The 55,874-nt window shown below is 64.9% G+C and carries 52 protein-coding genes, 1 tRNA gene and 1 pseudogene (1 of these 54 running past the window's edge); 38 read left to right on the top strand and 16 right to left on the bottom strand.

The genetic code is table 11. The annotated features are described in order from the left end of the window. Positions 1-161 precede the first annotated feature (161 nt). The 4 genes and pseudogenes from XarjCFBP7645_RS06880 to XarjCFBP7645_RS21345 all read right to left on the bottom strand — a co-directional run bounded on the left by XarjCFBP7645_RS06880 (position 162) and on the right by XarjCFBP7645_RS21345 (position 7,580). Positions 162-527: a DUF6289 family protein gene (locus tag XarjCFBP7645_RS06880; RefSeq protein WP_146011379.1), complete on the bottom strand. Its 366-nt coding sequence runs from the start codon at positions 525-527 to the stop codon at positions 162-164. Positions 528-822: 295 nt separating this feature from the next. Beyond that, positions 823-3,906 carry a TonB-dependent receptor gene (locus XarjCFBP7645_RS06885; protein WP_104536786.1) on the bottom strand — a complete coding sequence of 1,028 codons (3,084 nt, stop codon included), beginning with the start codon at positions 3,904-3,906 and terminating at the stop codon, positions 823-825. 377 nt (positions 3,907-4,283) lie between these two features. Next, positions 4,284-7,273 (bottom strand): annotated as a pseudogene (locus tag XarjCFBP7645_RS06890) (TonB-dependent receptor plug domain-containing protein). A gap of 106 nt (positions 7,274-7,379) precedes the next feature. Continuing rightward, positions 7,380-7,580, bottom strand: a complete 201-nt coding sequence (locus XarjCFBP7645_RS21345; RefSeq protein WP_146096296.1) for a hypothetical protein — start codon at positions 7,578-7,580, stop codon at positions 7,380-7,382. A 30-nt stretch (positions 7,581-7,610) separates the two neighbouring features. On the opposite strand from XarjCFBP7645_RS21345, the gene apbC reads away from it, so the two are divergent. Further along, positions 7,611-8,462 carry an iron-sulfur cluster carrier protein ApbC gene (apbC, locus tag XarjCFBP7645_RS06895; RefSeq protein WP_104536787.1) on the top strand — a complete coding sequence of 284 codons (852 nt, stop codon included), beginning with the start codon at positions 7,611-7,613 and terminating at the stop codon, positions 8,460-8,462. Positions 8,463-8,559: 97 nt separating this feature from the next. Beyond that, complete coding sequence (gene dcd, locus XarjCFBP7645_RS06905) at positions 8,560-9,129, top strand: dCTP deaminase (RefSeq protein WP_010366727.1); 570 nt, start codon at positions 8,560-8,562, stop codon at positions 9,127-9,129. A gap of 21 nt (positions 9,130-9,150) precedes the next feature. Here the strand turns inward: dcd and XarjCFBP7645_RS06910 are convergent, their stop codons facing one another. The 4 genes from XarjCFBP7645_RS06910 to XarjCFBP7645_RS06925 all read right to left on the bottom strand — a co-directional run bounded on the left by XarjCFBP7645_RS06910 (position 9,151) and on the right by XarjCFBP7645_RS06925 (position 11,023). After that, positions 9,151-9,336, bottom strand: coding sequence for a LiaF transmembrane domain-containing protein (locus XarjCFBP7645_RS06910; RefSeq protein WP_104536788.1), 186 nt, complete (start codon positions 9,334-9,336; stop codon positions 9,151-9,153). Between the two features lie 395 nt (positions 9,337-9,731). Next, a complete protein-coding gene (locus XarjCFBP7645_RS06915; protein ID WP_006452352.1) occupies positions 9,732-9,899 on the bottom strand; it encodes a LiaI-LiaF-like domain-containing protein in 168 nt (55 codons plus the stop codon). 27 nt (positions 9,900-9,926) lie between these two features. Continuing rightward, on the bottom strand, positions 9,927-10,364 hold the full coding sequence (locus tag XarjCFBP7645_RS06920) for an HIT domain-containing protein (protein ID WP_047126794.1): 438 nt from the start codon (positions 10,362-10,364) through the stop codon (positions 9,927-9,929). After that, entirely contained in the window at positions 10,361-11,023 is a 663-nt protein-coding gene (locus XarjCFBP7645_RS06925) for a dienelactone hydrolase family protein (protein WP_104536790.1), read from the bottom strand. The genes XarjCFBP7645_RS06920 and XarjCFBP7645_RS06925 overlap by 4 nt, the downstream gene beginning before the upstream one ends. Positions 11,024-11,204: 181 nt before the next feature. Here XarjCFBP7645_RS06925 and rimO point away from each other — a divergent pair, with 181 nt between their 5' ends. Beyond that, a complete protein-coding gene (gene rimO, locus XarjCFBP7645_RS06930; protein ID WP_104536792.1) occupies positions 11,205-12,578 on the top strand; it encodes a 30S ribosomal protein S12 methylthiotransferase RimO in 1,374 nt (457 codons plus the stop codon). 79 nt (positions 12,579-12,657) lie between these two features. Here the strand turns inward: rimO and greB are convergent, their stop codons facing one another. Beyond that, positions 12,658-13,164 carry a transcription elongation factor GreB gene (greB, locus tag XarjCFBP7645_RS06935; protein WP_104537844.1) on the bottom strand — a complete coding sequence of 169 codons (507 nt, stop codon included), beginning with the start codon at positions 13,162-13,164 and terminating at the stop codon, positions 12,658-12,660. Between the two features lie 106 nt (positions 13,165-13,270). Here greB and XarjCFBP7645_RS06940 point away from each other — a divergent pair, with 106 nt between their 5' ends. Beyond that, the gene (locus XarjCFBP7645_RS06940) at positions 13,271-14,737 is read left to right on the top strand and encodes a rhomboid family intramembrane serine protease (protein WP_181126235.1); all 1,467 of its coding nucleotides are present in this window, start codon (positions 13,271-13,273) and stop codon (positions 14,735-14,737) included. A 412-nt stretch (positions 14,738-15,149) separates the two neighbouring features. Here XarjCFBP7645_RS06940 and XarjCFBP7645_RS06950 read toward each other — a convergent pair whose 3' ends face one another. Further along, a complete protein-coding gene (locus XarjCFBP7645_RS06950) occupies positions 15,150-16,424 on the bottom strand; it encodes a hypothetical protein (protein WP_181126237.1) in 1,275 nt (424 codons plus the stop codon). A gap of 357 nt (positions 16,425-16,781) precedes the next feature. On the opposite strand from XarjCFBP7645_RS06950, the gene nudK reads away from it, so the two are divergent. Then, positions 16,782-17,381 (top strand): GDP-mannose pyrophosphatase NudK, encoded by a 600-nt coding sequence (gene nudK, locus XarjCFBP7645_RS06955; RefSeq protein ID WP_104536796.1) that lies wholly within the window; start codon positions 16,782-16,784, stop codon positions 17,379-17,381. Between the two features lie 72 nt (positions 17,382-17,453). Here nudK and XarjCFBP7645_RS06960 read toward each other — a convergent pair whose 3' ends face one another. Further along, on the bottom strand, positions 17,454-18,959 hold the full coding sequence (locus tag XarjCFBP7645_RS06960) for a helicase HerA-like domain-containing protein (RefSeq protein ID WP_104536798.1): 1,506 nt from the start codon (positions 18,957-18,959) through the stop codon (positions 17,454-17,456). A gap of 283 nt (positions 18,960-19,242) precedes the next feature. Between XarjCFBP7645_RS06960 and XarjCFBP7645_RS06970 the strand changes: the two genes are divergently transcribed. Continuing rightward, positions 19,243-20,826: a transglycosylase SLT domain-containing protein gene (locus XarjCFBP7645_RS06970; protein WP_104536799.1), complete on the top strand. Its 1,584-nt coding sequence runs from the start codon at positions 19,243-19,245 to the stop codon at positions 20,824-20,826. A 642-nt stretch (positions 20,827-21,468) separates the two neighbouring features. Here XarjCFBP7645_RS06970 and asd read toward each other — a convergent pair. After that, positions 21,469-22,317 carry an archaetidylserine decarboxylase gene (gene asd, locus XarjCFBP7645_RS06975; protein WP_104536801.1) on the bottom strand — a complete coding sequence of 283 codons (849 nt, stop codon included), beginning with the start codon at positions 22,315-22,317 and terminating at the stop codon, positions 21,469-21,471. After that, positions 22,314-22,964, bottom strand: a complete 651-nt coding sequence (locus tag XarjCFBP7645_RS06980) for an SCO family protein (protein ID WP_104536803.1) — start codon at positions 22,962-22,964, stop codon at positions 22,314-22,316. Before XarjCFBP7645_RS06980 ends, asd begins: the two co-directional genes overlap by 4 nt. 80 nt (positions 22,965-23,044) lie before the next feature. Between XarjCFBP7645_RS06980 and prmB the strand changes: the two genes are divergently transcribed. The 9 genes from prmB (at position 23,045) to XarjCFBP7645_RS07025 (ending at position 31,775) form a co-directional block, all read left to right on the top strand. Then, a complete protein-coding gene (gene prmB / locus XarjCFBP7645_RS06985; RefSeq protein WP_104536805.1) occupies positions 23,045-23,971 on the top strand; it encodes a 50S ribosomal protein L3 N(5)-glutamine methyltransferase in 927 nt (308 codons plus the stop codon). Beyond that, entirely contained in the window at positions 23,961-24,449 is a 489-nt protein-coding gene (locus tag XarjCFBP7645_RS06990; protein ID WP_104536807.1) for a hypothetical protein, read from the top strand. The genes prmB and XarjCFBP7645_RS06990 overlap by 11 nt, the downstream gene beginning before the upstream one ends. Beyond that, positions 24,439-25,542 (top strand): chorismate synthase, encoded by a 1,104-nt coding sequence (aroC, locus tag XarjCFBP7645_RS06995; RefSeq protein ID WP_039522212.1) that lies wholly within the window; start codon positions 24,439-24,441, stop codon positions 25,540-25,542. Before XarjCFBP7645_RS06990 ends, aroC begins: the two co-directional genes overlap by 11 nt. Further along, positions 25,535-26,611, top strand: a complete 1,077-nt coding sequence (locus XarjCFBP7645_RS07000) for a 2-hydroxyacid dehydrogenase (protein WP_104536809.1) — start codon at positions 25,535-25,537, stop codon at positions 26,609-26,611. The genes aroC and XarjCFBP7645_RS07000 overlap by 8 nt, the downstream gene beginning before the upstream one ends. Positions 26,612-26,697: 86 nt before the next feature. Further along, complete coding sequence (locus XarjCFBP7645_RS07005) at positions 26,698-27,723, top strand: aspartate-semialdehyde dehydrogenase (protein WP_104536811.1); 1,026 nt, start codon at positions 26,698-26,700, stop codon at positions 27,721-27,723. A gap of 219 nt (positions 27,724-27,942) precedes the next feature. Beyond that, entirely contained in the window at positions 27,943-29,913 is a 1,971-nt protein-coding gene (locus XarjCFBP7645_RS07010; RefSeq protein WP_181126238.1) for a FimV/HubP family polar landmark protein, read from the top strand. Further along, complete coding sequence (locus tag XarjCFBP7645_RS07015; RefSeq protein ID WP_104536812.1) at positions 29,910-30,296, top strand: VOC family protein; 387 nt, start codon at positions 29,910-29,912, stop codon at positions 30,294-30,296. Before XarjCFBP7645_RS07010 ends, XarjCFBP7645_RS07015 begins: the two co-directional genes overlap by 4 nt. Positions 30,297-30,336: 40 nt before the next feature. After that, positions 30,337-31,110 (top strand): tRNA pseudouridine(38-40) synthase TruA, encoded by a 774-nt coding sequence (gene truA / locus XarjCFBP7645_RS07020; protein ID WP_104536814.1) that lies wholly within the window; start codon positions 30,337-30,339, stop codon positions 31,108-31,110. Then, positions 31,107-31,775 (top strand): phosphoribosylanthranilate isomerase, encoded by a 669-nt coding sequence (locus XarjCFBP7645_RS07025; protein WP_104536816.1) that lies wholly within the window; start codon positions 31,107-31,109, stop codon positions 31,773-31,775. The genes truA and XarjCFBP7645_RS07025 overlap by 4 nt, the downstream gene beginning before the upstream one ends. Positions 31,776-31,908: 133 nt before the next feature. Here XarjCFBP7645_RS07025 and XarjCFBP7645_RS07030 read toward each other — a convergent pair whose 3' ends face one another. Further along, the gene (locus XarjCFBP7645_RS07030; RefSeq protein WP_104536818.1) at positions 31,909-32,829 is read right to left on the bottom strand and encodes a LysR family transcriptional regulator; all 921 of its coding nucleotides are present in this window, start codon (positions 32,827-32,829) and stop codon (positions 31,909-31,911) included. A gap of 106 nt (positions 32,830-32,935) precedes the next feature. Here XarjCFBP7645_RS07030 and trpB point away from each other — a divergent pair, with 106 nt between their 5' ends. The 3 genes from trpB to trpA are packed head-to-tail and all read left to right on the top strand — an operon-like array spanning position 32,936 to position 35,205. Continuing rightward, entirely contained in the window at positions 32,936-34,153 is a 1,218-nt protein-coding gene (trpB, locus tag XarjCFBP7645_RS07035; RefSeq protein WP_104536820.1) for a tryptophan synthase subunit beta, read from the top strand. Then, a complete protein-coding gene (locus tag XarjCFBP7645_RS07040) occupies positions 34,153-34,362 on the top strand; it encodes a hypothetical protein (RefSeq protein ID WP_104536822.1) in 210 nt (69 codons plus the stop codon). The genes trpB and XarjCFBP7645_RS07040 overlap by 1 nt, the downstream gene beginning before the upstream one ends. 39 nt (positions 34,363-34,401) lie before the next feature. Next, positions 34,402-35,205, top strand: a complete 804-nt coding sequence (gene trpA, locus XarjCFBP7645_RS07045; RefSeq protein WP_104536825.1) for a tryptophan synthase subunit alpha — start codon at positions 34,402-34,404, stop codon at positions 35,203-35,205. A 12-nt stretch (positions 35,206-35,217) separates the two neighbouring features. Here trpA and XarjCFBP7645_RS21350 read toward each other — a convergent pair whose 3' ends face one another. Then, positions 35,218-35,970 carry a hypothetical protein gene (locus XarjCFBP7645_RS21350; protein ID WP_146096297.1) on the bottom strand — a complete coding sequence of 251 codons (753 nt, stop codon included), beginning with the start codon at positions 35,968-35,970 and terminating at the stop codon, positions 35,218-35,220. 280 nt (positions 35,971-36,250) lie between these two features. Here XarjCFBP7645_RS21350 and accD point away from each other — a divergent pair, with 280 nt between their 5' ends. The 7 genes from accD (at position 36,251) to XarjCFBP7645_RS07080 (ending at position 44,175) form a co-directional block, all read left to right on the top strand. Further along, positions 36,251-37,135, top strand: a complete 885-nt coding sequence (accD, locus tag XarjCFBP7645_RS07050; protein WP_104536826.1) for an acetyl-CoA carboxylase, carboxyltransferase subunit beta — start codon at positions 36,251-36,253, stop codon at positions 37,133-37,135. 82 nt (positions 37,136-37,217) lie between these two features. Further along, positions 37,218-38,567, top strand: a complete 1,350-nt coding sequence (gene glmM / locus XarjCFBP7645_RS07055) for a phosphoglucosamine mutase (RefSeq protein WP_104536828.1) — start codon at positions 37,218-37,220, stop codon at positions 38,565-38,567. 124 nt (positions 38,568-38,691) lie between these two features. After that, positions 38,692-39,630, top strand: coding sequence for an isopenicillin N synthase family dioxygenase (locus XarjCFBP7645_RS07060; protein WP_104536830.1), 939 nt, complete (start codon positions 38,692-38,694; stop codon positions 39,628-39,630). 198 nt (positions 39,631-39,828) lie between these two features. Beyond that, positions 39,829-40,515, top strand: a complete 687-nt coding sequence (locus XarjCFBP7645_RS07065; RefSeq protein WP_104536832.1) for a methylamine utilization protein — start codon at positions 39,829-39,831, stop codon at positions 40,513-40,515. Continuing rightward, positions 40,512-42,875, top strand: coding sequence for a putative bifunctional diguanylate cyclase/phosphodiesterase (locus XarjCFBP7645_RS07070; protein ID WP_104536834.1), 2,364 nt, complete (start codon positions 40,512-40,514; stop codon positions 42,873-42,875). Before XarjCFBP7645_RS07065 ends, XarjCFBP7645_RS07070 begins: the two co-directional genes overlap by 4 nt. After that, entirely contained in the window at positions 42,875-43,747 is an 873-nt protein-coding gene (locus tag XarjCFBP7645_RS07075; protein ID WP_104536836.1) for a DUF3034 family protein, read from the top strand. Before XarjCFBP7645_RS07070 ends, XarjCFBP7645_RS07075 begins: the two co-directional genes overlap by 1 nt. Further along, positions 43,747-44,175 carry a group I truncated hemoglobin gene (locus tag XarjCFBP7645_RS07080; protein WP_104536837.1) on the top strand — a complete coding sequence of 143 codons (429 nt, stop codon included), beginning with the start codon at positions 43,747-43,749 and terminating at the stop codon, positions 44,173-44,175. Before XarjCFBP7645_RS07075 ends, XarjCFBP7645_RS07080 begins: the two co-directional genes overlap by 1 nt. A 281-nt stretch (positions 44,176-44,456) precedes the next feature. On the opposite strand, the gene XarjCFBP7645_RS07085 is transcribed toward XarjCFBP7645_RS07080, so the two are convergent. Beyond that, positions 44,457-45,257, bottom strand: coding sequence for an SDR family NAD(P)-dependent oxidoreductase (locus XarjCFBP7645_RS07085; RefSeq protein ID WP_104536838.1), 801 nt, complete (start codon positions 45,255-45,257; stop codon positions 44,457-44,459). Positions 45,258-45,369: 112 nt separating this feature from the next. On the opposite strand from XarjCFBP7645_RS07085, the gene tpiA reads away from it, so the two are divergent. The 13 genes from tpiA to XarjCFBP7645_RS07150 form a co-directional block, all read left to right on the top strand. Beyond that, positions 45,370-46,122, top strand: a complete 753-nt coding sequence (gene tpiA / locus XarjCFBP7645_RS07090) for a triose-phosphate isomerase (RefSeq protein ID WP_104536840.1) — start codon at positions 45,370-45,372, stop codon at positions 46,120-46,122. 37 nt (positions 46,123-46,159) lie between these two features. Further along, complete coding sequence (gene secG / locus XarjCFBP7645_RS07095) at positions 46,160-46,621, top strand: preprotein translocase subunit SecG (RefSeq protein WP_104536842.1); 462 nt, start codon at positions 46,160-46,162, stop codon at positions 46,619-46,621. 49 nt (positions 46,622-46,670) lie between these two features. Beyond that, positions 46,671-46,755, top strand: a tRNA-Leu gene (locus tag XarjCFBP7645_RS07100). A gap of 102 nt (positions 46,756-46,857) precedes the next feature. Further along, positions 46,858-47,214, top strand: coding sequence for an NADH-quinone oxidoreductase subunit A (locus XarjCFBP7645_RS07105; RefSeq protein ID WP_003485539.1), 357 nt, complete (start codon positions 46,858-46,860; stop codon positions 47,212-47,214). Beyond that, positions 47,205-47,759, top strand: coding sequence for a NuoB/complex I 20 kDa subunit family protein (locus XarjCFBP7645_RS07110; protein ID WP_016944318.1), 555 nt, complete (start codon positions 47,205-47,207; stop codon positions 47,757-47,759). The genes XarjCFBP7645_RS07105 and XarjCFBP7645_RS07110 overlap by 10 nt, the downstream gene beginning before the upstream one ends. A 36-nt stretch (positions 47,760-47,795) precedes the next feature. Then, positions 47,796-48,548: an NADH-quinone oxidoreductase subunit C gene (locus tag XarjCFBP7645_RS07115; protein ID WP_104536844.1), complete on the top strand. Its 753-nt coding sequence runs from the start codon at positions 47,796-47,798 to the stop codon at positions 48,546-48,548. Then, entirely contained in the window at positions 48,545-49,852 is a 1,308-nt protein-coding gene (locus XarjCFBP7645_RS07120) for an NADH-quinone oxidoreductase subunit D (protein ID WP_016902995.1), read from the top strand. Before XarjCFBP7645_RS07115 ends, XarjCFBP7645_RS07120 begins: the two co-directional genes overlap by 4 nt. Further along, a complete protein-coding gene (gene nuoE / locus XarjCFBP7645_RS07125; RefSeq protein ID WP_016902996.1) occupies positions 49,849-50,376 on the top strand; it encodes an NADH-quinone oxidoreductase subunit NuoE in 528 nt (175 codons plus the stop codon). The genes XarjCFBP7645_RS07120 and nuoE overlap by 4 nt, the downstream gene beginning before the upstream one ends. A 3-nt stretch (positions 50,377-50,379) precedes the next feature. After that, entirely contained in the window at positions 50,380-51,714 is a 1,335-nt protein-coding gene (gene nuoF / locus XarjCFBP7645_RS07130; protein ID WP_024937978.1) for an NADH-quinone oxidoreductase subunit NuoF, read from the top strand. Beyond that, on the top strand, positions 51,711-53,945 hold the full coding sequence (nuoG, locus tag XarjCFBP7645_RS07135; protein ID WP_104536846.1) for an NADH-quinone oxidoreductase subunit NuoG: 2,235 nt from the start codon (positions 51,711-51,713) through the stop codon (positions 53,943-53,945). Before nuoF ends, nuoG begins: the two co-directional genes overlap by 4 nt. After that, the gene (gene nuoH / locus XarjCFBP7645_RS07140; RefSeq protein ID WP_104536848.1) at positions 53,942-55,033 is read left to right on the top strand and encodes an NADH-quinone oxidoreductase subunit NuoH; all 1,092 of its coding nucleotides are present in this window, start codon (positions 53,942-53,944) and stop codon (positions 55,031-55,033) included. Before nuoG ends, nuoH begins: the two co-directional genes overlap by 4 nt. Positions 55,034-55,036: 3 nt before the next feature. Beyond that, a complete protein-coding gene (gene nuoI, locus XarjCFBP7645_RS07145; protein ID WP_002810206.1) occupies positions 55,037-55,525 on the top strand; it encodes an NADH-quinone oxidoreductase subunit NuoI in 489 nt (162 codons plus the stop codon). A 4-nt stretch (positions 55,526-55,529) separates the two neighbouring features. Next, positions 55,530-55,874, top strand: the 5' portion of a protein-coding gene (locus tag XarjCFBP7645_RS07150) for an NADH-quinone oxidoreductase subunit J (RefSeq protein WP_181109131.1). The gene runs 318 nt beyond the window's last position; the window shows 345 of its 663 coding nt (coding positions 1-345); its start codon is at positions 55,530-55,532; its stop codon lies off the right edge, out of view.

A 55,874-nucleotide genomic window follows, 5' to 3' on the forward strand; every position in this document is an offset into this window, starting at 1 on the left:
TCGGTTCCGCGCATGAAGGGGCATCCGTTGGGTCGTACCGAATAGTCTATCGAGGTGGGCGGTATTTCAGCAGCCTGCTAGGGAAGGCGCGGAATTCCTGCAACTAACCGTCAGGGCTAATCAAATGAAAGCACGGCCTGCCTCAGCCAGCTCTTTGATTATCAGTTGTACAAACCGCGCTGCCACGGGCTGGTCAAGTAGCCGTTAGGCCATGGGCCGTCTCCACACATTCCCTGTCCCCACGTATCGCAAAAGTCAGCGCGTAACTGCTGCGACACCTCGGTGTAGGCGATCGAGTTCACGTTGCGCGTATCGCATGCATAGCTGATGACGACGCGCTTGACGGTCGACGTTGTGCCCTGATGCTCAGTCTGATTACTGCAATACAGGATGCTCTGGCCAACCAGGTTTTCGTTAGCGTCGAACCACATCCAGGTACGGCCATACTGCGTCGCTGCGTTTGCTTCAGTGGTGACAGCAAGTGCACTTATTGCCAAAAAGACTGCCGCCAAAAGTACCGTTTTCATTCAACTGGCTCCTTGTTGTGCCTCAAGTCCCTTGAGGCGTAGGTCGTACCCTTTTCCTGATTAGTCCTGACGAATAGCCTGCTGCTTTGCAGATGGCGCCATTTCCCCTTGCGTTTCTAGCGTGCCCAACCTCGGTGTCGCTCAGTACATGTTTTTCAGTTGGAAATTTATGGGCAAATCGAGGTGGGATAGTTTAAAAAGCAAGAGGTACAGAGTCACTGTGATTAATGATCGGGGCTAATCAAAATCCATTAATTCACCGGAAGCGTCAAGGCGACGCTTCCGGTGGCTGCGATCAGAAGTCGTAGGATGCAGACAGGCGCACATAGCGCGGAGTGTTGTAGCTGTAGTTTTCTAGGCCAATTCCATATGTATTTGAAACCAGGCCGGGATCTGTTTCATAAACTCCGTCGATGCGAGTGACAGCGCGATCATTAAGGACGTTGAACACCTGGAGCCCGAGAGCAAACTTGTGTTCGGCGAACGAAGGGCGATATGTCACGCCCAGGTCGACGTTCTTGATCCAGGGGGTCCGGCCAGCATCACCGGGTCGCGAGGGCTGGCCGCCGCAATAGTGATAAGCCGATCCGTAGCTGATCGGATCCGGGTTCTCTGGATCGTTGAAATAGCCCAGGCAGGAAACGGGTGTACCTGACATGACACGCAGGGTAGCTGATGCCATCCATTCTGGCGTGATCTGATAGGCGCCGAACGCTTTCAGTTGATGGCGACGATCATTTGCCAAGCTGCCGCCCGCATAGTACATCAGCGCCGCAGCATCCCAGTCCTGCGTTTTGGAAACGTCAGATTGCCCGATATCTGACTTGACTTGGCCTTCAGTATTGCCATAACTGTGTGACCAAGTGTAATCGATGCGGCCGTACCACTTCTCATCGAACGGGTGTTCCAAAAAGAGGTCAACCGCAATGTAACTACGCTTGGCCTTATCGGTGAAGCCCCAGTCCGATTGGGACATCTGCAGCTGGGTGAAGCCCGATCCATCGCGATTTGCGAGATTGTAGGTGTTGGTTTTGCCTGGATTGAAAATAACGCAATACGGAATATCGATGGTCCTGGGATCGATTCCTTGTGATGCAAGTTTCAGGTCGCCACGTGCGGTGTAGTCATCGTTATGCATGTCGCAGACGTCGTCGATTGCCGCTTCCAGCTTCCGATACGTTGCCTTGGCGCCAGAGTTCCAACTTTCGCCAATCGTCTTTTCAAAGCCAAGAATCAACTCATCCTGGTACTGCGACTTCAAGTCGCTTGGAGCAAATGCTCCTGGGTTGGGTGCTTGACCAAATTCGCCGTTGGCCGAAACCGGTCCCGGCCCGAACGGCGTCAAGCCAGTGGGTTCGCCGTTGGCGTCGATGCCGGTATAGGTGAAATATTGATCGGTATAGGTCGATGCCGACGCGCCGCGGATGGCAACGCTATTAGGAAGCGCCAGGTAGTAACGGCCGAGATTAGCGAATATCTTCAAAGATGAGTCGCCAAAGACATCCCAGCTCGCTCCTAGACGCGGAGCCCACTGGTCACCGCTATCCACGTAGGCGACATGATCACTGTTGAAGTTGGTGAACTGGTCGTTGCGGATGCCCAACGTCAGCAGCCAGTTGTCGTTAACCTGCCAGCGATCTTCCAAGTAATACGCTTTTTGCTCCACTGCCATGCTTGTGGTGGTGGTGAAAATACGTTGTTGGGCGTAGAACCCGTTGGAGCCAGCTCCGGGAGCACCGACGCCCAGTCCTGGACGTACTGGTGTCTGCTCTGTGAGAGCGCGTCCATAGATCCATTGGTATCCGGGACCGGTGGTGCGTACGCCCTCGTCATAGGCATTGAAGTACATGTTGTCCACGCCGGCGGTGATGTCGTGGCCACCCAATCGATAATTCAGCTCCAGACGCAGGCTGCGAGTCTTGTTGATCGGATCCTCCGCCTTCGCGCGGTTGGTCGTCTGATTGTTGCGGATCGGCGTACCGCCGTTCAGTGCGGGGTTCTGGCTAGTGACGCTGCCAAGGAACGGCAGGTCGGAGATAAATGGGTTGAATTGTTGATTATGCTGGTTGCTGCGTCCCCATGTAGCGTTCAAGGTCAGATCGTCCGTCAAGTAGCTTGTGTACTTGAAGATGTCGTAGCTGTCTTTGATCTTGAATGTATCTGGATAGGTTCCGGTGCGATCGCCACTCACTAGGCCATCGTAATCGAACGAGGTGTAGTAACCACTACGGCGATCAGTATTTTGAACGCGCGTGTATTCAAGGATATTGCTGTCGTTGATGTTCCAGTCGACTTTTCCGTAAAACTTTGGAGTGCTGTATTCGTAATTATTGCGGGCCTGGATGCTTGCATTGCTGGCGTTCGTGCCTACGCCGTCAACTTTTTCACTTTCCCCAGCCACAAAAATGAAAAGTTTATCCTCGATCAGCGGGCCGCCGGCGTATGCACTGTAGACAGTGCGTGTTTGCTTGTTGTCCTTGCCGGCGCGGTACAAGGTGCCCGGTTGGTCCGGCGTATCGTATTCGTAGCCATCGGGGAGCGCTGCATTGGGGTACCACACGTCACCACGCGAACTCGCCAGCGAATCTGGCTCCCAAACGGTCTGCACACCAAAATGCCATTCATTGGTGCCGCGCTTGCCGAGCTGGTTGATCACGCCGCCTGTGGAACGGCCGTACTTGGCGCTATAGCCGCCGGTATAGGTTTCCTGCTGGTCGATGGCGCCGTAGGGCAGGCTGACGCCACCCAGGTTGCTCAGCGGATTGCTGACGTTGAAGCCGTTGATGTAATACGCATTTTCGGTAACGCCCGAGCCGCCGAAAGACACCACGGAGCGCGAGCCGTTGTTGAATGCGCCGGCACCTGAAACAGCGCCGGGAGCAAGCAGCGCAATCGCTTCCGCACTACGGCCCAGCGGCAGGGTTGCCAGCTGTTCGGACGTGATCACCGAACGCGAGCTGGTGGAGCTGACGTCGATCTTCGGTGCATTGGCGGCAGTGACCGTGATCGCGCCGAGCGTCGTTGCATCGGTGCTGCCGCTGGCAGCTGCGCCAGCAAACGACACCTCGGTGCCGGATCCGACGCGCAACTGCACGTTCTTGCGGGTATCGACGACCTGATCGCCACGCTTCAAGGTGACGGTGTAGGCGCCGACCGGCAACGAGCCAAGGTTGTAACGGCCATTGGCGTCGATGGTGATGGTGCGGCTGAGGCCGGTGTCGCTCTGAACGACGATGGTACTACCGGCCTCCGAGGGAGCGCTACCGTAGATGCTGCCGGTCGTGCTTTGTGCATAGACCGCGCCATTGACGAGACAGGCGCCGAGCACAACAGCCAGAGCGGTGCGCTTGAGAGCATGACGACGAATTTGATTGCTCATTCCTAACCTTTCAGCTGGGTATCGAGAGAAGTGGCGGTCACCGGAGAGTCAGATGGCCTTAACCCGAACGTAATGAATGTGTGGTCGGAGTCGCAAGCGTTTTGAATGATTCGTTAATGAAAAGGGTGAGATCCGCATCGAATATGCGGATCTGCGCACAAATTGCCGGGCATGCGGACAAGTGCGTACTCAGGTGGCACAGGTATTCATTTTTGTCAGTGCGCGTGATGCGTGGTGACAGCTCGCCGATTAAACGAACGCTGCATGGCGCCGCGTGCATCTTTCGATCGTCGATTTTGCTTGGCTGGTTTCATCTGAAACATCGATTCAAAAAAAGACCCCGGTGGACGGGGTCTTTCCATGCATCGTCGACGGCCTCAGAACCGGACTGTCGTACCCAGGTAGAAAAACCGCCCGATGTTGTCGTACAACGCAGAGTTGAAGTCCGAGCCGAAGTAATTGCGCGGCGGATCCTTGTCGAAGGCGTTGTCGATGCCGAGGTAGACGTCGATCTTCGAGCCGGGGAACTGATAGCCGAACTGGACGTTGTGGTAGGTGTACGCGCCGTTCCTGATCGGGCTGGCCGAGCCCGGATTGCTGTTGTAGCTTTCCGGCGTCACGCGCAGGTTGCCGTCCACATAGTTCATGTCCCACGAGGCGCGCCATGCGTTCCAGTTGTACTTGGTCTGGAACTGCGCGCGCCAGCGCGGGTCGGTCACGTAGGTCACGTACTCGTCGTATTCGGCCGGGAAGTCCTGGAACACCCATTCGCGCGACTGGATCAGGCGCGTACCGACAAGGCGCAGCACGGTATTGCCTTCGCCGAGCTGGAAGCGGTAATCCATTTCCAGATCCACGCCCACACGCCGCGAGCGTGACAGGTTTTCGTTGAGTGCCTGCCAGCCGATGATGCTGTGCTCGGGATAGATGCGGCCCTGCGGGTCGGTGAATCCGCCCAGCGGGGCGCGCTGCACGAAGCCGCAGAAGCTGTTGTTGATGCCGCCTGGATTGTCCACGCAGCGCGTGGCATTGGTCTCTGCGGTCACGGTGCCGATCGCGTCCTGCAGGTCGATGCGCCAGTAGTCGATCGACATGCCGAAGCCGTCGAAGAACTCCGGCTGCCACACCAGGCCGTAGGACAGGCTGCGCGCGCGCTCCGGCTTCAGCTCCGGATTGCCGCCGCTCACGCCGGGACGGGTGGAGGTGAAGGTATCGATCCAGCCCACCGGCACGCCCAGCGCACTGCAGTTGGCCTGGCGCAATGCGACGTCGCCCGCGGTGCCTGGGCGATTGGTATTGGTCGGCAGATAGTTGCAGGGATCGTTGATGGTTGCGAAGTTTTCGCTCTGCGAGTCGTACAGCTCACCGATGCTGGGCGCACGCACTGCCTGTGCCACGGTGCCGCGCAGACGCAGCGACGGGATGATGGTCCAGTCCAGGCCCACGTTCCAGGTCTTGGTCGAGCCGATGCTGTCGTAGTCCGAATAACGCCCCGCCACATCCAGCGCCAACCGGTCCACGCCCGGCAGGCCGGCGAGCAACGGAATGGTGCTCTCGACGAAGACTTCCTTGACGGTGTACTCGCCACCGCTATTGGGAATAGCGTTGAGGAAGGTCGCGCCCGAGGCTGCCAGCGGATCGGTGATTTCCTCGCTCTGCTCCTTGCGGTATTCCACGCCACCGGCAAACCCGATGTCGCCGGCCGGTAGCGACAGCAGGTTGCTGTTGGCCACCGATGCGCTGAACACGGTCTGCTGGATCTTGGCCTGCGAGCGTGCGGTGGTGTTGAACCACGCCGCTGCCTGCGGTGTCACCGCGCCGTTGCCGAACACGCTGAATGGCACGCAGCCTTCGCGCGCCAGTGCCGAATAGACGCGATTGGTGTGGGGGTTGATCGCGTTCGGATCCAGCGTGGTGCGGCAGACGATGTTGCCGCTGGCATCACGTGCGGCATCGATACCGGCCTGCCAGCGCTCGTTGATGCGGTTGTTGAGATTCAGGCGGTCGACCGTGGTCTTGCCGTAGTTGGCGGATACGTCATAGCTCCAGTTGTCGGTGAAGTTGCCTTCGGCACCGAGCACCGCGCGATAGGTCTTGCGCTCGATGTTCTCGCCGCGACGGCCGGCATCGACATTGAAGCGGTTCATCAGGATCTGCGTGGCACCACGCGAGTCCATCAGCGCACCGAGTTCGGGGCTGACATACGGATTCTGGCGACGCACGCGCAGCGAACTGTCGAAGGCCGGCTGGCCGAAGAATTCCGAGTCGGTCTCGCTGTACTTGCCTTCGAAGAACAGGCGATGGTTCTCGCTGACCTCGAAGTTGATCATGGTGTTGACGCTCTTGCGATCGAAGCCGGGCTGCAGGTCGGCGACCGCATTCAGATCAACGAAATCGCAATCCACGCACGAGGTGTTGCTGACCACCGTGCCGTTGTAGCGGTTGCGGCGGAAGCTGCCGTCTTCGTTGAACAGATAGCGGTTGCCATAGCTGGCCGGGTTGCGGAAATCGAAGGTGCCCAGGTTGAAGGTGCCGCCGTAGGACGTGGAATGATTGCCGCCCGGGCCGCTGAGCACGTTCTGCGGATTGCGCTCGCTCGGCGGTTGGCTGGGATCGAACGCGGGGTTAGGAACCGACACCAGATACTCGCGGCCGATGGCGCGGTTGCCGCGGCCGAAGCGGTCCTGCTTGCTGTATTCGCCCGACACCGCGATGTTGCCGCGGCCGTCCGCAAAGTCGGTGCCTGCCGAGAAGCTGGCGAAGGAGCGGTTGTAGTTGCCCTCATCGGCCAGGCCGGTCTGCGCGCGCGTCTCCAATCCGGTGAAGTTCTTCTTTAGGATGAAGTGACCACGCCGGCCACTGCGTCGGCGCCGTAGACGGCCGAGGCACCACCGGTGATGACTTCGACGCGTTCCACCCATTCCACCGGAATCGTGTTGACGTCCACGGCAGTCGAACCCGGGCTGGAACCCACGTGGCGACGGCCGTTGACCAGCACCAGTGTGCGGTCGGTGCCCATGCCGCGCAGGTCGAGCAGGCCCAGCCCGGCGGTACCGATGAAGCGGGTGGAATTGCCCAGCGTGTAGCTCGGTGCCAGCGCCGGCATGCGCGCCATCAGATCGCTGATGGTGGTCGCGCCGGTGGCGCGGATTTCCTCGGCACTGATCGCGGTGACCGGCGAGGGCGTGACGAAGCCGGTACGCGCAATGCGCGAGCCGGTGACAGTGACCTTGTCCAGATCGGTGGTGCCGGGTGCGACCTCGTTTTCTGACTGCGCCGCGGCGTGGCCGGCAGAAGCGGCCAGCACGGTAAACAATGCGGTGCTCAAACGATGACGCTGGGTGTGTTGCTGAAGACGACTCGACATGATGGTGCGGATTCCTCGCCGGATGTTGCGAAACAGCAGTGCTCACTGAGCGCTGGCTGAACTGGTCCCCGAACGTAACAATTCCTTAACCATGTGTCCATATTTGTTAAATTTGTCGCTGCCTGACACATGACTTGGCGTGCAGTGCCGGCGTCTGGCCGCGCTGGGAAACGCGTCTGCCCGTGGCCGAGTCGGTAAACTGGCGATCTTTCCAGCGCTGCGGCTGGCGATGCGGCGATCGCTGCGTTGGCAGCGCACGACGAATCAGGCAGGCAATGACGACGATGGTGCAACGTGCTTCAAGCATGGCGATCGACCTCCTTCAGAGCGCACGCGCATGACGGGCGAGCGCAGAATCCCCGCGCATGCGGTGCAGGGCGCGCTGGCGCCGCACCCGCGGATCCGCAATGTGATTGCGGTCGGTTCCGGCAAGGGGGGGGTGGGCAAGTCCACCACCGCGGTGAATCTGGCGCTGGCCTTGTGCCAGCAGGGTGCGCGCGTCGGGGTACTGGACGCGGACATCTACGGGCCGAGCGTGCCGGCGATGCTGGGCCTGAGCGGGCGGCCGGACAGCCCGGACAACAAGTCGATCGAGCCCCTGCGCGCGTTCGGGATCGAGGCGATGTCGATCGGCTTGCTCGTCGACCAGGACACGCCGATGATCTGGCGCGGGCCGATGGCGACCTCGGCATTGACCCAGCTGTTCAACGACACCCTGTGGGACGACCTCGATTACCTGCTGATCGACCTGCCGCCGGGCACCGGCGATATCCAGCTGACCTTGTCGCAGAAGATCCCGGTGGCCGGTGCGGTCATCGTTACCACGCCGCAGGACATTGCCACGCTGGATGCGCGCAAGGCCTTGAAGATGTTCGAAAAGGTCGAGGTGCCGGTGCTTGGCATCGTCGAGAACATGGCCGTACATACCTGCAGCCAGTGCGGCCACCGCGAGCACCTGTTCGGCGAAGGTGGCGGCGAGCGCATGGCTGCGCAGTACGGCGTGCCCCTGCTCGGTTCGTTGCCGCTGGCGATCGCGATCCGCGAGCAGGGCGATGCCGGCCAGCCGATCGTGGTGGCCGCGCCGGAGTCGGCGGCAGCGCAGGCCTATCTGGCCGCTGCCGCGCGTCTGTCCGAAGAGCTGGGCAAGCGGCCGCGCGCCAGCATCCCGATTTCGGCTTCGCTGCTGTAGCGCGCAGGCCGGCCGCTGGTGCCGGCTGCTTGCTAGACTTCGCTGCCTTTCGCGCAGGCCGCTCGGCCTACCGCCTTCCGTCTTCAAGGAACACCGCATGAGCATCAAGAGCGACCGCTGGATCAAGCGCATGGCCGAACAGCACGCGATGATCGAGCCGTTCGAACCCGGCCAGATCAAGCATGACGCCGCCGGCCAGCGCATCGTCAGCTTCGGCACCTCCAGCTACGGGTACGACGTGCGCTGCTCGCGCGAGTTCAAGATCTTCACCAACATCAACTCGACCATCGTCGACCCGAAGCACTTCGATCCGGGCAGCTTTGTCGATATCGAATCGGACGTCTGCATCATCCCGCCCAACAGCTTTGCGCTGGCACGCACGGTGGAGTACTTCCGTATCCCGCGCGACACCCTGGTGGTGTGCCTGGGCAAGAGCACCTATGCGCGCTGCGGCATCATCGTCAACGTGACCCCGCTGGAGCCGGAGTGGGAAGGCCATGTCACGCTGGAATTCAGCAATACCACGCCGCTGCCGGCGCGCATCTACGCCAACGAAGGCGTGGCGCAGATGCTGTTCTTCCAGTCCGACGAAGTCTGCGAGACCTCGTACAAGGACCGTGGCGGCAAGTACCAGGGCCAGACCGGCGTAACCCTGCCGCGCACCTGATGCAGTGGGCAGCCGTGACCTTCAGCAGGTCGCGGTGGCCCGCTCGCGGTAGCGCAGCACTTGGTGCACGCCGGCGGCGATCAGCAACGCCGGCCACCAGGTCCAAACCAGGTTGCCCAGCTCGATACGGGCCAGCCCGAGGTTGTCCAACAGAAACAGCGTGCCCAGCGTGATCAGGAACAGGGCGGCAATCAGGCGATAGCGCATGGCGGTGTCCTCGGTAGGTGTGCGCGCATGCTGCGCGCAGCACGCCCGCCGATCAGGTGCCGGAAGTCAACTGTTGCGGATGACAGACGTCATGCCGGCAAGGTCATGGCTGCATTGGTGGCCGTGTCGTGTTCGCTGGCAGTCTCACCTTCTCCCGATGGGAGAAGGGATGTCGGCGCTCTGACCAGACGCTGGGGCTGATCGACTGCTGGAATCGCTCCATTCCATGTTCATGGGAGCTAACGCCCATCATGCACACGGGCGAGAGCCGCGCCTCAAGGCGCATTGCCGCATCCAATCAGTGACAGATCAGAAGCTACGGCCGGGTAGTTCGGGAATCAACAGCGCCAGAAGCGCGCCCTTACGATTCCCCAATCCCGATTCCCGATTCCCGGCTATTTGCCGCGCCCAAACAACATCCCCACACCGCAAGCGACCAACGCCGCCGGCCACCATGTGGCGATCAGCCGGCCAAGACTGACATTGGTCCAGCCCAGGTTATTGGCCAGAAACAGCAGGCCGACGAGGATCAGGATCAGCGCGGCGACGACATTGGATTTCATGCGGAAAGGTGGTTGCAAGACGGGCGCCTATCGTAGCCGCTGCGCCCACGTAGCGACATGCTGGCGCAGCGCATCGGCCTCGAAGCGCTGCGCGCTGCCGCTGCCCCAGACCGGGCCTGGCCAGGCCGCATCGCCCGGATGCCGGCCGACCAGATGCACGTGCAGCTGCCGCACGACGTTGCCCAACGCCCCGATATTGAGCTTGGCGACCCCGGGCTCGACCCGCAGCAACTGCGAGAGCTGATTGATCTCGGCCAGCAACAGGCGTTGCTGGCCGCCATCCAGATCGATCCATTCGCTGACATCGGCGACCCGCGGCACCAGCACCAGCCACGGGAAGCGGCTGTCGTCCATCAGCCGCACCTGCGACAGCGGTCCGTCGGCGACGAACACGCTGTCCGCTGCCAGCCGCGCATCGAGTTGGAAGCCGCTCGCCTCGGACATGCCCGCTGCCGTCCCACTCATCCCAGATGCGCTTCGAAAAAACCCAGGGTACGCTCCAGGGCACGCTCGGCGCTGTCGGCGTCGTAGTGGGTGGGGTCGATGCTGCGGTTGAAGGCGTGGCCGGTCGGATACACGAAGGTTTCCATTTGCGGCAGCTTCTCGCGGTGGGCCTGGATCGCCTCGGGCGGAATGCTGGTATCCCGCTCGCCGAAGTGGAACATCACCGGCGCTTTCGGGGTTTCGTCCAGCAATTGGGTGTTGCGCCCGCCGTAGTAGCTCACCGAGGGCAGGCCCAGGCGGATCGCCGACAGCAGCGCCACCGAGCCGCCCCAGCAATAGCCCACGGTGCCGACCTTGCCGGCGCGGCTGAGCAGGGTGGCGGCGGATTTGACCACCTCCACCGCGCGCTCCAGGCCGACCGCATTGGCCAGTGCCAGGCCGCGCTGCAAGCTTTCCTGGTCGTAGGGCAGCTGCACGTCCTTCTCCTGCAGGTCGAAGAAGGCCGGCGCCAGCACTTCGTAGCCGCGCGCGGCGTAATCGTCGGCCACCGCGCGAATATGTTCGTTGACGCCGAAGATCTCCTGGATCACCACCAGGCCGCCGCGCGGGCTGGTAGTCGGGGTGGCGTGCCAGGCGGCAACCTGGCCGTCGGGGGTGTCGAGCGTGGTCCAGTGACCCATGGGAACTCCTGATGCAGGACGGGGGAAGGCGCGCATTATCGACCGGATCGACGGCCCTGCAGGTGAGGGTCTCGCTGAGATGACCTCGCTTGCCCGGCGCACGGTTCAGAGCGCTGCCCGCGCGCCGCTATAATTGCCCTACTCAGGCCCCAGGCCGCTCCGTTCCCAGGCTCCTGCTTCCATGTCCCAGCTGAACCCCAAAGTCGGCTTCGTCAGCCTTGGCTGTCCGAAGGCGCTCGTCGACTCCGAACGCATCCTCACCCAGCTGCGCGTGGAGGGCTACGACATCGTGCCCAGTTACGACGCTGCCGATGTGGTGGTGGTCAACACCTGCGGCTTCATCGATTCGGCGGTGACCGAGTCGCTGGACGCGATCGGCGAGGCGATGAACGCCAACGGCAAGGTGATCGTCACCGGCTGCCTGGGCAAGCGCCCGGAACAGATCCGCGAGGCCTATCCGCAGGTGCTGGCGGTGTCCGGCCCGCAGGACTACCAGAGCGTGATGGAGGCGGTGCACGCCGCGTTGCCGCCGCGTCACGACCCGTTCGTGGATCTGGTGCCCGACTACGGCATCAAGCTGACCCCGCGCCATTACGCGTACCTGAAGATCTCCGAAGGCTGCAACCACCGTTGCAGCTTCTGCATCATTCCGTCGATGCGCGGGGATCTGGCCTCGCGCCCGGTCGATGAGGTGCTGCGCGAAGCCGAGCGGCTGGTCCGCGGCGGGGTCAAGGAATTGCTGGTGGTCTCACAGGACACCTCGGCCTACGGCGTGGACCTGAAATATGCCGAGCGCCCGTGGCGCGACCGCATGTACCAGACCCGCATGAAGGCGCTATGCGAAGGCTTGTCGGAACTGGGCGTGTGGACGCGCCTGCACTACGTCTATCCGTACCCGCACGTGGACGATGTGATTCCGCTGATGGCCGAAGGCAAGCTGCTGCCGTACCTGGACATCCCGTTCCAGCACGCCAGCCCGCGCATCCTCAAGCTGATGAAGCGGCCGGGCGCAGTCGACAAGACGCTGGAGCGCGTGCAGCGCTGGAAGGCGATGTGCCCGGAGATCACGGTACGCTCCACCTTCATCGTCGGCTTCCCCGGCGAGACCGATGCCGAATTCGAATCCATGCTCGACTTCCTGGATCAGGCCCAGCTGGACCGTGTCGGCGCGTTTGCGTATTCGCCGGTGGAAGGCGCCAGCGCCAACGCGCTGCCCGATCCTGTGCCGGAAGAGCTCAAGCAGGAACGTCTGGCCCGCTTCATGGCCAGGCAGGCGGAGATTTCTGCCGCGCGTTTGGAATCCAAGATCGGCAGCGTGCAGCAATGCCTGGTCGACCTGATCGAAGACGACATCGCAGTGGCGCGCTCACGCGCGGACGCACCGGAAATCGATGGGCTGGTGCATATCCAGAACGGCGGCGAACGCGGGTTGAAGGTCGGCGACCTGGTCGATGTGGAGATCACCGACAGCGACGAGCACGATCTGTTCGGCGATGCGCTGCCGGCCAATGTCGCACCCCAGCAGGGGCGCGCGTTGAATCTGCAGATGGTGTAACTGGGTGCGGATTCGTCCGCATCTGTCCGTAGGAGCGCACAAGTGCGCTCCTACATGTCAGCAGATTGCGAATGGATGCCTATGGGATCGCGTAATCCACCGACACCACCACGAAGGTGTGCTTGCCCGACGGCAACTGCGCTTCGAACTCGTCGTCCACGCGTTTTTTCAACAAGGCGCGCGCCAACGGCGAGTCGATGCTGATCCAGCCGCGTCCGGCGTCGGTTTCGTCCGGGCCGACGATGCGGTAGTGCAGCAGCTCGCCGCTGTCGGCGTCCTCCAGCTCGACCTGTGCGCCGAAGAACACCGCGCGCGGGTCGGTCGGCGCGGTGTCCACCACGCGTAGCGCTTCCAGGCGTTTGCTCAGATAACGCACGCGGCGGTCGATCTCGCCCAGCTGCTTCTTGCGATAGGTGTACTCGGCGTTCTCCGAGCGGTCGCCCTCTGCCGCGGCGGCGGCCAGCGCACGCACCACCTCCGGCCGACGCACGCGCCAGAGCTCTTCCAGCTCGGCCTTGAGCCGGGCGTGGCCGTCGGGCGTGATCAGTGCGGTGCTTTTTTCGGCAGGCGGGCGCCAGCGGCTCATGGGCGGTGCGTCGGACAGCGGGGGCGCGATGCTAGCGCGCACGGCCGGCTTGCGCATCTGCCGTCGCACGGCGAAGCTTTGCGCCTTCCGGGACACGGACGTTGTCATGTTGCTGATGCCGCTACACAAACCCTGGTCGCGCCAGAACATTCCCTGGGTGACCCTGCTGCTGGTAATGATCAATGCGGTGGTCTACCTGGGCTATCAGCGCAAGGACGACGCGCTGGTCGAAAACGCGGTGCGCTACTACGTCGAATCCGGCCTCGGTGCGGTGGAGGCGCAGGCCCATGTGCGCTATTTGCAGCAGACCGGCGACACCAGGCTGCGCGCTGCGCGCCAGGCCAGGCTGGACAGCGTGCCGGCGCGGCAACGCCTTGCGTATCTGGCGCACCTGACGATGCACGACCTGGCCTTTACAGAGGCATTGCGCAGCGGCGCATTGTTCGAGGACGAGCAGCGTCTGCGCGAATGGCGCACATTGCGCGCGCCCTACGATGCGCACCTGTCCAGGGTGTTCACGCTGCGGCATCTGCAGCGTAGCTCCGAGTGGTCCCCTGCAAGGATGCTAACGGCCACCTTCCTGCATGGCAGTTTCGATCATTTGCTGGGCAACATGCTGTTCCTGCTGGCGCTGGGCACCTTGCTGGAAGGTGCGATCGGCAGCGGCTGGTTCCTGCTGCTGTACCTGCTGGGCGGGTTCGGCGCCAGCGCAGCCAGCCTGTGGTGGCGCTGGGGCGCGCCGAGCGGCGGCTTGGGCGCCTCCGGTGCGATCGCCGCCTTGATGGGCGCGTTCTGCGTGGTCTGGGGCAGGCGCAGGGTGCGCTTCTTCTACTGGTTCTTTGTGGTATTCGACTACGTGCGCGGGCCGGCGATCCTGCTGCTGCCGCTGTGGTTGGGCTGGGAGCTGTACAGCCTGCTATGGAGCGACAACGGCAGCGTCGCCTTCGAGGCGCACGCCGGTGGGCTGATCAGTGGCGCGCTGCTCGGTGTCGTACTGGTGCTGTTGCGGCGCACGCGCCCGGCCTTCATGCAGGAGAGCGAGGCAGTGCTGGTGGACGATCGCTGGGAGCGCGCGCAGCGGCATCTGGGACGCATGGAGAACGTGGAAGCCGAACGCCTGTTGGCGGAGCTGGCCAGCGAGCAGCCGCATAACCTGGACGTGGCGCTCGCGCGCTACCGCACCGCACGCAATGCCGGCCGCAACCAGGACAGAGTGCGGCTAGCGCAGACGCTGCTGCATCTGCACACACATCACGCCGAGCAGAGCCGCATCCAGCTGACGGTCGCTGCAGAACTGAGCAAGGCCGGGATCGGGTACGCGCCATCGGCACGCACGGCACTGATCGGCGCATGTCTGCGCACTGGATTGTTGGCCGATGCCGAACGTCTGTTGAAGGAAGGCGAGTCGGGGATGCCGCGCGCCGAGCTGGCGCACCACTGGTTCGTGCTGGCCCTGCGACACGGCGAGCTGCAGGACGGCGCGCAGCGTGCGCGCTTGCTGCGTCAGCTGCTGGAGCAGTTCCCCGAGCAGGCGCAGGCCAGCAAGGCGCGCTTTTTGCTCGAGAACGGGTGAGTGATTTCTGCTTGATCCGTGTTGCCAAAGCAAGCGGTGAGGGCTCCGTACACTCGACTCACCGGAGCTTTTGACCTGGCATTTGACTGCACTTGAAAGACACTGCTACGCGAGGTCCGGGTTGCTGTTGTGTCTTCTGCCTCGAGCAGAATTATCTAGCGCGGATGGATGAGTTGCAGAGCGGTGGATCTGCAGCCTGGCTGCAGGGACCTTGCCCGCCCACCCTCGCGGGACACGCCGCAAGTACGTCCTTGTAGGCTCTTACGCGGCATCCATGCCGCGTAAGGTCCCGCGACGGTGAGCGGACAAGGACCAGCCGAGATGGTCGGTGTGCAGGGCTGCGAGCAGTGCATGTCGCAAGATGCGCCAATTTTGTGGATTTACCTGTCGACTTTAAAATTTTGTTGGCCGCTCAAGCTGGTTGAATTGCCACCGCTTTCAGCGCGGCTCCCAGCTTCGCGCGTAGTGCATCGTCGTCGCATTGAGTCAGTGCGTTTTGCAGCACCGCGCGCGCCTGCTCATCGCGGCCGAACCGTTCGCCCAGCAGCAGGCCCGCATCCAGCGACCATGCCGGCATCATCCGATCGCGCGGCCATGCGGCAATAGCCGCAAGCAGGCCATCGGTCGCCAGCTGGAATTGCCCGGCCATCTTTGCGCGCTCGGCCAGCACGGTGGCCTGCTCAGGCGTCAGCGGGGTAAACGCGGAGTCGCCGTCCAGCGCTTCGCGCTGCAATGCGAGCGCGCGGCGCTCCTGTTTTTCCTGCAGCAGACGGTTGATGTACTGGCGGGTGTGCTCGCGCAGTTCGTCGTTGCGATGGTGTTGACGCAGCAGCCGTTGGTACAGCTCGTGCACCGCCAGGCTCACCGCACGCGAACGCACCGCGCCGCGCAGCGCCTGAAATGCCTCGTCGGAATGTCCATCGCGCACGTACTGTTCTGCTTCGTCGAGCAGGCGTTGATCCGGGTCTTCGCGCTCGAACGCCGCGCCACCGCTGGGCATGTAGCCCAGTTCTTCGTGGTACTGGTAGACCAGATACCCCATCAGGTGGAAGCTGGCGAACAGGCTCCAGATCGAGGCGATTACCATCGTCGCCTCGCGCACGATCGGCGGCAGATACTTCACCGCAATGAAGATCGCCGCAGTGGCGCTGCCCTGGATCACGTACAGCAGACCGTATGCGGCCAGATACGGCCAGCCGATGCGCACTGCCATGTCGATCGACACGGCAGGATTGAGCGCGCGGCGCAGGCTGCCGTCGATGGCCAGCGCAATCATCATGCCCGGCAGCAGCAACTGGACTGCCAGATAGGCGATGGTCAGGCCAGGCTTGCCAGCCAGCACGCCCGCCGCAGCAATGACGATGCCCAGCGCAAGCGCCAGCAGGACCAGCCGCAGCACCGCGCTGTCGAAGCTGTTGTAGCCCAGCCGGGGAGCGTCGGCTTGCCCGTCGGCGGTGTGGCGCAGGATGTCGAAGGCATAGGTGTAGGTCGCCATCCCCAGCACGCCGGCAACCACCAGTTTCAGGATGCCCGGCAGCACCAGCAGCGCGCTGCACAGCGTCAGCGCAATCAACGCGTACAGCGCCGATCCGCGCAGCGGATAGGTGGCGATGGCGGGAATGCGGGTCCAGAACGGTACCGGCGCGGCCTGCGCGGCAACCTTGCGTGCGCGAAAACGGTCTTCCATGACGCTCCCCAGGCGTGTGATGTGACCGGATTGTGCGGTGGCGCGCGTCGTCACGCAATTGGGGGAAGGCGAGCCGACTAAGCTGGATGGCCAGCGGCTGGCGACATGTCGCCGGCACGGTCCGGATATTGCCGGCCAGGCCATGCGTCAGTGCCGGCATTGCATCCAAGCTTGCTGTGTCCGATAGCATCGTGCGCGCATCGATAGGCCACCGATTTAGTGCATGCGTCATCTGTCTGACGCTCCAACTCAGCGACAGGTAAAATGGTGGCCCGCCGCAATCCTTGCGGCCCGTACGAGCGATCGGGCGCGCCGCGCCCCTGGCGCTGCCATCGCTCGCATCACAAGGAGTGTCGCTTGAATCCCTCTGCCACCGGCAACCCGCAGGTCCGCATTCGCAGCATCGATGTGCTCTCGGACAATTGGTATGTGCTGCGCAAGGTCACGTTCGATTTTCAGCGCAAGGACGGCCGCTGGCAGACCCTGTCGCGCGAGGCCTACGATCGTGGCAATGGCGCCACCATCCTGCTGTATAGCCGCGCCAAGCAGACGGTGATGCTCACCCGCCAGTTCCGCTTGCCGACGCTGCTCAACGGCAACGCCGACGGCATGCTGATCGAAGCCTGCGCCGGCCTGCTCGACCAGGACGATGCGCTGACCTGCATCCGCAAGGAAACCGAAGAAGAAACCGGCTACCGCATCGACAACGTGCGCAAGGTGTTCGAGGCGTTCATGAGCCCTGGCTCGGTCACCGAACGCCTGTACTTCTTCGTCGGCGAATACTTCGACGGCGACAAGGTCAGCGAGGGCGGCGGACTCGAAGAGGACGGCGAAGAGATCGAGGTGCTCGAGCTGTCCCTTGATACAGCGCTGGCGATGATCGGCTCGGGCGAGATCGCCGATGCCAAGACCATCATGCTGTTGCAGTACGCCAAGTTGCATGGCGTATTGGAGTAAGTTCACGCCAACACGCGGCAGCCTTTCAAAGCGACAGTGTCATCGCAACGTGTCGGCGGCGATCAGGGCTGATCAACACTTCCCACCAAAAATACTACCGAAGATGCCGCGCACGATCTGCTGGCCGATCTTGTTGCCCACCGTGCGCGAGGTCTGCTTGGCCATCGCTTCGAGCATGCCCTGGCGGCGGCCGGTGCCGAACACGGCATCCTTGACGGCTTTTCCGAAACCGCTGTCCTGCGTTTCCTCGTCCTCGCGCGTGCGTGCCGGCGGTGCGGCGTTGTGTTCGGCGACCTGTTCGACGCGGCGCGCCAGCAGTTCGGCGGCCGATGCGCGGTTGATCGCGGTGTCGTAGCGGGTGCCGACCGGGCTGGCCGCGCGCACCTGCGCGCGTTCGGTCTCGCTGATGGCGCCCATGCGGCAGCGTGGCGGGGCGATGAGCGTTTGCTGCACCGGTGCCGGCACCCCCTTGCCTTGCAGCGGCGACACCAGCGCCTCGCCGGTGCCCAGCCTGGCGATCGCCGTAGCCACATCGAGCTTGGGATTGCCCACGAAGGTCTGCGCCGCGGTCCTGACCGCCTTCTGGTCGCGTGGGGTATAGGCGCGCAGGGCATGCTGCACGCGATTGCCGAGCTGGCCGAGGATGGTGTCGGGAATGTCGTCGGGAAACTGCGAGCAGAAATACACGCCCACGCCCTTGGAGCGGATCAGCCGGACCACCTGCTCGATCCGCTGCACCAGCGCGGCAGGCGCATCGTCGAACAGCAGATGCGCTTCGTCGAACACGAACACCAGCTTGGGGTGTTCCAGGTCGCCCACCTCGGGCAGACGCTCGAACAGTTCCGACAACAGCCATAGCAGGAAGGTGGAATACAGTTTCGGTTTGAGCACCAGTTGATTGGCCGCCAGGAGGCCGATCACGCCGCGGCCGTCCGCAGACACGCGCATCAGGTCGGCCAGTTCCAGCGCCGGCTCGCCGAACAAGTGCTCGCCACCGTCCTGCGCCAGCCGCAGCAGGGCGCGCTGGATCGCGGCCACCGACTGGCCGGAGACCAGGCCGTAACGGGTGGACAGCTCCTTGCGTTCTTCCACCACCAATCCAAGCAGCGCGCGCAGGTCGTCCAGGTCCAGCAACAGCAGGCCGCGGTCATCGGCCAGTTTGAACACGATGTCGAGCACGCCGGACTGGGTGTCGTTGAGTTCCAGAATGCGCGCCAGCAGGGTAGGGCCCATCTCGCTGACGGTGGTGCGCAGCGGGTGGCCGAGCTGGCCGTACAGATCCCAGAACACCACCGGGCTGGCGGCCGGCGTGTAGTCGGCCATGCCGATCTCCGTGGCGCGCTGCAGCACGCCGGCGGCGCCGTCGCCCGCCACCGCCAGGCCGGCGACATCGCCTTTCACGTCGGCCAGGAACACCGGCACGCCCATGCGCGAGAAGCCTTCGGCCAGGGTCATCAAGGTCACGGTCTTGCCGGTGCCGGTGGCGCCGGCCACCAGTCCGTGGCGATTGCCGAAGCGCCCTTCCAGCACAACCGGGATGTCGTCGGTGACGCCTTTGCCGAGCAGGAACGAGGCCATTGCGCAGATCCGGTGGGAAAATCCGGATTCTAGCGGGCAATCTGGCCGGGCAAACCGGGCGGGGATCGACCCCGGATTTCGACCGCGCTGTCCGGCTGCCGGCCGCCGACAGGCGGTGTAACGACGCGGCCGGTTTGCCAGCCGCCTGCCGCCCTTCCTCAAGGCATTCCAGGCCCGGTGCGCCACTGCCAAGCTAACGGCCCACTGACCCTGGGGCGCCGCCGCCTTGCCGCGGTGTCGTCCCGGCGGCTACCCTGCCTGCCTTTCCGCTGTACTGCCTACGATGCCGCTCGCTCATTTTGGTTTGCGCCCATGGCCGGTTCTGGTCGTGGTGGCGCTGATGTCTGTCGTCCCCGCTGCCCACGCCATTTCCAAACGCGACACGGAGAAGGCCGCCGTGCTCGATGCCCGCATGGCCGCCGCCGAAAAGCGTTACCGCGATGCGCTGGTGCTGGTGAACAACTCCGACCCCAAGGGCACCGCCGAAGGCGATGCCGCGCTGGAGGACATGGAAGACGTCATCGACGCCTGCATCAAGCAGCGCGGCTGCCTGGTCGCCAATCAGCTGGCCACCTACAAGCGCCTGCTGAAGGCGCGCGCCGATGCCGAAGCACCGGCCGCCGAAGAGCCGGAAGACGACGACACCCTGCTACAGGCCGACCCGGACCATCTCGGCCCGGCGGCGAACGGCGTGCCCGAGGCAGCGCGTGCCGCCACGCTGCTCAACGACCAGCGCCACGATTTCGACAAGATGGTGCAGTACAACCCGGCGGTACAGGCAGGCATCCGCCGCTGGCTGACCGACATGCGCCCGGCGCTGCTGACCAGCTACGAGAACTACAGCAACCTGCGCGGGGTGATGTGGCCGGAATGGCAGAAGCGCGGTCTGCCCGAGGCGCTGCTGTTCGGCATCATGGCCAAGGAATCCAACGGCAAGGTGCACGCCAGCTCGCGTGCCGGAGCGGCTGGATTGATGCAGTTCATGCCGGCCACCGGGCGTCGCTTCGGGCTGGGCCCGGACGGCACCGGCTTCGACACGCGCTTCGATGCACGCAGCGCCGCCGAAGCCAGTGCGGCCTACCTCAACGAGCGCATGGCCGGGCTCAATCGCAACATCGAGCTGGCGCTGGCCGCCTACAATGGTGGCGAGGGCCGTGCCGCGCGCGTGTTCTCGCAGAGCGGCGGACGCGGGTTCTGGGACCAGGACGTCTACAACCAGTTTCCGGCCGAAACCAAGGACTACGTGCCGATGGTGATCGCCGCGGCGTGGATCTTCCTGCACCCGCGCCAGTACGGCGTGGACTTCGCCAAGCTCGACGCGCAGCCGGCCACGCTGAAGCTGGCCAAGTCGACCACCATCTACGAACTCACCATCTGCCTGGGCAGCATGGGCGCGCGCGACGGCTACATGCGCGCGTTGCGCAACCTCAACCCGCGCTATGAATCCGATGGCTGGATTCCGGCCGGCACCGTCATCAACGCCACCAACCGCATCGTCAGCCTGTACACGCGCTACTGCGTGAACGGCCCGCGCGCGGACTTGGCGCGCACGCTGATCACCGCCGACCTCAACAGCGCGATCGTGCGCAGCAGCAGCACCCCCGAGTACGTGCCTAGCGTGGCGGTGGGCGATGTCAGCCCGATGGCCGGCGTGCCGACCACCGTGGCCACCGGCCAGCCCGCGATCGCCAAGCCCAAGGCCAAGCAGGCGCGCAGCTACACCATCGCCAGGGGCGACACGCTCGGTCGCGTTGCGCAGAAGTATCAGTGCGAGATCAAGGAGCTGGCCAGGGCCAATGGCCTGAAGGCGCCATCGTATGCGCTCAAGCCCGGGCAGAGCATCAAGCTGGCCGGCTGCGATCGCTGATCAGCGCTTGCAGTACCGCGTGGGTTAGAGCATCGGCCAGCTGCTTCGGAGAGCTGCGTTGGGCCGCTTCTGTGTGAGCGGTCGGGCGCCCCGTAGGAGCGGACCTGGCCGCGACGAAGCTGCTCCGGTAACTCCAGCACAGGCAAGGCGGCTCCAAACCGGAGGCTGGAGTGCCGAGAGGCGCAAGCACCTCCAGCCTCACTGCGAATGCCACGTCGCGGTCGGGCCCGCTCCTACACCCGCATCGTTCTTGTTGGGAGCCGTACTGGGCATCGGTCTTGTAGCGAGCGAGCCTGAGTGCGACGCCGCTGTCATGGTGGCGTTTCGCCGCGGACAGGTGTTCCTGCTCGGCGTAGGTCATCGAGCTGACCAGCGGAGATCGTTGGTCAGTGCGGGCGTATCGCATCGGGGCACTGCGCCGGGCTGCGCCATGGTAGGAGCGGACCTGGCCGCGACGAAGCAGTCCCGGTCGTTCCAGCGCAGGCGACGACGCTCTACATCGAAAGCTGGGAGTGCGACATGCGCCTGCGCATTGAATTTCGTCGGGAACACCTTGTCGCGGTCAGGCACGCTCCTACGAGGACGTCGCTGCGTTGCATCACTTGCGTGCAGAAGCGGGCAATCGCAGGCGCGCCGCCGTGATCAGCTCGGCTGGCGACGTGCGAGCGCCTGCCCCAGGCGCACCGATGTCTCCGCGGCAAGTCCGCCGTCGAGCTTTGCGACACCTGGCGGCAGCAGCACGATCACGGTCGAGCCGTAATTGAAGCGCGCCATCTCCGCAAACCGCTCCAGCACGATGCCCTTGCCGCGATAATCCTTGCGCGTGATGCGGTCGCCGTAGCGCGGGATCTCCACGCCGCTCCACACCGTTTCCACGCCCGACACCAGCAGCGCGCCCACCATCACCGAGGCCATCGGGCCGAAGTCGGTGTCGAAGTGGCAGACCAGGCGCTCGTTGCGCGCGAACAGCCGCGGCACATTGCGCACCGCATCCGGACCAACGCTGAACAGGCGGCCGGGCACGTGCACGGTCTCGCGCAGGGTGCCGGTCCACGGCATATGCACGCGGTGGTAGTCCTTGGGCGAGAGGTAGACGGTCGCGAACAGGCCGTCGTTGAACGGCAGTGCCGCTTCGGCGTCGCCGAGCAACTCGGCGGCAGTGAACGACTGCCCCTTGGCCTGGAAAATGCGGCCGTTCTCGATCGGGCCGAGCTGGCTGATGCGGCCGTCGGCGGGCATCAGCAGCGCCGCAGGATCGGCGTCGGGCACGCGTGCGCCCGGCTTCAAGGCGCGGGTGAAGAATGCATTGAAGGTGGGATAGGCGCGCGGGTCCGGTTCCAGCGCCTCGCCCAGGTCCACGCCGAACTTGCGCGTGACTGTGTCGATCAACCATTGCTTGGTCGACGGCGTATCGGAATAGGCCAGCGCGCGCGCCAGCGAGGACAGCAACCGGTGCGGCAGCACGTAGGTCAGGGAAGTGACGAGACTCACGGAGCGGTTACCTTGGTCAGTTGCTGGAGGTCGGCGGCGATCGCCTTGGGGTCGAGCGGGGGACGGATCAGTCCGGTCAGGCGGCCCTGCGGGTCGAGCACGGCGATGCCGGCCGAGTGATCCATGCTGTAGTCGTTGGGATTGTCCGCAAAGCCCTTGCCGGGCACTTTCTGGAACACGAAGCCCAGCGCGGTGGCGAAGCGCTGCAGCGCCGGCACCTCGGCGGTGGCGGCCAGGGTGTCCTTGTGGAAGGCATGCGCGTATTCGCCCAGGCGCGCCGGCGGGTCGCGCTGCGGGTCCACCGACACGAACAGCACGCGCGGGCGCAGGCCATCGGGGATGCTTTCCCACTGCTGCTGCGCCACCGCCAGATCGGTCAGCGTGGTCGGGCAGACGTCCGGGCAGAAGGTGAAGCCCAGGAACACCAGCGTCCAATGTCCCTTCAGCTCACCGGGTACCAGCTGGGTGCCGTCGGACTGGCGCAGGCTGAACTGCGGCAGCGTGCGTGGTTGCGGATAGAAGGTGATGGTCCGGGTGGGCGGCCAGGGCGAGCTGGGCGCGGCGCCGAGGAACTTCTGGCCCAGCAACAGCCCCAGGCCGGCGGCCAGCGCCACCAGCAGCACGATGCCGGTATTGCGATTGAACATGGCGGTTTCCAGTGCAACGGACGCTCATGATACCGATCCGACCTCTATAATCGGGGGCCGATTCCTCTTTAGTTGTTGCCATGACTGCCGCCGCGGCCGACGAACTGCACACCATCATCGACCTGATCCGCTACGGCACCAGCCGTTTCAATGCAGCCGGTCTGACCTTCGGCCATAGCTACGACAATGCGCTGGACGAGGCCACCCAACTGGTCCTGCACAGCCTGCATCTGCCGCACGATCTGGGGCCGGCCTATGGCCAGGCGCGCCTGCTGCGCTCGGAAAAGGAGCAGGTGCTGGGCTTGTTCGAGCGCCGCATCCACGAGCGCGTGCCGGCGGCGTACCTGACCGGCGAGGCATGGTTCGCCGGGCTGAGTTTCAAGAGCGATGCGCGCGCGCTGGTGCCGCGTTCGCCGATCGCCGAGCTGATCGAGGCCGGCTTCGAGCCCTGGCTGGGCGGCCGCGAAGTCACCCGCGCGCTGGACCTGTGCACCGGTTCGGGCTGCATCGCGATCGCCATGGGCCACTACAACCCGCAGTGGGACGTGGACGGCGTGGACATCAGCGACGACGCGCTGGCACTGGCCGCCGAAAACAAGGCGCGCCTGCATGCCGACAATGTCACCCTGCTCAAGTCGGACCTGTTCGCCGGGCTGGGTGGCCGCCAGTACGACCTGATCGTCACCAATCCGCCGTACGTCACCAACGACGAAACCGACGCACTGCCGCAGGAGTATTCCTACGAGCCGGAGCTGGGTCTGCGTGCCGGCGACGACGGCCTGGATCTGGTGCTGAAGATCCTGCGCGATGCGCCGCAGCACCTCAGCGAAGATGGCCTGCTGATCTGCGAAGTGGGCGAGTCCGAGCAGCACCTGATCAAGCTGCTGCCGGAAGTGGATCTGGCCTGGGTCGAGTTCAAGGTCGGGCAGATGGGCATCTTCGCGGTCGAATGCCGCGAGCTGGTCGCGCACGGCGCGCGCATCGCCGAGCTGGCCAGTGCGCGCTGAGTCGTCCATCGCGCGGCCGCAGCTGAGCGATCTGCTGTTGCTGGTGCCGGTGTCCATCTTCGGCGTCGGCATTCCGCTCGGTTTGGTCGACGTGGTGTACCGCCTGTTCGACCCGATGTACGGCGGTCCCTCGCCACAGCGCTGGTTGAGCGCGGGGGCGGAGATCGGCTTCGGCCTGATGGCGTTTTTCGGCCTGGTATCGGCGTGGATCGTGGTGGTCAGTTCGGATGCGGCCTTGCGTGCGCACCGGCGCCGCACGCTCATCGTGGCACTCGGCCTGCTGGTCGGAATCGGCGTTGCGCTGTACCTGCTCGCCGATTGGCTGCTCAGTGAGCGCGACAGGCTGGATGCATTTGTACTGGTGTTCAGCGGCCTGTTGGCGGTGGCGCCGTTGCTGGTGGCGGCACGTCACCTGCCGCGCATCCTGCGCGCCACGCCACCTGCTGCACTGTTGAGAGGATGCCGTCATGGGCAGTAACAGTTTCGGCCGCCTGTTGACGGTCACCACCTTCGGCGAGTCGCACGGGCCGGCGATCGGCTGCGTGGTCGACGGTTGCCCGCCGGGCCTGGAGATCGCACCGGAAGAATTCACCCACGATCTGCAGCGGCGTGCATCCGGCAAGAGCCGGCACACCTCGGCACGCCGCGAAGCCGACGAGATCGAGATCCTGTCCGGCGTCTACGAAGGCCGCACCACCGGCACGCCGATCGGCCTGCTGATCCGCAACACCGATCAGCGCAGCAAGGACTACAGCAACATCGCCCAGCAGTTCCGCCCCGGGCACGCGGACTACACCTATTGGCAGAAGTACGGCATCCGCGACCCGCGTGGCGGTGGGCGCTCGTCCGCGCGCGAGACCACCATGCGCGTGGCCGCCGGGGTGATCGCCAAGAAATGGCTCAAGCAGCGCTACGGCGTGCTGGTGCGCGGATTTCTATCGCAGCTGGGCGAGATCCGCCCGACCGGTTTCGACTGGAATGCGGTCGAGGACAATCCGTTTTTCTGGCCGCATGCCGAGCAGGTGCCCGAGCTGGAAACCTATATGGACGCGCTGCGCAAGTCCGGCGACTCGGTCGGTGCGCGCGTGGACGTGGTGGCCGGTGGCGTGCCGGCGGGCTGGGGCGAGCCGATCTACGGCAAGCTCGATGCCGAACTGGCCGCCGCCTTGATGAGCATCAATGCGGTCAAGGGCGTGGAGATCGGCGACGGCTTCGCCAGCGCCGCGCAGAAGGGCACCGAACACCGCGACCTGATCACCCCGGAAGGCTTTCTCAGCAATCATGCCGGCGGCATCCTGGGCGGCATTTCCACCGGCCAGGCGATCACCGCCTCGATGGTGCTTAAGCCGACTTCCAGCCTGCGCCTGCCCGGCGCGACCGTGGATGCGGACGGCGCGGTGGTCGATGTGATCACCACCGGCCGCCACGACCCCTGTGTCGGCATCCGCGCCACCCCGATCGCCGAGGCGATGATGGCGCTGGTGTTGATGGACCAGGCCTTGCGTCATCGCGCCCAGTGCGGCGATGTCGGCGAGGTGGCGCCACGCATTCCCGGTCAGGCCGATGTCTGAGTCGCCACGCGTCAAGGTGTGGGTCAGCCAGCCGCTGTTCGACGATGTCGTCGCGCAGCTGGGCGAGCATTTCGAGCTGACCACCACCGCGCGCGTCACCGCGTATTCGCCGGCCGAGCTGGCTGCGCGGCTGGCGTCGCTGGACGGTGCGCTGATCACCCTCAACGAGCGTATCGGCGCGGCGGAAATCGCCTCTGCGCCGCAACTGCGCGCGATCGCCAACGTCGGCGTGGGTTACAACAACCTGGATCTGGACGTGCTCAGCGCAGCCGGCATCCTGGCCAGCAACACCCCGGATGTCCTGACCGAGACCACAGCCGATCTCGGCTTTGCCTTGCTGATGGCCACCGCGCGCCGCATCACCGAAGCCGAGCGCTGGCTGCGCGACGGGCAGTGGGGGCAGTGGTCGTTCAAGACCATGCTTGGTGCCGATCTCCACGGCAGCACGCTGGGCATCCTGGGCATGGGCCGGATCGGGCAGGGCATCGCCCGCCGCGGCGCGCACGGCTTCGGCATGCGCGTGCTGTACCACAATCGCAGCCAGCTGCCGGCCGCCACCGAACAGGCGCTCGGCGCGCAGTACGTGGACCGCGATACGTTGCTGGCGCAGGCCGATCACCTGGTGCTGGTGCTGCCTTACAGCAAGGACTCGCACCACATCATCGATGCCGCGGCGCTGGGCAAGATGCGCCCCACCGCCACGCTGGTGAATATCGGGCGCGGCGGCCTGGTCGATGAAATCGCGCTGGCCGATGCGCTCGCCAACGGGCGTCTGGCCGGTGCCGGCCTGGATGTCTACGAAGGCGAGCCGGCCGTCCGTCCCGAACTGCTTGCCCTGCGCAACGTCGTGCTCACCCCGCATATCGGCAGCGCCAGCCTGGCCACGCGCCGCGCGATGGTGCAGCTGGCGGTGGACAACCTGATTGCCGCGCTGGGCAAGGGCCCCAATGCCGGCCATCCGCCGAGCGCGCTGAATGCCGATGCAGTGGCTGCTGCCAAACAGGGCGGCGCGCGCGCTGGCGAAGCGACCAGCACCGGCGCCGGCAAAACCATCACGACCAAACGATAGGGAACCTCCGCGGCCAGCTTTGGAGGTTCCCCGAACCCACTGCGCAAGCGCGTTCCCTTCTTTCCTTATTCGATAAAGACAATCTCATGAGCAACGAAAACCGTCGTTTCAACGTCGCGGTCGTGGGCGCCACCGGCGCTGTCGGCGAAACCATGCTGAGCATCCTGGCCGAGCGCAACTTCCCGGTCGCCACCCTGTACGCGCTGGCCTCTTCGCGTTCGGCAGGCGGGCAGGTGGAGTTCAATGGCGGCAAGGTCGATGTGCTGGATCTGGCCGACTTCGATCCCACCGGGGTGGACATCGCGCTGTTCTCCGCAGGCGGCAGCGTGTCCAAGGAGTACGGCCCCAAGTTCGCCGCCGCCGGCGCGGTGGTGATCGATAATTCCTCCGCGTTCCGCTACGACGACGACGTGCCGCTGGTGGTGTCGGAGGTCAATCCCGAAGCGCTGAAGCAGCGCCCGCGCGGCATCGTCGCCAACCCCAACTGCTCGACCATGCAGATGCTGGTCGCGCTCGGCCCGATCCACCGCAAGTACGGTATCGAGCGCATCAATGTGGCCACCTACCAGTCGGTCTCCGGCGGCGGGCGCTCGGCGATGGAAGAGCTGGGCAAGCAGACCAGCGAGCTGCTGAGCTTCCAGCAGATCGACCCGCAACGCTTCCCGGTGCAGATCGCCTTCAACCTGATTCCGCACATCGACGACTTCCAGGACAACGGCTACACCAAGGAAGAGATGAAGCTGGTCTGGGAGACGCGCAAGATCCTGGGCGACGACTCCATCCAGGTGAATCCCACCGCGGTGCGCGTGCCGGTGTTCTACGGTCACTCCGAAGCGGTGGCGATCGAAACCCGCGACAAGATCGGCGTCGAAGACGCGCGCGCGCTGCTGGCTGCATCGCCCGGCGTGGAAGTGGTGGACGAACGCAAGCCCGGCGGCTATCCGACGCCGGTCACGCATGCCTCCGGCAAGGACGCGGTGTTCGTCGGCCGTATCCGTGAGGACCTGTCGCATCCGCGCGGCCTGAATCTGTGGATCGTCTCGGACAACATCCGCAAGGGCGCCGCGCTCAACGCCGTGCAGCTGGCCGAGCTGGTCGCACAGGAAGGCTGATCATGGTACTTCCGTAGGAGCGCGCTGGCGCGCGACGGAGTTTCTCTGTGATGCCTCCTCGTACGCAAGCGCGCTCCTGCCAATGCGTTGTCGATGGCCTGCTGCATGGATATGGCACCGCGGCATCGCGGCGGCATGTGCGCTCTGCGTCCGGTCGCCGACTTTTTCGCTCATGCAGCGGCTATATTGATGCCCATGAAACATAGGGGCGGGGGCGCGATGCGTCCGATACAAGGGATAGGTGCGCTGCTGCTGATGGCCTGCAGCGGCGCTGCCATGGCATTGGGCTTGGGCGATATCCGGGTGCTATCCAGGCCCGGGCAGCCATTGGTGGCCGAAATTCCGGTCATCTCCAACGAGCCGGGCGAACTCGACAACGCACGCGTGGCGCTGGCATCGGCCACCACGTTCGCACGGGTCGGCCTGGAGCGCCCGCAGGGCCTGGTCAGCAACCTGCAATTCCAGTTCGCGCAGGACGCGCGCGGGCGTGCGGTGATCCGCGTGACCAGCAGCCAGGCCGTGGAGCAGCCGGCGATCAACTTCCTGATCGAGGTGGAGTGGGGCCAGGGCCGGCTGGTGCGCGAATACTCCGCACTGGTCGATGCGCCCAACACCGCCGCGGCGATTGCCGAGCCAGGCATCGAGGCGCCGCGCGCCGGGGCCAGCAACGCCATCGCACGCGCGCCGGCCGCTGCGCCGGCCGCCACTGCCGAGCGCGCTGGGCAGGCCGCCGACACGGTGGCGCCCGGCGCACGTTCCAGCACACGCGCTGCCGCGCCGCTGCCGGCCGGCGATGCGTTGCCGGCGGTGCGCTCGGGCCAGACCTTGTCGGAGATCGCTGCCGCCGTGGCCCGTTCCAGCGGACATTCGCTCGACCAGACAATGTTGGCGCTGCTGCGTACCAACCCGGACGCCTTCATCGGCGGCAACATCAACCGGTTGAAGCAGGGCGCAGTGCTGCGCACCCCGCAGGAAGATGCGTTGGCGCAGGTCGGCGCCGCCGAAGCGGCGGTGATGGTGCGCGAGCAGGCCGTGCAGTGGCGACAGGCGCGCTCGGCGATTCCGCAGCCGGCCGAGGCCGGCGCTGCCGCTGCAACGCCCGCGCTTGCCTCAGCTGCGACGTCGGCAGGTGCCGGCGCGCGGCTCGAGATCGCCCCTGCAGTGGCGAGTCAGACCAATACCGCCGGCGCTACGTCCGGTACCAGTGCCGAAGGCGAGGGCGACATGGCGGCCAACCAACAGTTGCAACAGGCCAGGGAAGACATCGCCACCCGCGATGCGGAACTGCAGGATCTGCGCACCCGCGTGGCCGATCTGGAAAAACTCAAGCAGCAACAACAAGCCTTGATCGCCATGAAGGACACCGACCTGGCGGCCGCGCAGAAGCGGCTGTCGCAGACGCCGGCTGCGGCTCAGCAGGGCAGCGGGTTTCCGCTATGGCTGATCGGTGGCCTGGTGTTGATCGTCGCGGCGGTCGTCGCCTGGCTGGCGGCACGCCGGCGCAAACCCTCGCCGCTGCCGCCGTTGCCGCGGCGTCAGTTCGATTTCGTGCCTGTCCGGGCTGCGGCAGACGCCGCCGCGCCGCAGGACGATGCGCAGGCCACTGTGCCCAGCGAGCACGATGTGCTGCACGAACCCGAATTCGAGCAGGCCGATCTGCGCGAAGAAGAACGCGCCTATCAGACGCAGCAACCGCTGTCCGATGTGCTGCGTCGAGAGCCGCTGCTGTCCGAGTCTGTCGCAGCGCCGCCGGTGGTCGCCAGCGAGGATTGGCGCTCGTTGCGTGCAACGCCGCCAGCTCCTCCAGTCGTGCAGCCGGAGTTCGTTGCGCCGCAGGATTCGGTGCCGCAGCAGACGACGTCCGCGCACGCAGAACCGGAGGACGGCGAGCGGCAGCTTGCAGGCGCTGCATATGTCAGCAACGATCTCCCGCCGGGCGTGCCCTCCGCAGCTGTCGCCGCGCAGGACAGCCTGGATGTCGATCCGGCACCCATTGCTCCCGTCGCTGCGCCCAGTGCGGTGACCAGCAGAGAGTTCATCTCGGCTGGGCGCGATCGTCTGGAACTGGCGGTTGCCTACATGGATCTCGGCGACAGGGACACCGCGCGTGGTCTGCTGCTGGAAGTCGCCGCAACCGGCGACGAGGCCACCCGCGCCGAGGCCGCCGAACTGCTGGAACGCCTGGCATGAGCCCTGCGCTGGACAGCATGGCCGCCGCACGCGAGCGCCGCATCGACTACGTGGAATTCGCCTCGCTCGATCTGGAGGCCAGCCGCGCCTTTTTCGAAGCCGTGTTCGGCTGGCAGTTTCAGGCCTATGGTCCGGATTATCTGGCCTTCAATGACGGCCGTCTGGACGGTGGCTTCTATCGCGCCATTGGCGCAGCGCCGGCAGACGCTGGCCCATTGGTCGTGCTGTATGCCGACGCGCTGGAGCCCATGGCCGAGCGCGTTCGCGCGGCCGGTGGCGAGATCCTCAAGCCGGTGTTCGGCTTTCCCGGCGGCAGCCGGTTTCATTTCCGCGAGCCGGGCGGTAATACGCTGGCGGTGTGGTCCGAGCGCGCGGTCAGCTAGTCCGCGCACGCTCCATCGATTCGACAACAGGCAGGTTCCGATGCGTTACGCGCTGGGCGTGGAGTACGACGGCAGCGAGTTCCAGGGCTGGCAGCAGTTGGGTGAACATGGCGGGCCGAGCGTACAGGCCAGCCTGCAGGCGGCGCTGTCCTCGGTGGCCGATGCCCCGGTGCAGGTGGTGTGCGCAGGCCGCACCGATGCCGGCGTGCACGGCGAATGCCAGGTGGTGCATTTCGACAGCGACGCGCACCGCGCGCCGCGTGGCTGGATGCTGGGCACCACCGCGCGCCTGCCGCCTTCGATCGCGGTGCGCTGGTGCGTGCCGGCCGCGGCCGACTTCCATGCGCGGTTTTCCGCACGCGCACGCCGCTACCGGTATCGCCTGCTCAATCGGCAGATACGCCCGGCGCTGTATCGTCAGACCTTGAGCTGGGAACGGCGCCCGCTGGATGCCGATGCCATGCACGCTGCCGCGCAGGCCTTGCTGGGCGAGAACGACTTCAGCGCATTTCGCAGCGTGCAATGCCAGGCCCTGCACGCACGCCGCAACCTGCAGGCCATCAGCGTGCACCGCATCGGCGAGGTGGTGGAAGTGCAGGTCCAGGCCAATGCATTCCTTCATCACATGGTGCGGAATATTGTTGGCTCGCTGATCCTGATCGGAACCGGGGAACAACCGGGCGACTGGATCGCGACGTTGCTGGCCGGCCGCGACCGCACGGTGGCCGGGCCGACAGCGCCGCCACAAGGCCTGGTCTTCATCGGGCCGTTGTATCCCGCAGAGTGGCATCTGCCCGCTGAGGTGACCCAATGAATCGATCGCTGTACCGCACCCGCATCAAGTTCTGTGGCATGACCCGCGCCGGTGATATCCGACTGGCCGGCGAGCTGGGTGTGGACGCGGTAGGTTTCATCTTTGCGCATGGCAGCCCGCGCCGCGTGGCGCCGGCCGAGGCGCGCGCGATGCGCCAGGCCACCGCGCCGATGGTCGATGTGGTAGCGCTGTTCCGCAACAATTCCAAGGAAGAAGTGCGCGAGGTGGTGCGCACGGTGCGCCCGACCTTGCTGCAGTTCCATGGAGAGGAAGACGACGCGTTCTGCCGCAGCTTCAACCTGCCGTATCTCAAGGCGGTGCCGATGGGCAGCGGCGGGACCAACGGCGAGGACGCCAACGCGCGGACCTTGCAGCTCGCCTATCCCAACACCGCCGGTTTCCTGTTCGACAGCCATGCGCCTGGCGCGGGCGGCGGTACCGGCAAGACCTTCGATTGGTCGCGCCTGCCCACCGGCCTGCATCGCCCGTTTCTGCTGGCTGGCGGCATCACCGCCGATAACGTGTTCGATGCGATCGTGGCAACGTTGCCGTGGGGCGTGGACGTGTCCAGCGGCGTGGAACTGGCGCCCGGGATCAAGGACGGCCACATGATGCGCAAGTTCGTTGAAGAAGTGCGCCGGGCCGATTGTCATGAGATGGGGTGAGTTGGGGAATTGAGAATCGGGATTGGGGAATCGGAGCGGGCAGTCTGCCTGGTTGTTTTGATTACTCTTGGGTTATCCAATTCCCGGTGATTGATTGCTTGGTCGTAGTTTCTCCGACCACTGAGCGTTCCAATCAGGCGCTTGCGGCATCCGTGGTGCCCTGCTGATCTTCTGAAAGTGCGCTACGCAACCAGCCGGCAAGCTGTTCGATGCGCGGGTCCGGGTTGCGCCTTGCGGCGCACAGCACCCAGCGGCCGCGGGTTGGCGTGAAGCCCCACGGCGCCAGCAGGCGTCCGGCGGCCAGGTCTGCGGCAACCAGCGGTTGCGGTGCGATCGCCACGCCCAGGCCGGCGGCGGCCGCTTCCAGCAGGTAGACCAGATGTTCGAATTCGGTGCCGAAGCGCAGCGCGTCGGGCGCCAGGCCGTGGCTTTGCGCCCACTCCGGCCAGGCCTGCGGGCGCGAGCGGGTGTGCAGCAAGGCGTGATCGAGCAGGGCGGCAGGCGCTTTGCCGGCCAGCTGTGTCGCCGATGCCAGCTGCGGGCTCAGCACCGGACCGATCCACTCCACCCCCAGCTCGTGCACCTGCCAGTCGCCTGGCCATGGCGGGGTGTCCAGCAGCAGTGCCGCATCCAGGCCATCCAGGTCCGGGCCAGGCGCCTGCTCGTTGGCCGACAGGTGCAGGCGCACCTGCGGCAGATCCCGCTGCAGCCGGCCCAGCCGCGGGATGACCCAACGCGCGAGCAGGCTGCCCGAGCAGCCCAGCACCAGCGGCGCCTCGCTGGTGGGGCGGCGCAACGCGGCCCAGGTGTCGCCGATCAGCGCAAAGCCTTCGCCGGTCGCATCGCGCAGCCGGACGCCGGCAGGCGTCAGCGCCAGGCCGCGGCCCTGGCGGGTAAACAGCGCCGCGCCCAGCGCCTGTTCCAGCGAGCGCATGTGCCGGCTGATGGCGCCATGGGTCACGTGCAACTCTTGCGCGGCCCGGCTGACGCTCTGCAAACGCGCGGCGGATTCGAACGCGCGCAGCGCTGCCAGTGGCGGAAGCAGTGTGCTCATATGTGAGTCCAGGTCACAGGTTGCAGCAATCTTATCGATTTATCGCGCGCCGTGGCTGCGCTACAGTAATGCCTCTTGTATGACCGCATCGCTGCAGAGGATTCCCATGTCGGCCCAGCCCATCAGTGACTTTCACGCCTATCCGGACGCTGCCGGCCACTTCGGCAAGTTCGGGGGCCGGTTCGTCGCCGAGACCTTGATCGGCCCGTTGCAGGAGCTGGCTGCCGCGTACGACCAGGCGCGCCAGGATCCGGCCTTCATTGCCGAGTACGACAAGGATCTCAAGCATTACGTCGGCCGGCCCAGCCCGATCTATCACGCCGAGCGCCTGAGCCGCGAAGTGGGTGGGGCGCAGATCCTGCTCAAGCGCGAGGACCTCAACCACACCGGCGCGCACAAGATCAACAACACCATCGGCCAGGCCCTGCTGGCCAGCCGCATGGGCAAGACCCGCATCATCGCCGAGACCGGCGCCGGCCAGCATGGCGTGGCCAGTGCCACGGTGGCCGCGCGGCTGGGCCTGGAGTGCGTGGTCTATATGGGCGCCACCGACATCGAGCGGCAGAAGATCAACGTCTACCGCATGAAGTTGTTGGGTGCCACGGTGATCCCGGTGACCTCCGGCTCGGCCACGCTCAAGGATGCGCTCAACGAGGCGATGCGCGACTGGGTCACCAACGTGCAGGACACCTTCTACATCATCGGCACCGTGGCCGGCCCGGATCCGTATCCGCGCATGGTGCGCGACTTCAACGCGATTGTCGGCCGCGAAGCGCGCGCGCAGATGCTGGAAGACTTCGGCCGCCTGCCGGATGCGATCAGCGCCTGCGTCGGCGGCGGCAGTAACGCGATCGGCCTGTTCCATGCCTTCCTCAACGACCCAGGCGTCAGGATCTACGGCGCCGAAGCGGCCGGCGACGGCATCGCCTCCGGCCGCCATGCGGCGTCGATCGCGGCCGGGCGCCCCGGTGTGCTGCATGGCAACCGCACCTATGTGATCTGCGACGACGACGGCCAAATCACCGAAACCCATTCGATCTCCGCCGGTCTGGATTACCCGGGCGTGGGCCCTGAGCATTCGTTTCTGTCCGACAGCGGCCGCGCGGTCTATCAGGGCATCACCGACGACGAAGCGATGGCCGCCTTCCACCTGCTGGCGCATACCGAAGGCATCCTGGCCGCACTCGAATCCAGCCATGCAGTGGCGCAGTCGATCAAGCTCGCGCGCGAGATGCCCAAGGACGCATTGATCCTGTGCAACCTGTCCGGCCGTGGCGACAAGGACGTGCACACCATCGCTGCGCGCGAAGGCGTGCAGGTCTGATGCCACTGCGGCGCGTCACCGTGACCGCGCTGGCCGACCAGCCAGGCGAACAGGAGCTGCTGCTCGCCTGGCTCGACCGCTGGGCGCCGCAGATCCGTACCTGCTCGGAGAACAGCGGCTGCGGCTGCTGCCTGGACAGTTTCGACCTCGAGGTCGAGGCCCAGGCATTGGCCGAACTGCCGCCTGCCATGTACCAGGACATCCATTGAAGCGGTCGTACCGCCTCTAAACTTTTGCAAGGTCTTTCAATGCGTCGTATCGACGAAACCTTCCAGCGCCTGCGCGCCGATGGCCGCAAGGCGCTCATCCCCTTCATCACTGCCGGCGACCCGTCGCTGGAAGCCACCGTGCCGGTCATGCATGCGCTGGTGCGTGCCGGTGCCGATGTCATCGAGCTCGGCGTGCCGTTTTCCGATCCCATGGCCGACGGCCCCACCATCCAGCGCAGTTCCGAGCGCGCGCTGGGCCGTGGTGCCGGCCTGGCCTACGTGCTGGAGGCGGTGCACGAATTTCGTCGTGAAGACGCCACCACGCCGGTGGTGTTGATGGGCTACCTCAACCCGATCGAGATCCACGGCACCCGGCGCTTCGCGCAAGCCGCTGTCGCTGCCGGAGTGGATGGCCTGCTCCTGGTCGACCTGCCGCCCGAAGAAGCGGCCGAGACCCGCGCCGTCTTCACCGAGGTCGGCCTAGCCCTGATTGCGCTGGCCTCGCCGACCACCAGCGAGCAGCGCCTGGACATGCTGTGCAGCAGTGCCCAGGGCTATCTGTACTACGTCAGCTTCGCCGGCGTCACCGGCGCCTCGAATCTGCTCGACACCCATGCCGCCAGCGACCGCCTGCGCCAGCTGCGTCGGCGTGCCGGGGCCCCGGTGGTGGCCGGTTTCGGCATCAAGGACGCTGCCAGCGCCGCCGCAATGGCCGTCGACGCCGAAGGTGTGGTGGTCGGCAGCGCCCTGGTCGCCGCGCTGGCCGAAGCTGCCGACGTCCGCAGCGCCCGCGAACGCGCCGAAGCCTTCCTGGTCCCGCTGCGCCAGGCACTGGATCGCTGATGCGCGCTACGATCAATACGTCATGCTGCAGGTTGCGCACGCGGCTGCATTGCATACCTTGACCCCGAAATTGGACTCAAGCTTGCAACTTCCGCCGCTAGCGCAACTACATTTCACTGCGGCAGAAGGGACCTGAATGGATTGGCTTGCCAGCAAGCCTAGTGCCATATTCTCAGTTGCAGAGCCAGTCATGGGGATCTGATAGCCATCGGGGACATCCATCGGTGCAACATAACCATACAGACGGATCCACACCGCATCGCGCCCGCTGGCGTCCACCGGAATGTCCAGGGTCTTTTTGAATGCAAGTAGATCCTTTCTGACGTCGGGGACCGACAGCAGGCGTGCATCGATCCGCGGCAAGCTTCTGACTTCGTCAGCACTGGCAAAGGTCGCACCTATTTGATCCTGCCGAACCGGGTACATCGCTGTGCTTCCACCACGGTTGCATTGTGTGCAGTCTGAGCTCATTGCACAGAAAGTCTGACCATTGGGAAGTAACGTGGGGCTGCATCCAGATCCTCCAGGACATGCGCAGGTCAGGATGGCGGTCGGACTGATTGCCCAGACACCTTTTTCCTGGGTAAACATGAACCAGCCAGTAGGTACCCTTATTGTCATCGAGCCATCTGGATTGATGTGCGACGTCGTCTTGCTTGGAAGCTGTGCGCTGGTCTCAGTTCCGCACATCTTTACTTGGGCTTGGCTGCTACCGATAACGGAGACCAGGAGTAAGAGAGCTGCAATGCATGCCGGTGTTTTCATGATCGATCCTTGTTCACTGAGGCTTCTAGGGGGCTTGTTTCGTTTGGGCGATACGCATTTAAGCAGGCGTATGGCTGCTGGAGCACTCCAGCCCCGATCCCTGGGCGCCAGGTCGCTAATATCATAATCGCGTTGCTTGTAAAAGCCTGTGCCGATCGGCGGCTGTCCGCTCGACTATCTTGCTGGTGTTTCGCCGCGTAGGTCTGCGAAAGCGTCGGGCGCCGGGCTGGTTTACACTCCGCATTCTGATGCCCCATAGGGGGTGCTTTTACGGAATCGAATGAGCTGGCTCAGCAAATTGATGCCCTCCGGCATCCGCACCGAGAACACCCCGGCCAAGAAGCGCAGCGTCCCCGAGGGCCTGTGGGAGAAGTGCAGCAACTGCGGCAGCGCGCTGTACGGCCCCGAGCTCGAGGAAAACCTCGAGGTGTGTCCCAAGTGCGACCACCATATGGCCATCCGCGCGCGCGCGCGCCTGAATTCGCTGTTCGATCCCGACACCGCAACCACCGAGATCGCCGCCCAGCTGGGTCCGGTCGACGTGCTCAAGTTCAAGGACCAGAAGCGCTACGGCGAGCGCATCAAGGCCAGCCAGAAGAGCAGCGGCGAGTACGACGCGCTGATCGCCATGCGCGGCACGCTCAAGGGCAATCCGCTGGTGGCCGCCGCCTTCGACTTCGCCTTCATGGGCGGCTCGATGGGCTCGGTGGTCGGCGAGCGCTTCGCACGCGCGGCCGAAGTGGCGCTGGAAGTCGGCTGTCCGTTCGTGTGCTTCTCCGCCAGCGGTGGCGCACGCATGCAGGAAGGCCTGTTCTCGCTGATGCAGATGGCCAAGACATCCGCTGCGCTCGGTCGCCTGCGCGAGGCCGGCCTGCCGTACATCTCGGTGCTGACCCATCCCACCACCGGTGGCGTGTCGGCCTCGTTCGCGATGCTGGGGGATATCAATATCGCCGAGCCGCATGCGTTGATCGGCTTCGCCGGCCCGCGCGTGATCGAGCAAACCGTGCGCGAGACCTTGCCGGAAGGCTTCCAGCGTTCGGAGTTCCTGCTCGACCACGGTGCCATCGACCAGATCTGCGATCGTCGCGCAATGCGCGACCGCATCGCCGATCTGACCGCGATGATGATGCGTCAGCCGCATCCGCAGGACGCGGCTGCATGAGGCCGGTGGTTGCGCGCGCGCGCGACAACTTCGCACGCGCTGCTGCGTGTGCGCCCACCCGTAGGCAGGAACACCGCAACGCATGAGCAGTCGCAAGTATTTTGGAACCGACGGCATCCGCGGTCGGGTCGGGCAGGGCGTGATCTCGGCCGATTTCGTGCTGAGGCTGGGCAATGCGCTCGGTCGCGTGCTGACCCGTGGCCGTAGCAAGCGTCCGCTGGTGCTGATCGGCAAGGACACCCGGATTTCCGGCTACATGTTCGAAGCCGCACTGGAGGCCGGCCTGGTCGCCGCCGGCGCCGACGTGCAGCTGATCGGCCCGATGCCGACTCCGGCCATCGCCTTCCTGACCAACACCCTGCGCGCCGATGCCGGCGTGGTGATCAGCGCCTCGCACAATCCGCACTACGACAACGGCATCAAGTTCTTTTCCGCCGAAGGCGAGAAGCTCGATGACGCCACCGAAGCGTCGATCGAGGCCGCGCTGGACGAGCCGTTCCACACCGTGGAATCGGAGCGTCTGGGCAAGGCGATCCGCACCCGCGATGCGATCGGCCGTTACATCGAGTTCTGCAAGGCCAGCGTGGCGCGCGGGTTCACCCTGCATGGCCTGAAGATGGTGCTGGACTGCGCACACGGCGCGACGTATCACATCGCGCCGATGCTGTTCCGCGAGCTGGGTGCGGACGTGGTCGTCATCGGTGCCGCACCCGACGGGCTCAATATCAATGCCGGTGTCGGCTCCACCCATATCGACAATCTCGCCGCCAAGGTGCGCGAGAGCGGTGCACAGCTCGGCATCGCCTTCGATGGCGATGGTGATCGCGTGCTGATGGCCGACGACCAGGGCAACCCGGTCGATGGCGACGATCTGCTGTACGTGCTCGCGCGTTCCTGGCAGGCCAGCGGCCGGCTTACCGGCACCGTGGTCGGCACGTTGATGACCAACTACGGCCTGGAGCAGGCGCTGGCTGCATCGGACATCCCGTTCCAGCGTGCCAAGGTCGGCGACCGCTATGTGCACCAGGCCCTGGTCGAAGGTGGCGGCACGCTGGGCGGCGAAACCTCCGGCCATCTGCTGTGTCTGGATCGCGCCACAACAGGCGATGGGATCGTCAGTGCGTTGCAGGTGCTCGAGGCGCTGGGGCGCGATGGACAGAGCCTGCGCCAGGCACTGGGCAGTCTGAGCAAGGTGCCGCAGAAGACCGTCAATGTGCGGCTGGACGGCGGTGCCGCCAAGGCGATTGTCGAGGCCGCCGGCGTGCAGCAGGCGCTACAGCAGGCGCAGACCGCCGTGCAGGGCCGTGGGCGTGCGTTCCTGCGTCCTTCCGGCACCGAGCCGGTGGTGCGCGTGACCGTGGAGGCCGACGACGCCGGTCTGATGCAGGACACGCTCGACCGTCTCTCCGGAGCCGTGCGTGACGCGGCGTGAGTCGCTGATCATTGGTGTCTGCGTGGTCTTTGCCAAGGCCGCGACGTTCTACCTGCTGTATCGCCTGCTGTCCTGAGCGGCAGGCTTTCCTTTTGACTTCCCGACTTCAACTGCAGATATCCGTATGAGCGCCCGCATCCCGACCCTGGACATCACCCGTTTCGACAGCGACCGCGACGCTTTCGTCGCCGAGCTCGGTGCGGCCTATCGGCAGTGGGGCTTTGCCGGCATCCGCAACCACGGCATCGCGCAAGCCGACATCGACGCGGCGTATGACGTGTTCAAGGCGTTCTTCGCGCTGCCTGAGCAGGTCAAGCGTCGCTATCACGTCGAAGGCAGCGGCGGTGCGCGCGGCTATACCGCGTTCGGCGTGGAGACCGCCAAGGATTCCAAGCATTTCGACCTGAAGGAGTTCTGGCACATCGGCCGCGAGATCACGGACGATTCGCCGTACCGCGCGGTGATGTCGCCGAACCTGTGGCCCGAAGAGGTGCCCGGTTTCCGTGAGCGCGGCTATCGCCTGTACCAGCAGCTGGACCAGCTGGGCTCGCGCGTGCTGTCGGCGCTGGCGCTGCATATCGGCCTGCCGCAGGACTACTTTGTCGACAAGACCAACAACGGCAATTCGATCCTGCGGCCGATCCACTACCCGCCGATCACCAGCGACGACATTCCCAACGTGCGCGCCGGGGCGCACGGCGACATCAATTTCATCACCTTGCTGGTCGGTGCCAGCGCGGCCGGGCTGGAAGTACGCTCCAACGACGGCGAGTGGGTGCCGTTCACTGCCGATGCCGACACCATCGTGGTCAACATCGGCGACATGCTGCAGCGCCTGACCAACCACGTGTATCCGTCCACCATCCACCGGGTGGTCAATCCGCCGGGCGAACAGGCGCGCAAGCCGCGCTATTCGGTGCCGTTCTTCCTGCACCCCAATCCGGATTTCCTGATCGACGTGCTGCCTTCGTGCATCACCGCCGACAATCCGAGCCGCTATCCCGAGCCGATCACCGCGCACGGTTTTCTGGAAGAACGTCTGCGCGAAATCAAGCTGAAATGATACGTTCGCAGCGACCAGCCCGTGCAGCAGCTGCGCTTACAGCAGAAGCAATGACCGCTGGCACAGTTTGATTCATGAAGCTCTGTTCGCGTCTGGTTAAAGCTTGCATTCACCTCAGCCGATAACCCAGTCTGATCGCTAGCGCGACGTCGGATTCGCCTGGCGCCGCTGCCGATTGCATTAGAGCTCGGGGGGCGCATGAGGACGCAGTGGTTCAAACGGATCGGCCCGGTTGCGGGGTTGCTGGCGTCCTGCGCCGCAAGCTGCGCATCGGCAACGCCGATCAGCGTGACCGTGGTCGATGGCAACGGCATGTTGGTCGATGCGGTGGTGAGTCTGGAGCCGGCTCGTGCGGTTGCCGCCGGGGCGCCCAGGACCGTCGAGATGGACCAGGTCAATTCGCAGTTCGTGCCTGCCGTGCTGGCGGTGCGCACCGGCACCCTGGTGCGGTTTCCCAACAGCGACCAGATTCGCCATCAGGTCTATTCGTTCTCAGCCGCAAAGCGGTTCGAGTTGCCGCTGTTCCAGGGCAGCACTGCGGCCCCGGTGCGCTTCGACCAGGCTGGTCTGGTAACGGTGGGCTGCAATATCCATGACTGGATGCTGGGCTATATCGTGGTGATGGACACGCCGTATTTCGGCAAGACCGGCAGCGACGGTCGGGTACAGCTGGATGCGCCGGCAGGCAGCTACACGCTGCGGGTCTGGCATCCGCGCATCAAGGGCGCCATGCTTGCCGAACCGGTGGCGCTTGCGCGCGAGGCTGTGCAACGGCGGGTGACCTTGCAGACCACCGGCGTCGCGCCAGCGGTGCCACCGGATGCGCGCGTGCGGGCGCTGCAGGACAAGTTCCGTCGCGCCGACCCGAAGACGCCGAAGCCATGAAGGCCATGCGCCTGCATACCCGGATCGCGGCCTTTCTGGTGCTGGTCGTGCTCGCCACGCAGGCATTGACCTTCATCGCGGTGCAGGTCGCCACCGAGCGCAGCGTCAAGGCGCAGCTCGACGAGGAAATGCGGATCGGCGAGCGCGTCTGGCAACGCATCAATCTGCGCCGCGACGAACAGCTGATGCAGTCGGCCTCGGTGCTGGCCGACGATTTCGGTTTTCGCGCCGCCGTGGCCAGCGGCGATGTGCCAACCATGCAATCGGCATTGCGCAATCACGCGGCGCGCATGTCGGCCCAGACCGCGCTGCTGCTGGCGCCGGATGGCGAATTCTTGACCGGGCTCGCCGATCTGCCGCAAGCCGAGCAGCTGCGCGCGGTGCAGACCCTGCTGCAGCAGGCGCAGCGCGATGGGCACGCGGTCGGCGTGGTCGCATTGGACCGACGCATCGTGCGGCTGGCGGTGGTGCAGGTGCTGGCACCGAGCCGGGTAGGCTGGATCGCGATCGGCAACGAATCCGGCGACGGTCTCGCGCAGGATTTCCGTTCCACCACCGGGCTGGATGCGACCTTCTTCACCGACGGTCCGCCGGTGCGCGTGCTGGCCTCCACCCTGGAGCCGGCGGCGCGCGCCGAATTTGCGCAGCAGTTGCCGGCCGCTCAACGCGCGCAGGGTGCGGCGGTTGCGTTGACCCTGGCCGAGTCGCGTTACCTGGTCAAACTGCGGTCGATCCAGGGCGACAGCCATGTGCGGGTCGCGCTGCAGGCCTCGCTGGATCGCGCGGTGGAGCCCTACCGCGTCCTCAGATTGCGCATCCTGCTGTTGGCCGGTCTGGCGACGGCTGCGGCGCTGGGTGTGGCGATCTTCCTGGCGCGCAGCGTCAGCCAGCCGGTCGCACAACTGGTACAGGCAGCACGGCGCATCCAACGCGGCGATTATCACACTGTGGTCCAGGTGCCACCCGGGCGCGAACTGGCCGAGTTGGCCGACAGCTTCGGGCGCATGCAGCAGCAGATCGCCAGTCGCGAGCAGCGCATCCTGCATCAGGCGCGCCACGATGCCTTGACCGGTCTGCCCAATCGCATCTGGTTGCTGGAGCGGCTGAAGGAGGTGGTGGACCAGACCGTGGCTTCCGGCGGCACGGCGGCGGTGTTGATCCTGGATCTGGAACGCTTCAAGGAGCTCAACGACAGCCTGGGCCACGATTTCGCCGATCAGATCCTGATCGAGGCGGGCCGCCGCCTTGCCGACGTAGTGCAGCAGCCCAATCTCGTCGGGCGGCTGGGCAGCGACGAATTCATGGTGGTGGTGGCGCAGACCGACGTCACCACCGTGCAACAGGATGCGCAGCGCTTGCTGCTGCAGTTGCGCCGCCCGCTGGCGCTGCCGCAGGCGCGCATCCAGCTGGAAGCCAGCATCGGCATCGCCCTGATTCCCGAACACGGCGCCGATCCGGACACCTTGTTGCGCCGCGCCGACATCGCACGTCGCCAGGGCGGCAACGCCACCATCATCGGCGCCAGCGTGTATCGTCTGGGTCAGGACGAGCAGCATCTGCGCCGGTTGCGCCTAACCGGCGATCTGCGCCAGGCCATCGGCGGCAATGAGCTAACCTTGCGCTTTCAGCCCAAGATCTGCCTGCGCAACGATCGCGTCGAACAGGTGGAGGTGCTGGTGCGCTGGCACCATCCGGCGCTCGGGGCGATCGGCCCGGACGAATTCATTCCCTTGGCCGAGCACTCCGGCGTGATCCATCCCTTGACCCGCTTCGTGCTGGACGAGGCGCTACGCTGCCAGGCGCAATGGCGCAGGCAGGGGCTGGAGCTGGGCATGGCGATCAATCTCTCCGCACTGGATCTGTCCGACCCCGGCTTGCCGGATTATGTGCGTGGCCGTCTGGAGCATCACGCGGTGCCGGCGCAGTCGGTCACCCTGGAACTGACCGAAAGCGCCTTGATGCGCGATGTCGAGTCCGCCCTGCACATGCTGCATCAGCTGCGCAGCGTTGGCGTACGTCTGTCCATCGACGACTTCGGCACCGGCTACTCCTCGTTGGCGCAGCTCAAGCGCATGCCGGTGAACGAATTGAAGATCGACAAGAGCTTTGTCATGCAGCTGGCCGAAGGCACCGACGATGCGTTCATCGTGCGCAGCACGATCGATCTTGGACATAACCTCGGCTTGAGCGTCATCGCCGAAGGCGTAGAAAGCGCCACTGCGCTGAGCCTGCTGCGCGGTTACGGCTGCGACATGGTGCAGGGCTATCTCTATTCGCCCGCATTGGAGGAGGTGCCGCTGATCGCCTGGTGCATGCGTCAACTCGATCTGGCGCCGACGGCGCAAGCAGGGATGCATTGATGCACAGGTGGCGAGGCACGTTGCTGTCTGCGGCATTGGCCGGGCTGGGCCTCCCACCCGCGGCGGCGGTCGCAGGCGAGGGGCGTCTGCTCGCCACCGGTGGCGTGTCCATGATCGAAGGCAGCAGCGGTGGCGGCATCGTGCCGTGGGCCACGCTGTCGGGATACGGCACCCGCGACGAACTCGGCAGCGTGCTGTTCGCCACGCATGTGGACAGCGGCGACTACCGGCTCGACGTGCAAGGTGCCGCGCTGACGGTCGGTAACCGGCTGGAACTTTCGCTGGCGCGGCAACGTCTGGATCTGGGTACCCTGCAGGATCGGCTGGGTCTGCCGTGGAATGCGCTCGGCCAGGATGTGTTCGGCGCCAAGCTGCGGGTCTACGGCGATCTGGTCTACGGACATGCGCCACAGGTCAGTGTGGGCGTGCAGTACAAGCGCCTGCGCGATGGCGCGCTGCCGCTGGCGATTGGCGCGCGCGACGATCACGGCACCGACGTCTATGTCAGCGCCAGCCGTCTGTTCCTGCAGGCAGCGGGCGGCTATCAACTGCTGCTCAACGGCACGTTGCGCGCGACCCGCGCCAATCAGACCGGCTTGCTCGGTTTCGGCGGCGATCGTCGCAACGCCCGTCGGCTGGTCGGCGAAGCCAGCGCCGCCGTCGTGCTGTCGCCGGCGTGGGTGGTCGGCGTGGAGTATCGCGACAAACCCGACAACCTCGGCTTCGCCCGCGAGCAGGCCTGGGGCGATGCATTCGTGGCCTGGTTTCCCAGCAAGCATGTGTCCCTGACCGCGGCATGGGCCGAGCTTGGCGACATCGCCACGCTCATCGACCAACGCGGCCCCTATCTTTCCCTGCAGGTGGCGTTCTGATGAATCGACGGCTGCGCTGGCCCTTGCTGTGCATGCTGGCGCTGATGAGTGCCTGCGCCACCACGCAGCCGCGCCCCACGCTCTACGACGAGCTCGGCGGGCAGGCCGGTATCGAAGCGCTGGTGGAAACCATGCTGTCGCGCATCGCCGACGACCAGCGCATCGTCGACAAGTTCGCGCGCGTCAACATCGTGATGCTCAACGAGCGCCTGGTGCAGAAGTTCTGCCATGTCGCCGACGGCCCGTGCCCGGATACCGCCAAGTCGATGCAGCAGGCGCACGCGCACCTGGCCATTCGCGAAGGCGACTTCAACGCGCTGGTCGAGGATCTCAACTGGGCGATGGATCAGCGCAAGATTCCGCGCCGCACGCAGAACCGTCTGCTGGCGCGGCTGGCGGCCATGCACGGTGACATCGTCAATCACTGAGGGTGTCGCACCACTGCCGCGCGCAGTGATGGACGCGCGTGGTCGTTCCTCATGACGGCAGCTTTCCACCCACGGACGACGACCTTGAGCGGGTCGTCCATGGCACCGGAAGTCCGCTCGCGACGTGTTGCCAGTCGCCCTGCGCTGCAGACAGGACCGAGGCCGTGGCCGGTATCGGCCGCGGCCATCGCAACGGACGAGCTGGCTGCTGCAGACGGCGCGCAGTCACGGGCGTGTGGCTGCGCACGCAAAACGCTGCAGGCAGCCGAAGCGCAGCCGCCTCACTGCAACGGACGTACCCGATGCGATCCGCGCGCCATCAGGCGCAATGCGAGCGCATGCGGCAACACGCGCAACGCCGCGTTGACCAGGCGATAGCGCCAGCCCGGCACGGCCAGTATCTGGCCACGCTCCAGCGCGGCAATGCCGTACTCGGCCACGTCGTCGGCCTGCAGCCATGCCCAGCGGGGCAGGGTGGACATCGCCGCGCGGGTGCCGGTGACATCGTGAAACTCCGACCAGGCAAAGCCGGGACACAGCGCGCAGACCTTGACTGCGCAGTCGGCGTTTTCCAGCGCCAGTGATTCGCTGAAGCGCAGCAGGAAGCTCTTGCTGGCTGCGTACAGCGTCTGCCCGTCGGCACTCGGCGCCAGTGCGGCGAACGAGGCCACGTTGAGGATGCGGCCCTGGCCGCTGGCGCGAATCATCGGCAAGAGCCGCCAGGTCAACTCGCATACCGCGCCTACCATTACCTGCAGGAAGCGTGCATGCGTGGGCCAGTCGTTGTGCAGGTAGCGGCCCGGCACGCCGTAGCCGGCGTTGTTGACCAGGGTGCCCACCGTCCAGCCATTGCGCTGGATCTGCGCGACCAGTGTTGTGGCCGCGCCGGGATCGCTCAGATCGGCCGGCACTACTTCCACCCGCACCGACGGCCGCAACTCCACGGCCAGCGCCTGCAGCCGGTCGACCCGGCGCGCGGTCAGGATCAGCGGCACGCCACGCCTTGCGTAGGCGCGCGCAATCTCGCGGCCGATGCCGCTGGAGGCGCCGGTGACCAGCGCGAAGACAGGCGAAACGGACATGGCAGGTTCCCGTTGAAGGAGAGACAGGACAGGCGGGGGACAGAAGTGTGCCGGCTACCGACAGGGCATGGGCTATTCTGTCGCCTGTCTTCCACTCAGGAGCCTGCACCTGATGCGTCGAAAACTTGTTGCCGGAAATTGGAAGCTGCATGGCAGCCGCGCCTTCGCCACCGAACTGGTGGCCCAGATCGCTGCTCACATGCCCCTGGAGGGTGTCGATGTCGTCATCCTGCCGCCATTGCCTTACCTGGGCGACCTGATCGAGGATTTCGAGGAGCACCACCTTTGTTTCGGTGCCCAGGATGTCAGCAGCAACGAGAAGGGCGCCTATACCGGTGAAGTCTCGGCCACCATGCTGGTCGATGTGGGCGCCGAATACGGCTTGGTCGGCCACTCCGAACGCCGCCAGTACCATCGTGAGAGCAGTGAGCTGGTGGCGCGCAAATTCGCCGCCGCCATGCATGCTGGGCTGATCCCGGTGCTGTGCGTGGGCGAGTCGCTGGAACAGCGCGAGGCCGACCAGACCGAGGCGGTGCTGCGCGCCCAGCTCGAACCGGTGCTGGCGCTGGTGGGGAGCGCGGGCTTCGCCCGCGCCGTGCTCGCTTATGAGCCGATCTGGGCCATCGGCACCGGCCGTACTGCCAGCCCGGAGCAGGCGCAGGCGGTCCATGCGTTCCTGCGTGGCGAAGTCGCGAGGGCGGATGCTAGAATTGCCGATTCTCTGCCCATCCTGTACGGGGGCAGTGTCAAGCCCGATAACGCCAGCGAGCTGTTTGCGCAGCCCGATGTCGATGGCGGGCTGGTCGGAGGCGCCTCGCTGGTCGCCGAGGACTTCCTGGCCATCGCGCGTGCGGCGGCCGCTTGATTAACCCATTAAGTTTTGTCCGGGGACGGATTTCGAAATGCTGATGTTGATCCTCAATGTGGTCTACGTGCTGGTCGCGCTGGCGATGATTGCGCTGATCCTGATGCAGCGTGGTGCGGGTGCTGCAGCCGGTTCCGGCTTCGGCGCCGGCGCGTCGGGCACCGTGTTCGGCTCGCAGGGCGCGTCGAACTTCCTGTCCAAGTCCACCAAGTGGCTGGCGGTGGTGTTCTTCAGCATCAGTCTGTTCATGGCGTGGTACGCCACCCACGGCGCGCGTCCCACCGACCAGAACCTGGGCGTGATGTCGCAGTCGGCTGCCCCGGCGCCTGCCGCTGCGGGCGAGCTGACTCAGCCGTTGCCGCAGGCGCCGGCTGCCGGCGCCGTGCCGACTGCTCCTTCGCAGCCAGTGCCTGCCGCAACGCCGGCGCAGTCCGCACCGGTCCAGCAGGCCCCTGCGGCACGCGAAGAAAACGCTTCAGAACCAGCACAAAAACACTGAAGCCGGTTACAATGCGCTGCGCACTGGGATGCCCAGCGGCGCAACGTATGCCCAGGTGGCGGAATTGGTAGACGCACTACCTTGAGGTGGTAGCGACTTAGGTCGTAGGGGTTCGAGTCCCCTCTTGGGCACCATTGTTTGGCTGCAGTTCCTGCGCATCGCTTGTCGCGCGCGGGGTCTGCCTATACCCCATGCCGGCACGCGGCGCGTGCGGGCAGAGGCAAGAGAGAATCGCTGTGCTGGCCGAATATTTGCCGAGTCTGCTGTTTCTGATCGTCGCCACCGGTATCGGCATCGTGCTGATGCTGGTCGGTCGATTCCTCGGTCCGCGTAGTCCGGACCCGCGCAAGCTCTCGCCTTACGAGTGTGGCTTCGAAGCCTTCGAAGACGCGCGCATGAAGTTCGACGTGCGCTACTACCTGATCGCGATCCAGTTCATCGTGTTCGATCTGGAAATCATCTTCATCGTGCCGTGGACGCAGGTGTTCATGGAGATCGGCGCACGTTCGCTGGTCACCATGGGGCTGTTCGTCGGCATGTTGTTCCTCGGCTTTATCTATGTGTGGAAGAAGGGAGCGCTGGAATGGGAGTGATTCAGACCCTGGATCGTCTGATGACCAACCCGATGCCGGAAGGCCGGGTGGAAGACATCCTGCGCCCGGAAGGCGAAAACCCGCTGCTCGAGAAGGGCTACGTGACCACCAGCGTCGATGCGCTGCTGAACTGGGCGCGCACCGGCTCGATGTGGCCGATGACCTTCGGTCTGGCCTGCTGCGCGGTCGAGATGATGCATGCCGGCGCAGCGCGCCTGGATCTGGACCGCTACGGCGTGGTGTTTCGTCCGTCGCCGCGCCAGTCCGATGTGATGATCGTGGCCGGTACGCTGGTCAACAAGATGGCCCCGGCACTGCGCAAGGTCTACGACCAGATGCCGGACCCGAAGTGGGTCATCTCGATGGGCAGCTGTGCCAATGGCGGCGGCTACTATCATTATTCGTATTCGGTGGTGCGCGGTTGCGATCGCATCGTGCCGGTGGACATCTACGTCCCCGGTTGCCCGCCGACCGCCGAGGCGCTGGTTTACGGCATCCTGCAGCTGCAGAAGAAGATCTGGCGTACCCAGACCATCGCGCGCTGACACCCGTCTTCTTCTACTGAGAGCAGCCAAGCCCCCATGGCAGAGCAAGCATCTTCTTTCACTGACCGACTTGCGGCACGTTTCGCCGGTGCGCAGATCGCCGTGGCATTGCCGCGCGGCGAAGTGACGCTGGAAGTTGGTGCGGCCGATTGGCACGCCACCTGTCTGGCCCTGCGCGACGAGCTCGGTTTTGAGCAGCTCAGCGATCTGTGCGGCGTCGATTACCTGGGCTACGGCAGCGACGAGTGGGACACCGCCGACGTGTCGTCGCAGGGCTTCAGCCGCGGCGTCGAGGGCAAGGCCGTCGGTCGTTTCGCCTGGGGCGAATTTCCCAGCCAGGAAAGCTCCGACGGCGCCCATCCGCAGCACATGCCCAAGCAGCGTTTTGCGGTGGTCGCACAGCTGATCTCCTACCAGCACAACCAGCGTCTGCGCGTGCGTTGCTACGCACCGGACGAACAAGTGCCGGTGGTGGCGTCGTTGACCGACATCTGGCCCGGCGTGAACTGGTTCGAGCGCGAAGCCTTCGACCTGTTCGGCATCGTCTTCGATGGCCATCCGGACCTGCGCCGCATCCTGACCGACTACGGATTTGTCGGCCATCCGTTCCGCAAGGATTTCCCGCTGATCGGCAACGTCGAAGTGCGTTACGACGATGAGCGCAAGCGTGTCGTGTACGAGCCGGTGACCTCGGTCGAGCCGCGCGTCGGTGTGCCGCGCGTGATCCGCGACGACGCCCGTTATGAGACTGCCGCTGGTGAAGTGGGCAAGTCGGAGACCGCCAAGTGAGTGAGTTCCGCCAGGCAACCGATGCCTTCGCGAGCAATCCTGTCGAAAGCAAGCAGGAAATCCGCAATTACACGATGAACTTCGGCCCGCAGCATCCTGCGGCGCACGGCGTGCTGCGCCTGATCCTGGAAATGGACGGCGAAACCGTGGTGCGTGCCGATCCGCATATCGGCCTGCTGCACCGTGGTACCGAGAAGCTGGCCGAATCCAAACCGTTCAACCAGTCGGTTCCGTACATGGACCGCCTGGATTACGTGTCGATGATGTGCAACGAGCACGCCTACGTGCGCGCGATCGAGTCCTTGATGGGCATCGAAGTGCCCGAGCGTGCGCACTACATCCGCACCATGTTCGACGAGATCACCCGCATCAAGAACCACCTGATGTGGGTCGGGTCCAACGCGCTCGACCTGGGCGCGATGGCGGTGATGCTGTACGCGTTCCGCGAGCGCGAGGAATTGATGGACGTCTACGAGGCGGTCAGTGGCGCGCGCATGCACGCTGCCTACTACCGTCCCGGCGGCGTGTATCGCGATCTGCCCGATCGCATGCCCAAGTACAAGGAATCCCGCTGGCACAAGGGTGGGGCACTGAAGAAGCTCAACGCAGCGCGCGAAGGCTCGATGCTGGACTTCCTCGAGGATTTCACCAATACCTTCCCGTCGCGCGTGGACGAGTACGAGACGCTGCTGACCGACAACCGTATCTGGAAGCAGCGTACCGTCGACGTCGGCATCATCAGCCCGGATCTGGCGCGTGCCTGGGGCATGACCGGTCCGATGCTGCGTGGCTCGGGCATCGAGTGGGACCTGCGCAAGAAACAGCCTTATGCCAAGTACGACGCGGTGGAGTTCGATGTGCCGGTCGGCACCAATGGCGATTGCTACGACCGCTATCTGGTGCGCGTGGCCGAGATGCGCGAGTCCAACCGCATCATCAAGCAGTGCGTGAAGTGGCTGAAGGCCAATCCTGGCCCGGTCATGGTCACCAATTTCAAGGTCGCTCCGCCAAGCCGCGAAGGCATGAAGGACGACATGGAAGCGCTGATCCATCACTTCAAGCTGTTCAGCGAAGGCTACTGCGTGCCGGCCGGCGAAACCTACTGCGCGGTCGAGGCGCCCAAGGGCGAGTTCGGCTGCTACCTGATGTCCGATGGCGCCAACAAGCCGTTCCGCGTACATCTGCGCGCGCCGGGCTTTGCGCATCTGTCGTCGATGGACGCGGTGGTGCGTGGCTATCTGCTGGCCGACGTCGTGGCGATGATCGGTACTTACGATTTGGTTTTCGGTGAGGTTGACCGATGAAGGCGACGGGTAATTTCGAAGCGGCGCGCGACGTCGATCCGCAGGTGGTGCTGAGCGACAAGACGCGTGCGCACATCGATCATTGGCTGAGCAAGTTTCCGCCCGATCGCAAGCGTTCGGCCGTGCTGCAGGGCCTGCACGCTGCGCAGGAGCAGAACCAGGGCTGGCTGACCGACGAGCTGATCGTCGGCGTGGCAAAGTATCTGGATCTGCCGCCGGTGTGGGCCTACGAAGTCGCCAGCTTCTACTCGATGTTCGAGACCGAAAAGGTCGGCCGCCACAACGTGGCGTTCTGCACCAACATCAGCTGCTGGCTCAACGGCGCCGAAGATCTGCTGGCGCACGCGGAAAAGAAACTGGGGTGCAAGCTGGGGCAGTCGACGGCCGATGGCCGCGTCTACCTCAAGCGCGAAGAAGAGTGCCTGGCGGCCTGCTCTGCAGCGCCGATGATGGTCATCAACGGCCATTACCACGAGCACCTGACGAAAGAGAAAGTCGACGCGCTGCTGGACGGGCTGGAGTAAGACATGGCACATCATCACGCACCCTCAGGCCCGGTCGGTCCGGCGCCGTTGCCGCATCAGGTCGTCTACACGACGCTGCACTACGACACTCCGTGGTCGTACGAGAGCTATCTGAAGACCGGTGGCTATGCCGCGCTGCGCAAGATCCTGGAAGAGAAGATCGCGCCGGCCGACGTCATCGAGATGGTCAAGGCGTCCAATCTGCGCGGCCGTGGCGGCGCGGGCTTCCCGACCGGTCTGAAGTGGTCGTTCATGCCCAAGGGCACGATGCAGAAGTACATCCTGTGCAACTCGGACGAATCCGAGCCGGGAACCTGCAAGGACCGCGACATCCTGCGCTACAACCCGCATTCGGTGGTGGAGGGCATGGCGATCGCCTGCTATGCCACCGGCTCGACCGTTGGCTACAACTACCTGCGTGGCGAGTTCCACCACGAGCCGTTCGAGAACTTCGAGCTGGCGCTGGCCGATGCATACGCCAACGGCTGGCTGGGCAAGAACATTCTCGGCAGCGGCGTGGATATCGATATCTACGGTGCGCTGGGTGCCGGCGCCTACATCTGCGGCGAAGAAACCGCGCTGATGGAATCGCTGGAAGGCAAGAAGGGCCAGCCGCGCTACAAGCCGCCGTTCCCGGCCAACTTCGGCCTGTACGGCAAGCCGACCACCATCAACAACACCGAGACCTACGCGTCGGTGCCGGCGATCATTCGCAACGGCCCGGAGTGGTTCCTGGGGCTGAGCAAGACCAAGAACGGCGGCCCGAAGATCTTCTCGGTGTCCGGCTGCGTGCAGAAGGGCGGTAATTTCGAAGTACCGCTCGGCACCACCTTCGACGAGTTGCTGGAAATGGCCGGTGGCCTGCGTCCGGGCCGCAAGCTCAAGGGCGTGGTGCCTGGCGGCGTGTCGATGCCGGTGCTGAAGGCCGACCAGGTTGCCGGGCTGCAGATGGACTACGACACCTTGCGTGCGCTCGGGACCGGTCTGGGGTCGGGCGCGATCGTGGTGCTGGACGACAGCGTCTGCTGCGTGCGTTTCGCCTGCCGCATCTCGCAGTTCTTCCACAAGGAATCCTGCGGCCAGTGCACCCCGTGCCGCGAGGGCACCGGCTGGATGCACCGCGTGCTGGAGCGCATCGTCGCCGGCAAGGCCACGATGGAAGACCTGCATCAGCTGCGCACCGTTGCCGGCCAGATCGAAGGGCACACCATCTGTGCCTTCGGCGAAGCGGCGGCGTGGCCGATTCAAGGCTTCCTGCGCCAGTTCTGGGACGAGTTCGAGTACTACATCGTCAACGGTCGTTCGATCGTCGACACGCATGTCGGAGTGGCTGCATGAGCGCCCAACCAGTGAACCCGAACGTGCCACCGGACCATGTCACCGTCGAGATCGACGGGCAGTCCCTGGTGGTGCCGAAGGGTTCGATGATCATCCAGGCGGCCGACAAGGCCGGCATCCCGATCCCGCGCTTCTGCTACCACGAGAAGCTGCCGATCGCGGCCAACTGCCGCATGTGCCTGGTGGATGTCGAAAAATCCCCGAAGCCGTCGCCTGCCTGTGCCACGCCGGTGATGGATGGCATGAAGGTCACCACGCGTAGCGAAAAGGCGTTGAAGTACCAGCGCAGCGTGATGGAATTCCTGCTGATCAACCACCCGTTGGACTGCCCGATCTGCGATCAGGGCGGCGAGTGCGAGCTGCAGGACGTGTCGCTCGGTTACGGCCGTTCGGTCAGCCGCTTCAACGAGCGCAAGCGCGTGGTGCCGGACGAGGACATCGGGCCGCTGGTCGCCACCGAAATGACCCGCTGCATCCAGTGCACCCGCTGCGTGCGTTTCACCGCAGACATTGCCGGCACCTATGAGCTGGGCGGCATGTATCGCGGCGAGAACCTGCAGATCGGCACCTACGACGGCAAGCCGCTGACCACCGAAATCTCCGGCAACGTCATCGACGTCTGCCCGGTCGGCGCGCTGACCAACAAGGTGTTCCAGTTCCGCGCGCGTCCGTGGGAATTGATGGCGCGCGAATCGCTCGGCTATCACGATGCGATGGGCTCGAACCTGTTCCTGCATGTGCGTCGCGGCGAAGTGCTGCGCACCGTGCCGCGCGAGAACGAGGCGGTCAACGAGTGCTGGCTGTCCGACCGCGACCGGTATTCGCATCAGGGCTTGTATTCGGAAGACCGTGCGGTCAAGCCGTTGAAAAAGGTCAACGGGCAGTGGACCGAGGTGAGCTGGGCCGAAGGTCTGGCCGCCGCGACGCAGATCCTGCGTGACAACGCCGGCGACCCGCTCGGTGTGCTCGTGCATCCGTCCACCTCCAACGAAGAGGGCGCATTGCTTGCACGTCTGGCCGAAGGCCTGAACAGCGGCAATCTGGATCACCGCCTGCTCAACCGCGATTTCTCCGATGCCGCGGTGGCCGAAGTGTTCGCCACGCCGCTGGCCGAGATCGAGCGCGCCGATGTGGTGGTGCTGTTCGGCACCAATGTGCGTCACGAGCTGCCGTTGCTGCATGCACGCCTGCGCAAGGCCAGCATCCAGAACGGGACGCAGATCCATTCGGTCAATCCGGTCGATTTCGATTTCGCCTTCACCCAGGCAAGCCGTACGGTCGTTGCGCCGTCGCAGCTGGCCAGTGCCCTGGACGATGCGGCATTGCGCGATGCGGTCAAGGGCGCCACGCGCGCCGTGATCGTGGTCGGCGCACTGGCTGAAAACCACCCGCAGGCTGCCGCGTTGCGTGCCGCTGCACGCGACTTTGCCGCTGCAACCGGCGCCTCGCTGTGCCGGATCCCGCAGGGTGCGAACGCAGTCGGTCTGGTGGCGCAAGGTGTGCTGCCGATCGCTCGCGATGTCGCCGGCATGCTGGCGCAGCCGCGCCAGGCCTACCTGCTGTATGGCATCGAGCCGGGCCTGGATTTCGCCGATGCCGCCGCTGCACGCAGTGCGTTGGCGGGTGCCAAGGTGGTCGCATTCAGTCAGTTCGCCTGCGCCTCGACGCGCGATGTGGCCGATGTGATCCTGCCGATCGGCGCACTGCCGGAAATCGACGCATCGCTGACCAATCTGGATGGTCGCGTGCAGACCGCACGTGCCGCCGGTCGCCTGCCGGTCGAAGCGCGCGAAGGTTGGCGCGTATTGCGTGCCCTCGGTGGCGAGCTTGGCCTGGCCGGTTTCGAATTCACCGATCTGGTCGGCCTGCGTGCCGGCATGCAGAACCGTATCGTCAGCCCTGTCGCCTCGGCGCAGCCGGCTTCGAGCAATGACGGGCTGGAAGTTGCCGCCACCGCTGCGATCTATCGCACCGATGCGGTGGTGCGTCGCGCCGCCGCGCTGCAGTCGCATCCGCTCAACATCGCGCCGTGTGTGGCGATGCATCCGGAGCAGGCTGCGCAGCTGCAGGTCGGCGCCGGTCAGATGGTCAAGGTCGGTACCGACGTCGGTAAGGCGACGTTGCCGGTGGTGCTGGACAAGCGCGTCGCACCGGGCACGGTGTGGATCGAATCCGGCCATGGCGCAACCGCGCCGCTCGGTGCCGGTCGTGTAACGGTGGTGGCTGCATGAACGAATTGCTGTTGAACCTGGTCGATCCCCTGCACCAGTGGTTTGTCGGTCTGGGCGATGGCGGCGTGGTGCTGTGGACCGTGCTGAAGATCCTGCTGATCACCGTGCCGGTGATCGTGTCGGTGGCCTTCTACGTGGTCTGGGAGCGCAAGCTGATCGGCTGGATGCACGTGCGTCACGGGCCGATGTACGTGGGCATGGGCATCTTCCAGGCCTTCGCCGACGTGTTCAAACTCCTGTTCAAGGAGATCGTGCAGCCGAGCAGCTCGCACAAGGCGATGTTCATCATCGCGCCGTTGCTGACGCTGGCACCGGCCTTCGCGGCCTGGTCGGTGGTGCCGTTCGACACGCAGCTGGTGCTGTCCAACGCCAACGTGGGTTTGCTGTACCTGCTGGCAATGACCTCGCTGGGCGTGTACGGCATCATCCTGGCCGGCTGGGCATCCAACTCCAAGTACGCGTTCCTGGGCGCGATGCGCTCGGCCGCGCAGGTGGTCAGCTACGAAATCGCGATGGGCTTTGCGCTGGTCGGCGTGATGATCGCCTCGGGCAGCGTCAACCTGAGCCAGATCGTGTTCGCACAGGCGGGCAGCTCCGGCTTCTTCGACTGGTTCCTGATTCCGCTGTTCCCGTTGTTCATCGTGTACTGGGTGTCCGGCGTCGCCGAAACCAACCGAGCGCCGTTCGACGTGGTGGAAGGCGAATCGGAAATCGTCGCCGGTCACATGGTGGAGTATTCGGGCGGTGCGTTCGCGCTGTTCTTCCTGGCCGAATACGCCAATATGATCCTGGTCAGCTTCCTGATCTCGATCTTCTTCCTCGGCGGCTGGTTGAGCCCGATCCAGGGGTGGGTCAATGCGGATATTTCGCCGTGGATCGACTGGGTGTGGAAGGGTGGTTGGCCGTGGCTGCTGATGAAGGTGTTCTTCTTCGCCAGCGCCTACATCTGGTTCCGTGCCAGCTTCCCGCGTTACCGCTATGACCAGATCATGCGTCTGGGCTGGAAGGTGTTCATTCCGCTCACGATCGTATGGATCGCAGTGACGGCGTTGATGGTGTTTTACGGCGTGATCCAGAAGGGCGTGTAACCGATGAACAAGATCACCCATTACTTCAAGAGCCTGCTCCTGCTCGAACTGCTAGGCGGCCTGTGGCTGACGTTGAAATACACGTTCAAGCCCAAGTACACCGTGCTGTATCCGATGGAGAAGTTCCCGCAGTCGCCGCGTTTCCGTGGCCTGCACGCATTGCGTCGCTATCCCAACGGCGAAGAGCGCTGCATCGCCTGCAAGCTGTGCGAAGCGGTGTGCCCGGCGCTGGCGATCACCATCGACTCGGCCAAACGCGAGGACGGCTCGCGCCGCACCACGCGCTACGACATCGATCTGTTCAAGTGCATCTTCTGCGGCTTCTGCGAAGAAAGCTGCCCGGTGGACTCGATCGTCGAGACGCACATCCTCGAGTACCACTTCGAGAAGCGTGGCGAGAACATTGTCAACAAGCCGCAGCTGCTGGCGATCGGAGACCGGTTCGAAACCGAGATCGCCGAGCGTCGCGCTGCCGATGCCGCCTTCCGTTGAGGTCATGATGGACTGGGTCACTATTGCTTTTTACGCCTTCTCCGCCGTCGCGGTCGTGTCCGCCGGTGCGGTGATCAGCGTGCGCAACCCGGTGTACGCCGTGTTGTGCCTGATCCTCACCTTCTTCTCGATGGCATGCATCTGGTTGCTGGTCGGCGCCGAGTTCCTCGGCGTAACGCTGGTGCTGGTCTACGTCGGCGCGGTGATGGTGCTGTTCCTGTTCGTGGTGATGATGCTGGACATCGACACCAGCCGTCTGCGCGAAGGGTGGGTCAAGTACATGCCGGTCGGCGTCATCGTGGCGGTCGCCATGCTGGCGCAGATGGTCACCCTGATCGGCGTCAAGGCG

Origin of the sequence: Xanthomonas arboricola (assembly GCF_002940665.1) — a bacterium.
Taxonomy (GTDB): Bacteria; Pseudomonadota; Gammaproteobacteria; order Xanthomonadales; family Xanthomonadaceae; genus Xanthomonas; species Xanthomonas arboricola_B.

Coding starts and splice junctions, on each gene's coding strand:
- XarjCFBP7645_RS06940 (WP_181126235.1), top strand. CDS start 13,271: ATGTTGCTGATGCCGCTACACAAACCCTGGTCGCGCCAGAACATTCCC.
- accD (WP_104536826.1), top strand. CDS start 36,251: ATGAGCTGGCTCAGCAAATTGATGCCCTCCGGCATCCGCACCGAGAAC.
- XarjCFBP7645_RS07015 (WP_104536812.1), top strand. CDS start 29,910: ATGAGCCCTGCGCTGGACAGCATGGCCGCCGCACGCGAGCGCCGCATC.
- XarjCFBP7645_RS07075 (WP_104536836.1), top strand. CDS start 42,875: ATGCACAGGTGGCGAGGCACGTTGCTGTCTGCGGCATTGGCCGGGCTG.
- XarjCFBP7645_RS07030 (WP_104536818.1), bottom strand. CDS start 32,829: ATGAGCACACTGCTTCCGCCACTGGCAGCGCTGCGCGCGTTCGAATCC.
- XarjCFBP7645_RS06960 (WP_104536798.1), bottom strand. CDS start 18,959: ATGGCCTCGTTCCTGCTCGGCAAAGGCGTCACCGACGACATCCCGGTT.
- trpB (WP_104536820.1), top strand. CDS start 32,936: ATGTCGGCCCAGCCCATCAGTGACTTTCACGCCTATCCGGACGCTGCC.
- XarjCFBP7645_RS07115 (WP_104536844.1), top strand. CDS start 47,796: ATGGCAGAGCAAGCATCTTCTTTCACTGACCGACTTGCGGCACGTTTC.
- XarjCFBP7645_RS07000 (WP_104536809.1), top strand. CDS start 25,535: ATGTCTGAGTCGCCACGCGTCAAGGTGTGGGTCAGCCAGCCGCTGTTC.
- apbC (WP_104536787.1), top strand. CDS start 7,611: ATGACGGGCGAGCGCAGAATCCCCGCGCATGCGGTGCAGGGCGCGCTG.
- trpA (WP_104536825.1), top strand. CDS start 34,402: ATGCGTCGTATCGACGAAACCTTCCAGCGCCTGCGCGCCGATGGCCGC.
- nuoF (WP_024937978.1), top strand. CDS start 50,380: ATGGCACATCATCACGCACCCTCAGGCCCGGTCGGTCCGGCGCCGTTG.
- nuoG (WP_104536846.1), top strand. CDS start 51,711: ATGAGCGCCCAACCAGTGAACCCGAACGTGCCACCGGACCATGTCACC.
- tpiA (WP_104536840.1), top strand. CDS start 45,370: ATGCGTCGAAAACTTGTTGCCGGAAATTGGAAGCTGCATGGCAGCCGC.
- aroC (WP_039522212.1), top strand. CDS start 24,439: ATGGGCAGTAACAGTTTCGGCCGCCTGTTGACGGTCACCACCTTCGGC.
- glmM (WP_104536828.1), top strand. CDS start 37,218: ATGAGCAGTCGCAAGTATTTTGGAACCGACGGCATCCGCGGTCGGGTC.
- rimO (WP_104536792.1), top strand. CDS start 11,205: ATGTCCCAGCTGAACCCCAAAGTCGGCTTCGTCAGCCTTGGCTGTCCG.
- truA (WP_104536814.1), top strand. CDS start 30,337: ATGCGTTACGCGCTGGGCGTGGAGTACGACGGCAGCGAGTTCCAGGGC.
- secG (WP_104536842.1), top strand. CDS start 46,160: ATGCTGATGTTGATCCTCAATGTGGTCTACGTGCTGGTCGCGCTGGCG.
- XarjCFBP7645_RS06885 (WP_104536786.1), bottom strand. CDS start 3,906: ATGAGCAATCAAATTCGTCGTCATGCTCTCAAGCGCACCGCTCTGGCT.
- XarjCFBP7645_RS06980 (WP_104536803.1), bottom strand. CDS start 22,964: ATGTTCAATCGCAATACCGGCATCGTGCTGCTGGTGGCGCTGGCCGCC.
- nuoI (WP_002810206.1), top strand. CDS start 55,037: ATGAACAAGATCACCCATTACTTCAAGAGCCTGCTCCTGCTCGAACTG.
- XarjCFBP7645_RS06910 (WP_104536788.1), bottom strand. CDS start 9,336: ATGCGCTATCGCCTGATTGCCGCCCTGTTCCTGATCACGCTGGGCACG.
- XarjCFBP7645_RS06880 (WP_146011379.1), bottom strand. CDS start 527: ATGAAAACGGTACTTTTGGCGGCAGTCTTTTTGGCAATAAGTGCACTT.
- nuoH (WP_104536848.1), top strand. CDS start 53,942: ATGAACGAATTGCTGTTGAACCTGGTCGATCCCCTGCACCAGTGGTTT.
- prmB (WP_104536805.1), top strand. CDS start 23,045: ATGACTGCCGCCGCGGCCGACGAACTGCACACCATCATCGACCTGATC.
- XarjCFBP7645_RS07065 (WP_104536832.1), top strand. CDS start 39,829: ATGAGGACGCAGTGGTTCAAACGGATCGGCCCGGTTGCGGGGTTGCTG.
- XarjCFBP7645_RS07040 (WP_104536822.1), top strand. CDS start 34,153: ATGCCACTGCGGCGCGTCACCGTGACCGCGCTGGCCGACCAGCCAGGC.
- XarjCFBP7645_RS07010 (WP_181126238.1), top strand. CDS start 27,943: ATGCGTCCGATACAAGGGATAGGTGCGCTGCTGCTGATGGCCTGCAGC.
- dcd (WP_010366727.1), top strand. CDS start 8,560: ATGAGCATCAAGAGCGACCGCTGGATCAAGCGCATGGCCGAACAGCAC.
- XarjCFBP7645_RS06970 (WP_104536799.1), top strand. CDS start 19,243: ATGCCGCTCGCTCATTTTGGTTTGCGCCCATGGCCGGTTCTGGTCGTG.
- XarjCFBP7645_RS07110 (WP_016944318.1), top strand. CDS start 47,205: ATGGGAGTGATTCAGACCCTGGATCGTCTGATGACCAACCCGATGCCG.
- XarjCFBP7645_RS07085 (WP_104536838.1), bottom strand. CDS start 45,257: ATGTCCGTTTCGCCTGTCTTCGCGCTGGTCACCGGCGCCTCCAGCGGC.
- XarjCFBP7645_RS06950 (WP_181126237.1), bottom strand. CDS start 16,424: ATGGAAGACCGTTTTCGCGCACGCAAGGTTGCCGCGCAGGCCGCGCCG.
- XarjCFBP7645_RS07025 (WP_104536816.1), top strand. CDS start 31,107: ATGAATCGATCGCTGTACCGCACCCGCATCAAGTTCTGTGGCATGACC.
- XarjCFBP7645_RS07060 (WP_104536830.1), top strand. CDS start 38,692: ATGAGCGCCCGCATCCCGACCCTGGACATCACCCGTTTCGACAGCGAC.
- greB (WP_104537844.1), bottom strand. CDS start 13,164: ATGAGCCGCTGGCGCCCGCCTGCCGAAAAAAGCACCGCACTGATCACG.
- XarjCFBP7645_RS21350 (WP_146096297.1), bottom strand. CDS start 35,970: ATGAAAACACCGGCATGCATTGCAGCTCTCTTACTCCTGGTCTCCGTT.
- XarjCFBP7645_RS21345 (WP_146096296.1), bottom strand. CDS start 7,580: ATGCTTGAAGCACGTTGCACCATCGTCGTCATTGCCTGCCTGATTCGT.
- XarjCFBP7645_RS07080 (WP_104536837.1), top strand. CDS start 43,747: ATGAATCGACGGCTGCGCTGGCCCTTGCTGTGCATGCTGGCGCTGATG.
- XarjCFBP7645_RS06925 (WP_104536790.1), bottom strand. CDS start 11,023: ATGGGTCACTGGACCACGCTCGACACCCCCGACGGCCAGGTTGCCGCC.
- XarjCFBP7645_RS07070 (WP_104536834.1), top strand. CDS start 40,512: ATGAAGGCCATGCGCCTGCATACCCGGATCGCGGCCTTTCTGGTGCTG.
- XarjCFBP7645_RS07005 (WP_104536811.1), top strand. CDS start 26,698: ATGAGCAACGAAAACCGTCGTTTCAACGTCGCGGTCGTGGGCGCCACC.
- XarjCFBP7645_RS06920 (WP_047126794.1), bottom strand. CDS start 10,364: ATGAGTGGGACGGCAGCGGGCATGTCCGAGGCGAGCGGCTTCCAACTC.
- XarjCFBP7645_RS06915 (WP_006452352.1), bottom strand. CDS start 9,899: ATGAAATCCAATGTCGTCGCCGCGCTGATCCTGATCCTCGTCGGCCTG.
- nuoE (WP_016902996.1), top strand. CDS start 49,849: ATGAAGGCGACGGGTAATTTCGAAGCGGCGCGCGACGTCGATCCGCAG.